At 53.5% G+C, this 57671-nt stretch carries 47 protein-coding genes (2 of these 47 running past the window's edge); 29 read left to right on the top strand and 18 right to left on the bottom strand.

The window, feature by feature from the left end; translation table 11 throughout:
• Positions 1-1285: the 3' portion of a glycoside hydrolase family 48 protein gene (locus NYE24_RS12150; RefSeq protein ID WP_342479232.1), read on the top strand. Its footprint begins 1628 nt before the window's first position; only the last 1285 of its 2913 coding nucleotides appear in the window; its start codon lies beyond the left edge, outside the window; it ends in the stop codon at positions 1283-1285.
• A gap of 212 nt (positions 1286-1497) precedes the next feature.
• On the opposite strand, the gene mnmA is transcribed toward NYE24_RS12150, so the two are convergent.
• Complete coding sequence (gene mnmA, locus NYE24_RS12145; RefSeq protein WP_342478754.1) at positions 1498-2619, bottom strand: tRNA 2-thiouridine(34) synthase MnmA; 1122 nt, start codon at positions 2617-2619, stop codon at positions 1498-1500.
• 320 nt (positions 2620-2939) lie between these two features.
• Here mnmA and NYE24_RS12140 point away from each other — a divergent pair, with 320 nt between their 5' ends.
• Positions 2940-3359 (top strand): Rrf2 family transcriptional regulator, encoded by a 420-nt coding sequence (locus NYE24_RS12140; RefSeq protein ID WP_036690517.1) that lies wholly within the window; start codon positions 2940-2942, stop codon positions 3357-3359.
• Positions 3360-3593: 234 nt separating this feature from the next.
• On the opposite strand, the gene NYE24_RS12135 is transcribed toward NYE24_RS12140, so the two are convergent.
• From NYE24_RS12135 to NYE24_RS12125, 3 genes are all read right to left on the bottom strand, one after another.
• Positions 3594-4385 carry a hypothetical protein gene (locus NYE24_RS12135; RefSeq protein WP_051493133.1) on the bottom strand — a complete coding sequence of 264 codons (792 nt, stop codon included), beginning with the start codon at positions 4383-4385 and terminating at the stop codon, positions 3594-3596.
• 341 nt (positions 4386-4726) lie between these two features.
• On the bottom strand, positions 4727-5728 hold the full coding sequence (locus NYE24_RS12130) for a VanZ family protein (protein WP_342478753.1): 1002 nt from the start codon (positions 5726-5728) through the stop codon (positions 4727-4729).
• Between the two features lie 810 nt (positions 5729-6538).
• A complete protein-coding gene (locus NYE24_RS12125; protein WP_342478752.1) occupies positions 6539-6886 on the bottom strand; it encodes a DUF3221 domain-containing protein in 348 nt (115 codons plus the stop codon).
• A 288-nt stretch (positions 6887-7174) separates the two neighbouring features.
• Here NYE24_RS12125 and NYE24_RS12120 point away from each other — a divergent pair, with 288 nt between their 5' ends.
• Genes NYE24_RS12120 through NYE24_RS12110 form a run of 3 tightly spaced genes read left to right on the top strand, consistent with a single transcriptional unit; the run spans position 7175 to position 9103 of the window.
• Positions 7175-7375 carry a hypothetical protein gene (locus tag NYE24_RS12120; RefSeq protein ID WP_036690514.1) on the top strand — a complete coding sequence of 67 codons (201 nt, stop codon included), beginning with the start codon at positions 7175-7177 and terminating at the stop codon, positions 7373-7375.
• The gene (locus NYE24_RS12115) at positions 7368-8627 is read left to right on the top strand and encodes a DNA polymerase IV (protein WP_342478751.1); all 1260 of its coding nucleotides are present in this window, start codon (positions 7368-7370) and stop codon (positions 8625-8627) included. The genes NYE24_RS12120 and NYE24_RS12115 overlap by 8 nt, the downstream gene beginning before the upstream one ends.
• Positions 8624-9103, top strand: a complete 480-nt coding sequence (locus NYE24_RS12110) for a hypothetical protein (protein WP_342478750.1) — start codon at positions 8624-8626, stop codon at positions 9101-9103. Before NYE24_RS12115 ends, NYE24_RS12110 begins: the two co-directional genes overlap by 4 nt.
• A gap of 6 nt (positions 9104-9109) precedes the next feature.
• On the opposite strand, the gene NYE24_RS12105 is transcribed toward NYE24_RS12110, so the two are convergent.
• The 3 genes from NYE24_RS12105 to NYE24_RS12095 all read right to left on the bottom strand — a co-directional run bounded on the left by NYE24_RS12105 (position 9110) and on the right by NYE24_RS12095 (position 12296).
• Entirely contained in the window at positions 9110-9514 is a 405-nt protein-coding gene (locus tag NYE24_RS12105) for a GNAT family N-acetyltransferase (RefSeq protein WP_036690510.1), read from the bottom strand.
• 158 nt (positions 9515-9672) lie between these two features.
• The gene (locus NYE24_RS12100; RefSeq protein WP_342478749.1) at positions 9673-11487 is read right to left on the bottom strand and encodes an alpha-glycosidase; all 1815 of its coding nucleotides are present in this window, start codon (positions 11485-11487) and stop codon (positions 9673-9675) included.
• Between the two features lie 110 nt (positions 11488-11597).
• Positions 11598-12296, bottom strand: a complete 699-nt coding sequence (locus NYE24_RS12095; RefSeq protein WP_342478748.1) for an SOS response-associated peptidase — start codon at positions 12294-12296, stop codon at positions 11598-11600.
• A 102-nt stretch (positions 12297-12398) separates the two neighbouring features.
• Here NYE24_RS12095 and NYE24_RS12090 point away from each other — a divergent pair, with 102 nt between their 5' ends.
• The 6 genes from NYE24_RS12090 to NYE24_RS12065 all read left to right on the top strand — a co-directional run bounded on the left by NYE24_RS12090 (position 12399) and on the right by NYE24_RS12065 (position 23086).
• Positions 12399-12869: a DUF523 domain-containing protein gene (locus NYE24_RS12090; RefSeq protein WP_076154174.1), complete on the top strand. Its 471-nt coding sequence runs from the start codon at positions 12399-12401 to the stop codon at positions 12867-12869.
• 131 nt (positions 12870-13000) lie between these two features.
• Positions 13001-14152 carry a cysteine desulfurase family protein gene (locus NYE24_RS12085; protein ID WP_036690505.1) on the top strand — a complete coding sequence of 384 codons (1152 nt, stop codon included), beginning with the start codon at positions 13001-13003 and terminating at the stop codon, positions 14150-14152.
• 88 nt (positions 14153-14240) lie between these two features.
• Positions 14241-14762 (top strand): PRC-barrel domain-containing protein, encoded by a 522-nt coding sequence (locus NYE24_RS12080; protein ID WP_036690503.1) that lies wholly within the window; start codon positions 14241-14243, stop codon positions 14760-14762.
• Between the two features lie 14 nt (positions 14763-14776).
• Positions 14777-14986, top strand: a complete 210-nt coding sequence (locus NYE24_RS12075; protein WP_036690502.1) for a hypothetical protein — start codon at positions 14777-14779, stop codon at positions 14984-14986.
• A gap of 379 nt (positions 14987-15365) precedes the next feature.
• A complete protein-coding gene (locus NYE24_RS12070; RefSeq protein ID WP_342478747.1) occupies positions 15366-19916 on the top strand; it encodes a carbohydrate binding domain-containing protein in 4551 nt (1516 codons plus the stop codon).
• A gap of 200 nt (positions 19917-20116) precedes the next feature.
• Complete coding sequence (locus tag NYE24_RS12065; RefSeq protein WP_342478746.1) at positions 20117-23086, top strand: hypothetical protein; 2970 nt, start codon at positions 20117-20119, stop codon at positions 23084-23086.
• Between the two features lie 9 nt (positions 23087-23095).
• Here NYE24_RS12065 and NYE24_RS12060 read toward each other — a convergent pair whose 3' ends face one another.
• Both NYE24_RS12060 and NYE24_RS12055 read right to left on the bottom strand, forming a co-directional pair.
• Positions 23096-24703: a response regulator gene (locus NYE24_RS12060; RefSeq protein WP_076154178.1), complete on the bottom strand. Its 1608-nt coding sequence runs from the start codon at positions 24701-24703 to the stop codon at positions 23096-23098.
• Positions 24681-26429, bottom strand: a complete 1749-nt coding sequence (locus NYE24_RS12055; protein ID WP_342478745.1) for a sensor histidine kinase — start codon at positions 26427-26429, stop codon at positions 24681-24683. Before NYE24_RS12055 ends, NYE24_RS12060 begins: the two co-directional genes overlap by 23 nt.
• An 84-nt stretch (positions 26430-26513) precedes the next feature.
• Between NYE24_RS12055 and NYE24_RS12050 the strand changes: the two genes are divergently transcribed.
• On the top strand, positions 26514-28094 hold the full coding sequence (locus tag NYE24_RS12050; RefSeq protein ID WP_341026444.1) for an extracellular solute-binding protein: 1581 nt from the start codon (positions 26514-26516) through the stop codon (positions 28092-28094).
• A 279-nt stretch (positions 28095-28373) separates the two neighbouring features.
• Here NYE24_RS12050 and NYE24_RS12045 read toward each other — a convergent pair whose 3' ends face one another.
• Positions 28374-29099, bottom strand: a complete 726-nt coding sequence (locus NYE24_RS12045) for a glycoside hydrolase family 16 protein (protein ID WP_076154180.1) — start codon at positions 29097-29099, stop codon at positions 28374-28376.
• Positions 29100-29292: 193 nt separating this feature from the next.
• Between NYE24_RS12045 and NYE24_RS12040 the strand changes: the two genes are divergently transcribed.
• Together NYE24_RS12040 and leuS are read left to right on the top strand one after the other, a co-directional pair.
• Positions 29293-30360, top strand: a complete 1068-nt coding sequence (locus NYE24_RS12040) for an AI-2E family transporter (protein ID WP_076154181.1) — start codon at positions 29293-29295, stop codon at positions 30358-30360.
• Positions 30361-31355: 995 nt separating this feature from the next.
• Positions 31356-33785 carry a leucine--tRNA ligase gene (gene leuS / locus NYE24_RS12035; RefSeq protein ID WP_076154182.1) on the top strand — a complete coding sequence of 810 codons (2430 nt, stop codon included), beginning with the start codon at positions 31356-31358 and terminating at the stop codon, positions 33783-33785.
• Here leuS and NYE24_RS12030 read toward each other — a convergent pair.
• Positions 33782-33922, bottom strand: coding sequence for a hypothetical protein (locus NYE24_RS12030; RefSeq protein WP_342478744.1), 141 nt, complete (start codon positions 33920-33922; stop codon positions 33782-33784). The two genes, leuS and NYE24_RS12030, sit on opposite strands and share 4 nt — an antisense overlap.
• Before the next feature lie 2 nt (positions 33923-33924).
• Positions 33925-34776: a late competence protein ComER gene (gene comER, locus NYE24_RS12025; protein ID WP_036690491.1), complete on the bottom strand. Its 852-nt coding sequence runs from the start codon at positions 34774-34776 to the stop codon at positions 33925-33927.
• Between the two features lie 142 nt (positions 34777-34918).
• Between comER and NYE24_RS12020 the strand changes: the two genes are divergently transcribed.
• The 7 genes from NYE24_RS12020 to NYE24_RS11990 all read left to right on the top strand — a co-directional run bounded on the left by NYE24_RS12020 (position 34919) and on the right by NYE24_RS11990 (position 42801).
• On the top strand, positions 34919-35620 hold the full coding sequence (locus NYE24_RS12020) for a helix-hairpin-helix domain-containing protein (RefSeq protein ID WP_051493130.1): 702 nt from the start codon (positions 34919-34921) through the stop codon (positions 35618-35620).
• A gap of 406 nt (positions 35621-36026) precedes the next feature.
• Positions 36027-36545, top strand: a complete 519-nt coding sequence (locus tag NYE24_RS12015; RefSeq protein WP_036690490.1) for a dCMP deaminase family protein — start codon at positions 36027-36029, stop codon at positions 36543-36545.
• 118 nt (positions 36546-36663) lie between these two features.
• Positions 36664-39369 carry a ComEC/Rec2 family competence protein gene (locus tag NYE24_RS12010; protein WP_342478743.1) on the top strand — a complete coding sequence of 902 codons (2706 nt, stop codon included), beginning with the start codon at positions 36664-36666 and terminating at the stop codon, positions 39367-39369.
• 35 nt (positions 39370-39404) lie between these two features.
• Positions 39405-40355 (top strand): HAMP domain-containing sensor histidine kinase, encoded by a 951-nt coding sequence (locus NYE24_RS12005; RefSeq protein ID WP_342478742.1) that lies wholly within the window; start codon positions 39405-39407, stop codon positions 40353-40355.
• A complete protein-coding gene (locus NYE24_RS12000) occupies positions 40333-41040 on the top strand; it encodes a response regulator transcription factor (RefSeq protein WP_036690484.1) in 708 nt (235 codons plus the stop codon). The genes NYE24_RS12005 and NYE24_RS12000 overlap by 23 nt, the downstream gene beginning before the upstream one ends.
• An 80-nt stretch (positions 41041-41120) precedes the next feature.
• Complete coding sequence (locus NYE24_RS11995) at positions 41121-42047, top strand: ATP-binding cassette domain-containing protein (RefSeq protein ID WP_076154187.1); 927 nt, start codon at positions 41121-41123, stop codon at positions 42045-42047.
• A complete protein-coding gene (locus NYE24_RS11990) occupies positions 42040-42801 on the top strand; it encodes an ABC transporter permease (protein ID WP_342478741.1) in 762 nt (253 codons plus the stop codon). Before NYE24_RS11995 ends, NYE24_RS11990 begins: the two co-directional genes overlap by 8 nt.
• 34 nt (positions 42802-42835) lie before the next feature.
• Here the strand turns inward: NYE24_RS11990 and NYE24_RS11985 are convergent, their stop codons facing one another.
• The 4 genes from NYE24_RS11985 to nrdI all read right to left on the bottom strand — a co-directional run bounded on the left by NYE24_RS11985 (position 42836) and on the right by nrdI (position 47842).
• Positions 42836-43615 carry an alpha/beta hydrolase gene (locus NYE24_RS11985; RefSeq protein WP_342478740.1) on the bottom strand — a complete coding sequence of 260 codons (780 nt, stop codon included), beginning with the start codon at positions 43613-43615 and terminating at the stop codon, positions 42836-42838.
• Between the two features lie 800 nt (positions 43616-44415).
• A complete protein-coding gene (nrdF, locus tag NYE24_RS11980; protein ID WP_342478739.1) occupies positions 44416-45375 on the bottom strand; it encodes a class 1b ribonucleoside-diphosphate reductase subunit beta in 960 nt (319 codons plus the stop codon).
• Between the two features lie 36 nt (positions 45376-45411).
• A complete protein-coding gene (gene nrdE, locus NYE24_RS11975; RefSeq protein ID WP_342478738.1) occupies positions 45412-47496 on the bottom strand; it encodes a class 1b ribonucleoside-diphosphate reductase subunit alpha in 2085 nt (694 codons plus the stop codon).
• Positions 47483-47842, bottom strand: a complete 360-nt coding sequence (gene nrdI, locus NYE24_RS11970) for a class Ib ribonucleoside-diphosphate reductase assembly flavoprotein NrdI (RefSeq protein WP_036690473.1) — start codon at positions 47840-47842, stop codon at positions 47483-47485. The genes nrdE and nrdI overlap by 14 nt, the downstream gene beginning before the upstream one ends.
• Before the next feature lie 395 nt (positions 47843-48237).
• On the opposite strand from nrdI, the gene NYE24_RS11965 reads away from it, so the two are divergent.
• From NYE24_RS11965 to NYE24_RS11955, 3 genes are all read left to right on the top strand, one after another.
• The gene (locus NYE24_RS11965) at positions 48238-48774 is read left to right on the top strand and encodes a sigma-70 family RNA polymerase sigma factor (protein ID WP_036690472.1); all 537 of its coding nucleotides are present in this window, start codon (positions 48238-48240) and stop codon (positions 48772-48774) included.
• The gene (locus NYE24_RS11960; protein ID WP_036690470.1) at positions 48771-49940 is read left to right on the top strand and encodes a hypothetical protein; all 1170 of its coding nucleotides are present in this window, start codon (positions 48771-48773) and stop codon (positions 49938-49940) included. Before NYE24_RS11965 ends, NYE24_RS11960 begins: the two co-directional genes overlap by 4 nt.
• A 207-nt stretch (positions 49941-50147) precedes the next feature.
• Complete coding sequence (locus NYE24_RS11955; RefSeq protein WP_342478737.1) at positions 50148-51173, top strand: LacI family DNA-binding transcriptional regulator; 1026 nt, start codon at positions 50148-50150, stop codon at positions 51171-51173.
• A gap of 472 nt (positions 51174-51645) precedes the next feature.
• On the opposite strand, the gene NYE24_RS11950 is transcribed toward NYE24_RS11955, so the two are convergent.
• The gene (locus NYE24_RS11950) at positions 51646-52605 is read right to left on the bottom strand and encodes a sugar kinase (RefSeq protein WP_036690467.1); all 960 of its coding nucleotides are present in this window, start codon (positions 52603-52605) and stop codon (positions 51646-51648) included.
• Between the two features lie 341 nt (positions 52606-52946).
• Between NYE24_RS11950 and NYE24_RS11945 the strand changes: the two genes are divergently transcribed.
• The 5 genes from NYE24_RS11945 to holA all read left to right on the top strand — a co-directional run bounded on the left by NYE24_RS11945 (position 52947) and on the right by holA (position 57353).
• Positions 52947-53588: a bifunctional 2-keto-4-hydroxyglutarate aldolase/2-keto-3-deoxy-6-phosphogluconate aldolase gene (locus tag NYE24_RS11945; protein ID WP_036690465.1), complete on the top strand. Its 642-nt coding sequence runs from the start codon at positions 52947-52949 to the stop codon at positions 53586-53588.
• Positions 53589-53758: 170 nt separating this feature from the next.
• On the top strand, positions 53759-54016 hold the full coding sequence (locus tag NYE24_RS11940) for a hypothetical protein (protein WP_036690464.1): 258 nt from the start codon (positions 53759-53761) through the stop codon (positions 54014-54016).
• A 214-nt stretch (positions 54017-54230) separates the two neighbouring features.
• Complete coding sequence (locus NYE24_RS11935; RefSeq protein WP_036690462.1) at positions 54231-54782, top strand: sigma-70 family RNA polymerase sigma factor; 552 nt, start codon at positions 54231-54233, stop codon at positions 54780-54782.
• Positions 54779-56038 carry a zf-HC2 domain-containing protein gene (locus NYE24_RS11930; protein ID WP_342478736.1) on the top strand — a complete coding sequence of 420 codons (1260 nt, stop codon included), beginning with the start codon at positions 54779-54781 and terminating at the stop codon, positions 56036-56038. Before NYE24_RS11935 ends, NYE24_RS11930 begins: the two co-directional genes overlap by 4 nt.
• Before the next feature lie 295 nt (positions 56039-56333).
• The gene (gene holA, locus NYE24_RS11925) at positions 56334-57353 is read left to right on the top strand and encodes a DNA polymerase III subunit delta (RefSeq protein ID WP_076154195.1); all 1020 of its coding nucleotides are present in this window, start codon (positions 56334-56336) and stop codon (positions 57351-57353) included.
• Positions 57354-57538: 185 nt separating this feature from the next.
• On the opposite strand, the gene rpsT is transcribed toward holA, so the two are convergent.
• Positions 57539-57671 carry the end of a 30S ribosomal protein S20 gene (gene rpsT, locus NYE24_RS11920; protein WP_036690458.1) on the bottom strand. 140 nt of this gene lie beyond the right edge of the window, so 133 of the gene's 273 nt are visible here — the last part of the coding sequence; its start codon lies beyond the right edge, outside the window; the stop codon is at positions 57539-57541.

Raw genomic sequence — 57671 nt, 5'->3', positions numbered from 1 at the left:
GGAATGGCACGGCCAGCCGGATACCTGGAACGGCTTCAGCTCTTTTAACGGCAACAGCAGCCTGAAGGCAGTGACCAAGGACCCGGGGCAGGATACCGGCGTACTGGGCAGCTATATCAAAGCGCTCACCTTCTTCGCCGCAGGGAACAAAGCAGAGCACGGCAACTACACTGCGCTTGGCGGAACAGCTTCACAGCTGGCTAAGTCCATGCTGGATACCGCCTGGGGCTACAATGACGGCCTTGGAATTACCACTCTGGAGAAGCGAGCCGATTATTTCCGGTTCTTCACCAAAGAGGTCTATTTCCCGGCAGGCTGGAGCGGTACCTTCGGCCAGGGCAATACCATTCCGGGGAACGCGACAGTTCCATCTGACCCGGCTAAGGGCGGCAATGGAGTGTATGCGAGCTACACCGATATTCTCCCGAAAATCAAAAATGATCCCAAGTGGAGTTATCTCGAAGGAAAATACAATACTTCCTACAATAAAACCACTAAGACCTGGGACAATGGCGCACCTGAGTTCACCTATCACCGCTTCTGGTCACAGGTGGATATGGCCACGGCCTATGCCGAGTATGACCGGCTGATTAATAACGGCAGCGGCCCTATGCCGACAGCTACCCCTACAACCACGCCAACGGCTACTCCAACAGCAACACCAACCGCTACACCGACAACAGTGCCAACAGCCACACCGACAGTCGCACCGACGGCTACACCGACAACAGTGCCAACAGCCACACCGACAGTAGCGCCAACGGCTACACCGACAACAGTGCCAACCGCTACACCGACAGTCGCGCCAACCGCTACGCCTGCCGTAGGGAATTTGGTCGTTCAATACCGTACAACGGATACGAACGCCACAGATCCGCAGTTCCGTCCGCAGTTGCGGATTGTCAATAACGGGACCACAGCGGTAGACCTCAGCAAAGTTAAGGTCCGGTATTACTACACGATTGACGGCGAGCGGGCACAGCAGTTCAATGTCGATTATGCGGCCCTCGGCGGCAGCAATGTGCTGGGCAGCTTCGTGAAGCTTGATTCTGCAGTGACAGGCGCAGATCATTATCTGGAAATATCCTTCAGCGCCGGCGCCGGCAGTCTGGCAGCAGGTGCGAATACCGGCGAGATTCAATTGCGCATTAACAAGACCGACTGGAGCAATTACAATGAGGCTGACGATTACTCCTATGATGCAACCAAAACATCTTTCACCGACTGGAACCGGGTGCCTCTGTATCTGAACGGTGTACTGGTCTGGGGCGCTCAGCCGCAATAAGGCTGAAGCCCTGTGAGTCAGCCCAGGCGTGACTCTATATCCTGACCAATCAATGAAAAAGAACCTTCAACTCCACGATCTGTGGTTTTGAAGGTTCTTTTTTGGATGTACTAAGAAGCATCTATGCGAAAAACCGAATACATTGGATTCAGCACCAGCACTGTTCACCCGTTAGGATGTTGTCTTTAGGGGAGCTCTGGCTGAGAACGCAGTCAGACCTGTGCCAGCGGCACAACCTTGTCGGCCGTCTCAATCGTTCCGCCGCCAAGGCAGGTCTCGCCCAGATAGAAGACCACGGCTTGTCCGGGCGTAATGGCCTTTTGCTGAACATCAAAGGCCACATGGACGGTTCCATCGGCCTGCTTCGTCAGCGTAACTCCCTGATCCGGCTGGCGGTAGCGGAACTTGGCCGTACATTTCAGCGGCTCATCGCCAAGGGTATCCGGATCGATCCAGTTCACCCCTGAGGCTATAAGACTGGTCGAATACAGGCTGATATGCTTCTCGCCTTGCACCACATACAGGGTGTTGCTTGCCAGATCCTTCTCGGCCACGAACCAGGGCTCGCCTGTCCCCGAGCCGCCGATACCCAGCCCCTGGCGCTGGCCCAGCGTGTAGTACATGAGGCCGTCATGCCGGCCCTTCACTTCGCCCGTAGCGATATCGACCATATTGCCTGACTGTGCAGGCAGGTATTGGCTGAGGAATTCGCGGAAATTGCGTTCGCCGATGAAGCAGACGCCGGTGCTGTCTTTTTTCTTCGCGGTATAGAGTCCGGCTTCCTCGGCAATCCTGCGTACCTCCGGCTTCGGCAGATGTCCGATCGGGAACATGGCCTTCGAGAGCTGGTACTGGTTCAGCGCATTGAGGAAGTACGTCTGGTCCTTGTTGTTGTCCACGCCGCGCAGCAGCTTGAATAGTCCGTCTTCTTCCACGACCCGGGCGTAATGCCCCGTAGCGACATAATCTGCGCCAAGCTGCAGCGCCTTGTTCAGGAATTCGCCGAACTTGATCTCGCGGTTGCACATCACATCCGGATTCGGGGTCCGGCCAGCCTTATATTCTTCAAGGAAATAGGAGAAGACTTTATCAAAGTATTCCTTCTCGAAATTAACGGTATAGTAAGGAATATCGATCTGCTCGCAGACGCGGCGCACATCCTCGGCGTCGGTCTCGGCCGTACATACGCCGAACTCGTCGGTATCATCCCAATTCTTCATGAAGATGCCGATGACGTCATATCCCTGCTGCTTCAGCAGCAGCGCTGTAACAGAGGAATCCACACCGCCTGACATCCCGACGACGACCCGGATATCCTGATTAGCTTTTGTCATCGTGATCACCATTTTCTGTACACAAAATACCGGCGTTCTCACTGAACACCCGGCTCATTGTGTATTATAACATACCTGTCTACCCCAAACGAGGACACATAGGCTATAAAATATAGCGAAAAACCGTCCGGAATTGACAATTTGTCCACCAGTGGCGAACAAAATCGCGAATTATTACCGTTTGCTGTTCCAAATGTGTCTATAGATATGATAACATAAGCTGAGAGCAGACATCGGAATACGTTGATATGACATATCGCATGTCCAGTCACGCTGAATAGCCACCACAGAACCAGTAACTATATGAAAGAGGTGCCCCTTTGAAAATATCAACCAAAGGACGTTACGGATTAACCATTATGATGGAGCTTGCCCTGAAATTCGGCGAAGGGCCTACATCACTTAAGAGCATCGCCGAGAAAAACGGACTGTCTGAGCATTACCTGGAGCAGCTCATCGCCCCGCTGCGCAATGCAGGCCTGGTGAAGAGCATCCGCGGAGCCTACGGCGGTTATATACTGGCCCGCGAGACCAGCACCATTACCGCCGGAGACATCATCCGCGTCCTGGAAGGCCCAATCTCCCCGGTAGACTTCACCGAAGAAGACGACCCGGCCAAGCGCGACCTCTGGCTGCGCATCCGCGACAGCATCGCGGACGTCCTGGACTCCACCACCCTCTCCGACCTGATTAACTTCAAGGAAGAGAGCCAGGCGGATAATTATATGTTTTATATTTGACAGGGGACTGAAACCTGTTGATTTCAAAGGGATTGTTGAAAGTGTTACCCGCAAAGTACCCGCATATAGAGCCCACATATTGGTTGTTAGAATAAACCAGCTCATTTGCATAAAGGCTTCAGCTCGTCCTTCTCAAGAAATTTGGGGAGGACTTTTTTTGTTTGGAATTCTGAACAGCCCTGCTGACCATTCTAGTCGGCAGGGCTGAATTATTATATATAGTTTACCTAAGCATTATTTAGTCAGGTCATCCACTTCATCAGTAAACGCGCTCAAGTATTGTTTGAAAATTCCTGTATCAAGTTTAGAATTTGTATCGTTTGCTTTCGGTGGGGTATCCTGAATTTGTTTGTACATCCGATCAATTTCCCCTGAGAGTTTTATCCATATTTTCTTTATCGAATCATATTTTGTATCCAGGCCTCTTATGTAGGCATCGTATTCTGCCTTTTTATTCATTGCTTTCCCTAATTGTTCGATTGTAAAATCTATATCCATATTTTCACCTGTACTACTTGTTCCACTACTAATATATGAGCTTATATCAACAAAGCCAACATTCCAAATGTCAGAAACGACAAAGTTTCTGATGTCGGTCAGCATACTTTTAGGAGATTGTTCACCTGTGGCAGAAGAAACATTGCCTGAGTCAGAAGTATCAGGCACGGGCTCTTTGAAGAGCTTTCTGATCTCATTAAATGCTGCTTTTTCCTTGTCGGATGAGGAGTAGCCCCAGCCAATTTTATCATCTTTAATGAGAATGACTAGTTCACTTTTAGGGTTTGATGGTTTCTCACCTTGAATTAAAATAAGCTTATCTTTTCCGCCTGTGGAATCGGTATAATCTTCCGACTCAATGACCGTTGCATTCTTAAGCTTGTTATCTTCTGGGGTTTCAGTTGATTGTGCCATTTGGAAAATCGCTTTAACATCTGGGTGGATTTTATCAGAAACAAATTTCTTTTTCGCTTCAATATCTGATCCATTTAAGAAAGTATTCACATATTCAAGTGCCAGGTTTTCCAAATCAGAAAGCTCTTTTTGCGGCTCGGGTGAGTTGGTTGGTGAAGCGGAAGGGATGGACGATGTTGCGGACTCTGTAGCGGTCGGAGATGCTCCTGTGTCCTCTGAACTATTATTTTTTGAGTTACTGCATCCTGAAAGAATTACTGTCGTTACGATGATGCAAAAAAAAGTTGCTTTTTCAATTTCTTTCCCCCTAATTCTGATACATATATCAAAATCTACTTTATCAGAATTGGGGAATATTTACTATGGCATTATGTTCTCCCCGCAATGTCTATCAGTAACTGATTGAGCTTGCTTTCAGGGACGCAGGAACTATTTGGCTAGCGGGTCTATTTATTTTATCCCCCGCCCAGCAGCCGGTGAAGCCGTGCTGCCAGCTTTTGGCCGATATTGGCCTCAACGAGCGTAAGGTCCCACAATACCGCATGGGTTCGAGGGTCGGCAGCATCGGTTTTGACTGTAAGGGTCAGCTCCTGTTTGCCTTCAACTGAAACCTGAAAAGACAGCGGCTGATTCTCGCCTGGTGCGATATTCACATCCAGGGAGTAAAGCTCTTCTCCGTCGGCGCTGATCATGACGCTGCTGGTGCCGCTGCCCTTAGCAGGTATAGCATCGTTAGGGACGCCAAAATTCCCGGCTAACTCCTTATACTGTCCATCCAGGCGCAGGGAGAACTCGTGGAGTCCCGGATGATCAGGGCTATAAAGATTAACCGCCGGTTCAATCTGCTCCTGCGCTACAGTGAAGCTGCTAAGCGTTTCTTCCCACCGTATTTCTCCCTGCTCAATAGGGAGCTGGTCCAGCGCTCGGATCTCCCCGCGGCCATGATCCAGATAATAGTTGATACCGCTCACGGCGGAGTAGACGATTAACGTCAAGATAGCGACTGATGACAGGAGCTTGAGCACACCTCTTGGGGTTGTCCGGTCGCGGCGGATCAGCCGCTGGGCACCGTAGCCGACAGTCGCGCCGAGCGTATTAATGACGATATCGTTGATATCGAACGAACCCAAATGCGTTACCATCTGAATCAGCTCAACTCCCGTAATGGCTGCTAAGAAGACTAAGAAGAACGGCAGGAAACGGCAACGGATCAGCAGCGGGATGACGAGGCCGAACGGTACGAAGGCCAGATAGTTACCCAGATCGAAGACCCATAGATTCAAATAACCACCACCTGGAAAATGCAGCGGAATTCCGTCAAAGGTCAGTTGATACCTGAGGCCTGTCTCCGGCAGAGCTGTTGAGCGGTTGAAGCCGGCAAACAAGAAAAATAAAGTAAGGATCGTGTAGAGACCTAAACCGATCCAGACGGCGGTCCTCGTTTTGCCTTGGAACATGATGTTTGACCTCTCTTTATCCTTAGTTTAGTCTCCCTTGCAGGGATAATATAGGAAGTACTTTATACCGGGATAACCAGCCAATTTTTAATGTAGGAGCAAGCGGATTTGCTATACTCGCAATACAGCCGGTTACGATCTCGTATTTGGATTTAAATGTTCCAGGCGGTTATCATGCTTATTCTTTGGGGGCAGCTAATAACAGCACCAATATTCTGCTCAATACTGCCAGCATTACCGGCCCGTGACCTTTTCAGGCGTTTCGACTGGGTAAAAGGGCAAAAAACCTGTCAGCTGCCTTAATTGGCAGGAGGTTTTTTTATACTAGATCAATCCATTCATCCTCTGTTCTCCTTGACCAGTGGCCTTTTTTACAGCATTCCATTGTACAAAATGCAGTTACTATCGTTCCAGTGCTTCGTTAAGGTCCGATAATGGTCATATTCACAAGTTAAAATTACTTTAACTAATCGCTTGCTGAGGGTTTGCCGCGCCCCGATTAGGGTGCAAGGGACCGGCTTAATTGTAATCTGTACAACTAAATCGCCGGATGTGCTACCGAATCTCTGTTTAGCTGTATTTCGTGCAATTAAAATGTCTCTATACCTGGATTTTCGCCCATCGTGGCAGATTTAGTTGTACAGAATACAGTTATCTCTGATGGTTCGCTACAATCTGGATGCATTCTTTGCTCCATCCAAATATGAGCTCCTCCGTCCGTTACACTGAGTCCTCTAACGATAAATGTCTCTTTCATTCAGCATGACCGCAGGCCCGAATAGAGCAGTTCGGGACCCTTGCTTGCAGGCTTCACTGCTCAATTTTTGATTTTACAATTTTGTTGGCGGTAACTTGTGCCGGAAATGAATCATCACTTGTTTGATAGAACACTTCGATCTCTTCACCTTTTTTATATTTAGAAGATGAAACTTCATTTACCCAAATGGCTTGAGAGTACATATTAGTTTCTAGAACCTCCTTGTAATTCTTACTCAAATCTTCTTCTTTTAATTGAGCAATGACTAGAATCCTTTTATTGTCTACATCTACTGTGTGTACAGTTCCCTTAAAAACAGTGTCATCCTTACTGCAGGCAGTAACTACTAACAAGAACATAAAAATAAGAGCCCATTTAGAGATAGTTGTTTTTGGTAGCATGGACCTTCTCCTTTGAAGGATTAATCGGTTGATACAGTTGTAATCTCCGCTAGCGTTAATATGAATTTTACCGCCTTATGGGTTTAAGTTCCAGCTAAGAAACACGGTAAATTTCCTGTTTGTTCCAGAAGTTATTGCCCTTTAATTTCCCTTCCCGGTTCTAATTATCCCCTCAGTTGCATATACTGTTTTGAAACAAGAACATCTGTTCTATTTTACCATTGCTTAAAAATCTTAATCCTGGTTATAATACAAACAAATGTTCTTACTTGAGCCCGGAGGCGATTAATCATGAAGATGAGCATCGGCCAAACTATAGAGATGATATATCTGGACCAAGCGGGGAAGATTACGCAGCGGACCATTGAGGTGCGCGGGATTCGGGACGGCCGGATTCGTGCCACCTGTCTGAGCACCGGCCAGCCCCGCGTATTCCTGACCGCGGGCATCCTGTCATGGCATCCGGCACGGGGGCGGAGGTATGCCTAAGGACCGGATCATTCTGCTCTCTGACTGCCAGTCTTTCTATGCCAGCGTGGAGAAGGCTGCCCATCCCGAATATGCGGATCAGCCTGTCGCTGTGGGTGATCCGTCGCGGATGAACGGGATTGTCCTGGCCGCTTGCCCCCTTGCGAAATCCTATGGTGTGACCACCGCATCACGCGTGGGGGAAGCCCTGACGAAATGCCGGGAGCTCGTGGTCATCCGGCCGCGGATGGGGACGTATATTCAGGTCTCGCTGCTGATCTCAGAGATCTACCAGGGGTATACCGATCTTGTGGAGGCGTTCAGCATCGATGAGCAGTTCCTGGATGTGACCGGCTCTCTGCGCGTGTTCGGAGGAGATCTTCCGGAGATGATTAACTCGATCCAGCAGCATGTTCTGTTATCTACCGGAGTGTGGACCCGGGTGGGCATCGGCCCGTCCAAAATCCTCGCCAAAATGGCCAATAACCTCGCCAAGAAGAAGGCGGGCGGAACCTTCCGGCTGGATTACGATAATCTGGAGACAGAGCTATGGCCGCACCCGGTGCATGAAATGTTCATGGTGGCGGGCCGGATGACCAAGAATTTCTACCGTATGGGCATTACGACCATTGGAGATATTGCCCGGATGGAGCTGGGCGAGCTGAAGCGGAGAATGCGCAGCACCCTGGGCAAGCAGAGCGATATTCAAGCGGAATATTATTGGCAGACCGCACGCGGCATCGATCCCAGCCCGGTGGTGACCGGGATACGCCAGGAGATGAAGTCTGTCGGCCACGGAAAAGCGCTGCGCTGGAATCTGTATACCCGGCTGCCGGAGATAGAGGTGGTGCTGCTGGAGCTGGTGATCGAGGTCTGCCGGCGGGCGCGGAAGTACCGGTACATGGGAACGGTGGTGTCCGTTGCGGTAGTAGAGACAGATGGCAACACCTCGAATGCCTACAGCCGGCAGACGACACTGCCGGAGCCTTCGTCGTTAACCCATGAGGTGGCAGCAGCAGCCTACCGTCTGTTCGTGGATCATTGGAGCGGCCTGCCGATAAGCCGGTTGACTATCTCTATATCCCAGCTGACGGATGACAGTGTGATGCAGCTGACCTTGTTCGACGACCGGATGCGGAGCAGTAACAGAGAACGGGCGATCGATCAGATCAAGAACCGGTACGGAAGCGGGGCGCTGATCCGCGCGTCTTCTTTGCTGGAGTCTGGGGTTGCTCTGGAACGGGCGCAGCAGATTGGGGGGCACTATAAATGAGCAAGCTAGACGGAAACGAACGGTGGAAATCCAAAATGTTAATGACAGAGCATGTCCAGCAGTATGAACAGAAGCAGGGGACAGAGGGCAGGAAAATGATTACGGTAGAGGAGCGGACGATGGTGCGTGACCTCATTCTGCTGCCTTACCTGGATACGATGGTCAGTAAAAGCCTGAAGGAGCTTGAGCTGTCGAGCAGCATTCTCAAAAGGGCTTTCATGCTCGCCGGCCAGGCGATTCAGCAGCGTATAATGCAGGATACCTACCAGCTGCAGAAAGAGCTGAAGCAGCATAATATCCGGGTGCTGGCAGATGAGCAAGAGGAGTTCCTGGTATACTACAAAATCTTTTGCCGGGGCTATCAGGAACGCTTCGGACTTACCCGGGATGTGATGCGCACCGAGATCAGCCTGCGGCTGACCAGGTACACAGCGGAGCTTGGAGCCGGTCTGAAAAACCAGCATTTGAGCAGTTAGTATCAGCTACAGCGCTTTGGTGAAGAAAATCTCCAGCGGCTCATTGTCCGGCAGCAGGCAGCCTGAGTCCCGGTAGCCCAGTTTCCGGTAGAAATGCTGGGCCTCTTCATTGGCCATCGAGGAGGTCATGACCTGCTTGTGGCCCATGGCCTGCATCGCTTGCTCCCAGTGCTGTACCGCCTGTCTGCCGAAGCCTGCGCTGCGATAAGGCTCATCAATCCACAGCAGATTCATGAAGGGGATCTGGTCCCAGAAATAGCCGTAACGCAGCCAGCCAATGTCCAGCCCGTCCTTGCTCAGAATGTAAATCTCCTGCTGGTTTATTTTAGGGAGAAGAAGTGAGTTCAGGACATGATGGTCACGGCTTGCGAGGTAATCATAATCGGCTTCGGTTGCAATTCTAATGTTCATGCGGCGGCTCTCCTGTCATTGTATAGGGTGTGAGGAACGTGTGTGAAGAACGATTTACAAAAGTATATCACCTCTGGTAGCCTGGCTCAGTGTAACAAACGGCTATAAGCAAACAAGCCCCTTCCCGGGGCTTGTCTTTGTCTATCCTATAATAGTTCTCAGGCTTCGCCGCCAGCTTGTCCGCTATACAGAATGCGGTATCCCAGCGGCTCCAGCGTCATGCGGATTTTCTCCCCATCCTGCTCTACAGGCTCGCCGCTCAAGGCATCCTGCCAAGCTCCGCCGCCCAGTGATTGCGTCAGCGTCAGCCGTTCGGCAGAGTTGTTCATCCAGACCGCGAAGCGGGTGTGCTCATTCCAGCGTTCATACACCAGGCCCGGGCTGCCCGGATCACTCAGCAGGAAGCGGAACTGGCCGGTGCGCAGCACCTCGTGCTTTTTGCGCAGGGCAATGAGGCTCTGATAAAAGCGCAGCAGCTCCCGGTCCTGCCGGTCCTCTTCCCAGATCATGCATTTGCGGCAATCCGGGTCATCCCCGCCTGTAATTCCGATCTCATCTCCATAGAAAATACACGGCGTACCGGTGAACGTGAAGAGGAAGGTGATGGCCAGCTTCAGCCGCTGCTTGTCTCCGCCCAGCCGGGTGAGCACTCTCGGGGTATCATGGCTTGCCAGGAGATTGAACAGCACTTCATTCGCCTGCCGGGGATAGCGCATGAGCAGCCCGTAGATCTGCGCGGCGAAGGTGTCCGCATCCATGTCGTTGTCCGCGCCGAAGAACTTCAGCAGCCGGTCAGAGAAGGGATAGTTCATCACCGAATCGAACTGATCGCCCTGCAGCCAGCTGAGGGAGTCGCTCCACACCTCGCCAATGATGAACGCTTCCGGGTTAATCTCTTTGACCGCCTTGCGGAAATCCCGCCAGAACACATGGTCTATCTCATTAGCGACATCCAGCCGCCAGCCGTCGATATGTACCTCCTTGAGCCAGAACTTGGTGATATCGAGCAGATAATCTCTGGCTTCCGGGTTGGCAGTGTTGAGCTTGGGCATTCCGCTGAAGAAGCCGAAGGTATCATAGTTGGCCTTGCCGTCTACCACCTGAACAGGATAATCATGGATATGGAACCAGCCTGCATATTTGGAGTCCGCTCCATTCTCCAGCACATCCTTGAACGGTGCGAACTCGGAGCTTGTATGATTGAAGACGGCATCGAAGACCACCTTAAGCCCTTTGGAATGGGCCAGGTCCACCAGTTGCTTGAGCTTATTGAGATCCCCGAAGTTTGCATCGACCGTTCCATAGTCTACGGTGTCATATTTATGGTTGCTGGGAGCCTGGAAGATCGGGGTCAGATACAGCGCCGTTACGCCAAGCTCCACAATATAATCCAGATGATCAATCATCCCCTGCAAATCGCCGCCAAAATAGCTGTCGTAGGTGGGCGGTGCCCCCCATTCGAGCGTCCCTTCGGGGTCATTCGCCGGATCACCGTTAGCGAACCGGTCCGGCATGATCTGATAGAAGACCGCAGATTTCGCCCATTCGGGAACCTGCAGCAGGTCGGCCTCGTGGAGATAAGGCATTTCGTAGTAGCCTCCAGCAGGCGCAGGCAGCCCGTCTGTAAAGAGGCCGGATTCTAGCATCCATACCGTCTCCTGACCGGTTTCCAGCCGGAAGCCGTAGGAGAAACGTTTGAACTCGGGGAAGATCTCTGCTTCCCAGTAATCGAAGAAGCTGTCAGTAGCCACCTTGCGCATGTTCAGTTCCTGATGATGCTGCTCCCAGTCGTATTTGTCGCCGATCAGGGCAAAGACCCGGTCTACGTTGCTTTTTTTGCTGCGGATTCTTAAATGGAAGGTATCCTTGTCATACGCATACGCCCATCGTCCCTGCGTTGAATGATAGAGACATTCCAGCTCGATGGAGGAGGCGGATGAGGGGTGGGACACTGCTTGTCTGCTGAGAGCCATATGAAATTCCTCCTGGGATTTGTATTGTAGATGGATATTATGAGATATGAGCTTTAGTTAATACCCTGGGACCGGAGGTTTCAAACAGCAGATATTCGTCTTGAGAGTGGTTAAAATAGGGTGCCCTGCACCGGCTCCGGCCCAGCTCTACGGATCAGCTCCGGGTAGTCACTCCGGACATCGCCTACGGCTGCGGAGACGGGATAGGCCAGCATTTGCTCCGCATCGTAAGGCCGCAGCAGCTTCATCAGGGCGGAAATATTCCGGTTGCTGCGCTCCAGCCACTGCGCTTCCCCGTCCGCATCCAGAATGACCGGCATCCGGTCATGGATGTCTTTCATGAGAGTGTTCGGGGCGGTGGTGATGATCGTGCAGGTGGAGATTCTGCCGCCGTCCGGACCGGTCCAGATATCATATAGAGCAGCCATGGAGAACAGCTTCCCGTCCCGCATCGTGATCCGCAGCGGCTGCTTGCCGCCTTCCTGGACCTTCCAGTCATAGAAGCCGTCTGCGGGAATCACACAGCGGCGGGAGGCCACCAGTCCTTTGAACGAAGCCTTCTCCAGCAGAGTCTCACTGCGGGCATTGATTAGCTTGGCAGCGTTCTTGTCCTCCTTGGACCAGGAAGGGAGCAGTCCCCAGCGAAGTTCTCCGAGCTTATTCTGTGTGCCGTCATGAATAACCGCAGCAATATGCTGCATCGGAGCCGCGTTATACCTCGGTGCATATTGGATGAGCGGATGCTCCCGGATGAAGTACTTGGCGATCAGCTCCTCCAGCGTTACCGTGATCGTATATCTTCCGCACATGTTCTCTATGCCTCCCTGGATCGTTAATGGTTTACAGACCGGACAGCTTGTCTTAGCATTATATAAGATGAGACTGAGGATTGCGAAGGGGGACGGCGGGCAATGATTATCGTAAGCTCCTGCCTGGCAGGAATGAAGGTCAGATATAATGGAACGGATTGTCTGGAGCAGGGCATCCGGCAGTTGCTGGACAGCCGGCAGGCGGTTGCTGTATGTCCCGAGCTGCTGGGCGGCTTCTCTACCCCGAGAGAACCGGCAGAGATTATAGGCGGCAGCGGCAGAGATGTGCTGGAGGGGCAGGCCCGGGTGGTTGACAGAACAGGGAATGATGTAACAGCAATGTATGTAGAGGGTGCTTATGCTGCGCTGGAGCAGGTACGGAGCTTAGCTGCCACGCTTGTTGTCCTTAAGGAGAATAGCCCTTCCTGCGGCAGCTCCAGGATCTATAACGGAGAATTTGCCGGCATGAAAATCCCTGGAGAAGGCGTGACCACAGCTCTCCTGCGGCTGCATGGTATTGAAGTGATCTCCGAGGAGCAGCTCGCGGCGCGGTTGCCGGGAATAGAGGGCTGATCCGGGGTACTGGCCATGGACAAATGTTACAATATTGTGTTTATTAACAGGTGGTAAAACAGGCAGTTCAGCAGTATAATCTAGTAGTCCTGTAAGAAAATCCTGAATTTCAAGAAGCGGAGAATTTCGTTATGAAACCCATCTATTTGGACCACGCCGCCTCAACACCGGTTCATCCGGAGGTGGCAGCGGTTATGTATGATATGCTGTTGAACGAATACGGCAATGCGTCCAGTGTGCACCAGTTCGGACGGTCTGCCAAGAGAATTATAAATGGGGCGCGCGACAGAATCGCGGGCTTTTTGGGCTGTTCCCCTGAGGAGTGGGTCTTCACCAGCGGCGGCACGGAGAGCGATAATCTCGCGCTGTTCGGCGCAGCCTATGCTTCTGCTTCCAAGGGTAGACATATCATTACTACAGCGGCCGAGCATCATGCAGTGCTGCATACCTGCGCGGAGCTGGAAGGGCAGGGCTTCGAGGTCACCTATCTTCCTGTGGATTCTACCGGACGTGTCTCTCTGGAGGATGTGGAATCGGCTCTGCGCGAGGATACAGTACTGATTAGCATAATGTATGTGAATAATGAAGTGGGAACTGTACAGCCTATAGAAGAGATTGGCAGATTAGCGGCCGAACGGGGTGTGCTGGTGCATGTAGATGCTGTACAAGCTCTGGGAACATTGCCCCTGGTGCTCCGCGACCTGCCGGTCGACTATATGAGCTTCTCGGCCCACAAGATCGGAGGTCCGCAGGGAATTGGAGGCTTGTACGTCCGGCGGGGGGCGCCGCTTACGCCAATGCAGCATGGCGGACTTCAGGAGCGCGGCCGGCGGGCGGGCACGGAGAGTCTGGCTCATACCGCCGGGTTCGCCAAGGCCGTTGAGCTGGTTGTGCAAGGGCTGCCGGGTCATCATGAGCAGGCTTTGGAGCTCCGCAGCACGCTGCTGGAGGAGCTGGACAAGCAGGTCGGAGCAGAGAGCTATGTCGTCAACGGAAATGAACAACACAGAGTGCCTGGAATCCTGAATATCAGTTTTCCCGGAGCCGGGACAGATGTGCTACTGATGAACCTGGACATGGAACGGATTGCGGCGGCCAGCGGCTCAGCGTGCACCTCGGGTTCTCTGGAAATCTCGCATGTTCTCCGGGCGATGAAGCTTCCGGAAGAACTTTTGAACTCTGCGATTCGCTTTAGTACAGGTTTGGGTAATACTAATGAAGAAATGCAGGTTGTTGCCCAAAAAGTTGGAACCGTTTTGAGCCGGCTGCGTACTAGAGACTAGGCGTCCGTGCATTCTGGCAGCCGTGTAAGAGGTACTCCGGCCCATGGGAACCCGTAAGCAATACTAAGGTGAGGGGACTTGGAATACCATGAAGCTTCAAGATATGATTGGCCTCACTGTGTATGAAGTTGAAGAGGGTACTGAAGTCGGTGAAATAATCGATATCGGACTGGATTCAAACTGGAATATTACGGGTATTGAACTGGAGAGCAAATCTTTTTTCTCTAGTCATGTGAAAGTTGTGGCATGGGATAATATTGCCGCTTATGGCGAAGATGCTGTCATGATCCGCAATAAAGAGTCGATTATTAAGGTCGACGCTGACCATATATCCTACACTTTCCTCTTGGGAAAGAACAAATTGAAGGACAGGCAGGTGCTTACAACATCGGGAACGGTGCTTGGGCGGATATCGGATGTTTATTTTGACCAAAAGTTGGGAAACACAATAGTAGCGCTGGAAATCAGTGACGGGCTTGTAACTGATTTGATCGAAGGCCGCAAATGGCTGCCTTGTTCTGGAGAGATGACTATCGGAGAGGATTCTGTACTGGTTCCCGCGATGAGTGAAGAACGGCTCCAAAACGCCATTAATATTGTTAACGGATAGGTGGAATGTATTATATGAAGTGTCCAAACTGCAACTCCAAGGATATCGGCAAGATCGGCTCCCACCAGTTCTATTGCTGGGGCTGTTTCATCGAACTAACGGTCAACGGCGAGAAAATGTCGGTGTATCAGGTTGAAGAGGATGGCACGCTCAGCTCGCTTGACGATCTGTTCTCGGGTGAAGAGGTTGCACAGGATTTCCCGCAAATCCACGCCTCCTCTTGAGCATTGCCTGATTCATAACCGGCCAACAGTTACATAGATTCGCCGTGCCCAAATACCGGGCGGCTCTTGAAGCCGCCCGGTATTTGGGCTTTTTTTGAATTGAGGCTTCCTGCTGGTGTGGATAAGGAGGGGAAGTTGAAAGTATGTGAAAAAAAGAACATATTGAGTAGGCGAATGGATGTGTGGGCCGGATGTAATCGAAAAACCGATTACATTGGACTCGCGCGAGCGGCGTTTACAGGGAGCTCCGGACAAAGTTGTATCTTTGTTATACGGGCTAAGGAATTGGTATGTCGTCTCCGGGATACGGACCCTATACTGAAATCGACTGGCACGAGTCCAGAATTCAACAAGGTTCTACACGAGGGGGAATGTTCAGATGTACCGCAAAGGAATATCCAAGCTTCTGATTGCCGGATTGCTGCTGTCAGGAATTCAGCTTCCGGGAACTACAGGAATAGCGCAGGCAGATAGCGGGGAGGACGCAGCAGGGCTGTCTGCAAGTACAGGACAGGTAGATGCAGCCCGGGCGGCAGGGTTCACCGATATGAAGCAGCACTGGGCTGCGGCCGCAGTGAACAGGCTGTCAGCCGCAGGAATTCTGCAGGGGGACGAGGCAGGACAATTCAGACCGGGACAAGCGGTCTCACGGGCAGAGATGGCCGCCATGATCAACCGGGTGTTCCGTTACGCGGATTCAGGCAGCACTGTATTCAGTGATGTAAGCGCTTCTTCCTGGTATGGCAAGGATGTTAGCCGCGTGAATGCCGCAGGTGTTATTCAAGGCTACGCGGACGGCCGGTTCCAGCCGGGAGCGGCTGTCACCCGCCAGGAAGCTGTAACCATGCTGAGCCGGGCGTTCATGCTGGAGGCCGGCTCCCCGGGTGCGCTGGCTGCGCAGTCTGATGCGGCAGCGGTCAGCGGCTATGCCCGGGAAGCCGTGAGTGCGATGCTGGACGCCGGTTACCTGCGCGGCGATGCGGGCGGCAAGCTGAATCCGCAGGCACAGATGACCCGGGCCGAGCTGGCCGAGCTGCTGAGCCGGATGGTCGGGTGGATCAGCTCCGGCGAGGGAAGCCAGAAGCTTGGAGCGGTGTCCGGCAATGTTATTGTCAACCGGGCGAATGTGCAGCTCGAGGGCGGAACTGTCAGTGGCAATCTCTACGTCACAGCAGGAGCAGGAGAAGGGGAAGTTGGCTTCTCGGGCATCAAGGTGCAGGGAACGGCACATATCTCAGGAGGAGGCGACCATTCCGTGGTATTCCGCCAATCCATTCTGGGACAGATCAAGCTGAACAAGCTTACCACTCTGGTACGAATGGTACTGGAGGAGGGCAGCACCGCAGCCCGGATCGATTTGCTTAAGCCGGCGAAGGTGGAGATCGGAGCGGGCTCCCGCGCAGAGGCTGTGGTCATCGGCGCAGGCGCTGCCGGATCAGAGATCGTGAGCCGGGGGCAGATCGGCCGGCTTGAGAACCAGGCGGACCGTGTGCTGCTGAACGGTCAGGCACTCAAGACCGGCGAGACGCTTAGGGACTTGTCCGGCACGGGAGCTACAGCGCAGGCAAGTGCTAAGGCTACCTCTGCCCCGGCCCAAGTGGGCGGCGGAAATGCAGGCGGTGACACACCAGCGCCAATCTCAACACCTTCACCTGTGGCGCCGGTGCCGACAGCAACGCCTGCTGCCACACCAACCCCAACACCGGCCCCGACTCCTCCAACCCAGAACAATCCATGGGAGCTGGTCTGGAATGACGAATTCGACGGCCAGACCATTGATGAGGGCAAATGGAATGTGCAGGATACCGGCACGGTGTACAATAACGAGCTGGAATATTATCACCCGGATAATGCTTCGCTGACGACAGAGAGCGGGCAGAGCGTACTGGAGCTGGAAGCCCGGAACCAGGCTTACGGCGGGAAGAATTATACTTCAGCCAAGCTGACCTCCAAGATGAAGGGCGACTGGACCTACGGCAAATTCACCGTGCGGGCCAAGCTGCCGGTTCAGCAGGGCATGTGGCCAGCCATCTGGATGATGCCAACCGATGATGAGACGCAGTATGGACCTTGGCCGGGAAGCGGCGAGATGGACATTATGGAATTGACAGGACCGGTTGCCGGCAAGGCAGAGGCGGATCTCTATCCAAGAACGGTCCATGGCTCGATTCACTACGACATTCCGCATGCGTCCCAGACCAAAACCTATGTACTGCCGGAAGGCCAGACCTTTGCAGATGATTATCACGACTTCACGCTGGAATGGCTTCCGGGCCTGATCCGGTATTATGTGGACGATAAAATGTATTTTGAGACGAGTGACTGGGGAACGATGGCCAAAGGCCAGCCGGATTACTATACGTACCCTGCTCCGTTTGACCGGCCGTTCTATATGATTCTGAATCTGGCTGTGGGCGGCGACTGGCCGGGCAATCCGAAGGCCGACTTCAAGTCGGATAAAATGTATGTAGACTACGTACGGGTCTACAAATACAAGAACCTGGATCAATGGCCGGATGTAACAGGAAAGCGGCCGGTAGATCCAGGACTGTCGACCCCGCAGCGTCCTGCCCTGGCAGACGGGAATCAGATCTACAACGGGGACTTCAAGGGTACTGTAGCAGCCCAGGGTCAGCCGGAATATTGGGAATTGATTGAGAATGAGGGCGGAAGCGGAACCGTCTCCGTCATTGCGGATCAGGATAAGGGCAAGGCGGTGAAGGTTGCTGTCCATGAGGCCGGAACCCAGAACTACTCCATTCAGCTTGCGCAGAAGCCGCTGCTGCTGGAGCGGGGCAAAGCCTACAAGGTAACCTTCGATGCCAAAGCGGACGCAGCCCGGCCGCTGATGAGCAAGCTGACCGAATTCGGCGGCGGATGGACGGCGTATTCCGGGGAGCGCAATTTCCAGCTTACACCGGACTGGCAGCCGTATGAGTACAGCTTTACGATGACGAAGGCTTCAGACAATAATGCCCGCTTTGAGTTCAACCTGGGTCTGAACAACATCTCCGCCTACTTCGCGAATGTAAGAGTGGTAGAGACCGAAGCGCCGCCGGTAGTACGCACTCCGCTTGCTGACGGCAACCTGATCTATAACGGAGGCTTCGATCTGGGAGAAGCACGGCTTGGATATTGGAGCTTTGCCGTTAAGCAGGGCTCGGAAGCAGCGGCGAAGGCCAGTGTAACCAATACACTTGCTCTGCCGATGATGAAGCGGGAATTCCAGGCGGACGTGCAGAAGGCCGGAGGATCGCCGGAGGATGTGACGCTGACCCAGGCAGGAATTCCAGTGTCCGCAGCAGCCGTCTACCAGCTTGCCTTCGATGCGAGATCGGCCGAGGCGCAGCCGCTTGGCATTAAGCTGGCGGGCAGCGGTGGTCAGAAGGTCTATCCTGACGGAACCACCTTCACTCTGACACCGGAGTGGAAGAGCTATACAGCAGAAATTGAGCTGTCCGGCGGGTCCGGCACGGAAGCTGCGTTATCGTTCCTTCTGGGCGCGGATGCGGGACAGACCGAGATTGACAATGTGCGTCTGGTACGGATGACCGATCCGCCAGTGCTCATGAACTACCTGCATCTGCGGGGGGACCAGTTCTGGAGAGCCTCGGGAACCGGCCTGATTCCAAGCGGTGAAGGCGGCAAGGATATCACGGATATGGATAAGGGCGACTATGTGGAATACAAGGTGGTACTGCCTCAGGCAGGCAGTATTGTTCCGGTTACCCGCGTATCCAGTGTGCTCGCGGATTCCGAGCTTACGCTGTCAGTACTGGATGCCGGCAAGCAGAATGTGGTGACGGAATCTGTCTACAGCGCGGCAGTTGGCGATACCGGAGGCCTTCAGTCTTACCGGGCGATCGTTGGAGCACCGCTAGCACTGCCTGCGGGAAGCTATTACATCCGTCTTGGCGGCAGCGGCTACAATCTGGCCTGGCTGGATCTGTCCCGCGAGCTGGTGGTGAACGGCAGCTTCAAGGACGCTTCCACTGACAACTGGACGCTGTTCAAGAAGGACTGGGAACCGGATGATCCCGGGAAGAGCACTGTAATGAAGGCTGTGTATGGAGAACTGCAGGTTAGCCTCGGTGGAACTGGAACGGAGGCTTGGCATGCACAGGTGAAGCAAGCGGGCATCCCGGTAGAGCAGGGCAAGAAATATCTGCTGCGCTTCGATGCGGATGCTTCGTTGGCCCGGGATATTAAAGCGCTGGTTCAGCGTGACGGGACTGAGGATGGCAACTGGACTCCTTATCTGGAACAGGAGCTTAGACTCAGCCAAGACGGCGGACACTATGAATATCTGTTCACTGCCCCGGCAACCGATCACGCTGCGGTGCTTCAGTTCAGTCTCGGCAAGATCACCGAAGAGCTCGGAGCGCACACGGTCAATCTGAGCAATATCTCCTTGCTTCAGGTAAGCCCGGTGCTGGACGGTGAGGCTTACGGGGAGAATCTGATTCCAAACGGCGATTTCTCAGAGCCGCTTAAGGGCTGGAGTACCTACTCCTCCGACAACGGGGAGTTAGCCATTGACAATGTGGATGGCGCACTGCAGATCAAGGTGGGTTCCACGGGAACGAACACCTGGGACCGGCAGGTCTTTTATGAGGGAGTCGCTTACAACGAAGGCAATCATTACACACTTACCTTCAAGGCCAAGGCATCGGCTGAACGCAAAATGAATATCAGCATCGGCTGGCTGGATGTTGCGGACAATTACAAATGGCACGGATATACGAGCGAAATTGTTGATCTGGGCAGTGAATATCAGGAATATACCGTAGAATTCGATGTTGCCGGAGGCAGCACCTCCATCGGCCGCATTTCTTTCGAGCTGGGGGATATCAAGGATGGCGGCACCGGGCATCTGACGGTGGACGTGGATGATATTGTGCTAACGAATAACGGAACAGCAGCACCTTGAACATGCTTTGGATTTTGTTATTCAGGCTTACGATTTGGTATTTAGACTGGACTCAGACACTTCTATAATTATTACATGGAGGACGGGCAACCGTTCTCCATGCTTGCTTCAGAACTTCCCCCAATTCTTCAGCCCAATGCGTATACATAACAGGGAATGAGTATCGTCCAACAGAAAACAGGAAAAGAGGAGAACCATTCATGATGCTGAAATTTAATACCGCAAGAGCAGCGGCTGCTTCGCCTGAGGATATTCTAAGACAGGCATTCGCAGACCGGATAGACGAGGGCGGCCGGCTAAGCGCCGTCTTCACGGATTCCCAGTGCATCGGGGCTGCTGGCGTAGCGGGCCTTCCGCTCCGGCTGCCTGCCATTCAGGAGCTGCTGAAGCTCCCGGAAGTGGCAGCGCTGCTGCCGAAGGAGGCTGGCACTTCCGCGCTGTTCACCGTGAATGATACAGGTACGGCACTATCCCTGCATATCCGCCATGCGGGAAGACAGGAACAGACAATAGCTATACCGGAGGCGGCTGCAAGCGCGGCGCTGGTGCAGCTTCAGGCTGCGCCGGGCTGGGCGGGTGCCCTTAACGCTGAAGGCGAGCATGTCATTGACCTGCGCTCCCCTGTTCCGGGTCCGCACTTCGCGGTCAATCTGCTGCTGGGCAACCGTCTGGAGTTCCCTCATCCGCTTCAGACTACACCGAAGAGCGTGGTAGACCGTCTTGGCGGCGGCAGCTTCCGTTCCCATGCGGCTACCCAGGTGCTGGCGACCCGCTGGGATATGCGCCAGGAGGAGAATGGCTTCCCGGCCAACCGTCAATTCTATCTGTTCGAGGACGGGAAGCAGATCTTCTATTCCGCTGATCCGGGCGGAGAAGGCATTGAATCGGCGGTCTGCCGCCATTCACAGAATGTAACCATCATCACGTACCGCCTGTCCGGCGGACTTGAGATTACACGTACTATCTTCATTTTGCCGCATGCTGAAGGTCTGCCGCTGGCGACCGAGATGCAGCGGGTTACGATTACGAACCATGGAGAGAGCAGCTGCCAGCTTCGTCTGGTGTACACGGGCATGTTCGGCTCGGCAGCACCGGGCGCTCTGTTCGAGGATGTGCTGTACAGCAATGTTATTATGCAAGGCGGCGTATTGCAGGACGCTGATGGAGCCGTAGCTGCAATCAGCCCTGACTATTACCCGGAAGGCGGGCGCCATGATCTGCGCTTCCACACGATGATTATCCACGGGGAAGACGGACCAGTGCTGCCGCGCGAATATTGCGTCAGCTACAATGAGTTCGTCGGCACCGGCTCGCTCCACCGGCCATCCGGCGCACTGAAGCTGAGCAGCATTCTGCACCGCAAGGGGCCGGGCTTCTTCGCGGTAGCGGGGGAGATTCAGGTTGCTGCCGGAGCCTCGGCAGCAGTTGACCAGCTGACGGGCCTTGTCTCCGACAAGAGCGGTGCTTCCTGGAGCGATACAGTGCTGGAGGAAGAGGTGGGTGCGCTGATCGCCCGCTTCTCAAGCCGCAGCTCGGCCGAAGAAGCCTTGGCACAATCCCTGAAGTTCGTGCGGAATTACTCCAGGTTCCTGCAGGTATCCTCCGGGGACGCGGATTTCGACCAGTTTGTGAACCGTAACCTGCCTTTTCAGGTGCTCTACCAGAGTTTTGTCTCCCGCTCCTTCTGTCAGACCCAGAAAGGCTACCGGGAGATCGGCTTCCGTGAAATTCAGGATATGTATGCCTCGATGTATTATTTCGTCGGGATGGGCCGCAGCGGCCTCGTCAAGAGCCTGCTGAAAGAATGGACCAGCATGGTATTTGAGCTGGGGTATGCGTACCACAATTTCTTCTGGGCCGGCAAAGAGCCGGGCAAATGGTCCGATGATGCGCTATGGCTGATCCAGGCTGTCTACCGTTATGTCATGCTGACCGGGGATGCGGAGTTCCTGGATGAGTCTTGTCCGGTAGCAGGCACGGAGACCGAACGGCCTGTATTCGAGACCCTGAAGGCGATTATTGTCTATTCCGGACAGATCTCGATCGGACGCCACGGCCTGCCGCTGCTCGACTTCGCAGACTGGAACGACTGTCTGAAGCTCGATGACACCTACCTGAACGGCCCGGCCAAGGAAGCACTCTACCGGAAGCAGCTGGAGGCCGGCGATGTCTTCGGGGATTCGCTGGAGAGTGATTATTCCGAGAGCGTCATGAACGCCTTCCTGCTGAAGGTGGCGGTTGATGAATTGTCCGCCCTGGCCGCCCGCAAAGGCGAGCAGGCGTATGCAGATGAGCTGACCGGCTTCGGAGCCAAGCTGCGCGAACGCCTCCAGGAGCATGCCTGGAAGGGAGATTTCTTCGCCCGTGTGCTGTTCAACCGCTATCCTAACGAAGAATATACGTATCTCGGCGCTGCCGGGGACGGGATGTCTTCCGATCCGGCGAAGGACGGCTCGTACTTCCTGAATTCGTTCAGCTGGAGCATTCTGGCGGGTTGTGCGGATGAGGATCAGATTGCAGTGATGCTGGATACCATGAAGGCGCATCTGATGACGCCTTACGGCATGAAGCTGGTCTCGCCGGTAGCGCTGGGCCGGGTATCCACGCACACGGCATCGGATGAATACTTTCCGGGTGACCGCGAGAACGGCGGCGTATTCAAGCATGCCTGCATGATGGCTGCTGCGGCTATGTTCAAGGGGGCCAAGGAAGTATCCAGCCCGGATCTGGCGGCAGAGCTCTGCCGCTTGGGCTACTGGCTGCTGGACCGGATTATGCCGTTCAAGACGATGGCTGATCCGTTTGCCGTCTGCGGGAATCCGCGGTTCTGCACCCAATACAACAACAGCGAGACTGGTGAGAACATCGGTCCGATGCTTAGCGGCACCTCGACCTGGCTCACCCTCTCGCTGATGGAAGCGCTGGGTATTGAATATACGGAGCAGGGCATAGCACTGAGTCCGGTGCTGCGGGAAGAGCAGACGGAGCTTACCTATACCTTGAAGCTGGGCAGTTCCTCCTACAGGATTCAGGTCCGCAAGCCGGAGGGCTTCCACCGCATGCAGGACGGGGCAGCCCGCCTGACGCTGGACGGCCGGGTACTGGAGGACGGATTGGTACCGGCCATAGATGACGGCTTCGCCCATGAGGTAGAGCTTATCTTCGCGTAACTGACGGAATTACAGCGCCCGGTCACGGTATTCATGCGGGGTCATCCCCGCATATTCCTTAAAGAGCTTAATGAAATAATGGGCGTTGGAGTACCCGAGCTCCGAGGAAACTTCATAAATTTTGAGCGGCGTATGGATAAGCAGATACGCCGCTTTTTCCATCTTTACCTGACTGATATAGTCGCTGATCCGCTTGCCGGTCTCCAGCTTGTACATTTTGGAGAGATAGACCGGATGCATCTGGACATGGTCGGCGATGGCCTGTAGGGAGACATAGTGCAGATTACGGTTGATATACTCATGAACCTTGCGGATCAGCACGGTCCGGCTGTTCCGCCGTTCGGAATCCGTATGCTCTCTCAGCAGAAGGATAACCTCCATGGCCCATTCCCGCAGCTTGTCCGGCGTCTGAAAGGGAGCTTGCTCCAGCAGCGGATTGCCGGCAATCTCGCTCAGCAGCTTGTTATTCTTGTGGGCGAAGTAATAGAAGGCCGTCTCCAAGTGCAGACGGGCTTCCTGGATATGCTCCAGTGAACGCTCCGGACTGTGAACCAGCTCCGAGACGATAGCGTTCAGCTTGTCTTCAATGCCCTGCCAGTTGTTCGCTTCGAACATGTGGAACAGCAGCGGGGGCTCATACAGCGGCTGGAGAATCTCCACGGGCTGGGAGCTGCTGTTATCCGTGGTATCGAGATAGATGCCGGTCTCGCTGCCGATATGCTGGCGGATGGCTGAGATGGCGGATTGATAGAGAGTATAGACCTGATCCGGGAAGTCTCCCCAGCCGGTGGTCACCACGGACAGGCCGCCTCCCATCAGGGTGCTGACATGATTCTGCAGCTGATAGGCAGCCTGGGCCACCTCATTTCCAGGATTGCCGCCGTGTTCCGAATCCTCCCTGGGCTGCAGCAGGAATACGAGATAATCATGCACATCCTTGCAGGACCAGATTAGGAACCGGTCTTGGAACAGCTCCTGGGCGATATTAATGATCGCATATTCAAACAGCAGCATGCTGTGCATATCCTGGCGCCGGAAGAATTCCTCGGGACGGACCACGGCCAGACAGACCGGCAGACCGGCCCTGAACGGCAGGTCGAACTGGTCCAGCCGCTCCTGGAGCTGCGGCCCGGGCAGCTTCCGTCCCTGCAGCAGCTCCCCGAGCAGGCGATCCCGCAGGATCGGCAGATGCTCGCGGAAGGTCTGCATCGTCCGCTGGTGAGAGGACCAGGCCTCCCAGTCACTGCGCAGCTTCTCCTGCAGCTTACCAATAACCGCGATCAGCTGGTCGTTCGCTATTGGCTTAAGCAGGTAGGCGCTGGCCTGCTCTTCAATAGCCTTGCGGGCATATTCAAACTCCGCATAGCCGGTCAGCATCACCACCCGGATATGCTTCCAGCGCTTACGGATGGCGGCAATCAGCTCGGTGCCGGACAACTCCGGCATATTGATATCTGTGACTACAATATCGATGGGATAACGCTGGAGCAGCTCCAGCGCCTCATACCCGGAATAAGCTTTGTGGACTTGTCCGAAGCCCATCTCCGCCCAGGGAATCGAAATGGACAGATCATCGACCACATAGGGTTCATCGTCAACCAATAGAATTTGGTGCATCAGGTTCCTCTTTCTTCTCCATACGGAGAGTTGTTATTAGACCGCCTTCCGGTGAAGGCGCAATCATCAGGCCGGAAGCCTCGCCGTAATGTAATTTGAGGCGTTGCTGGACATTCCATAGCCCGCAGCCTCCATCCTCACGCGTGGTTTCGTTGATACGTACCTGAAGTGCTGCAATAGCTTCCTCCGTCATACCGGCACCATTGTCCTCTACGGTAATGAGAATGGCTTCCCGGGTATGGCGGCCGGTGATCCGGATGGAGCCTGGGCCGATTTTTCGCTCAATGCCATGAATGATACTATTCTCTACTAGAGGCTGAATCAGCAGCCGCGGAATGTGCAGGTCCAGCAGCTCGCTCTCCATATCCACCTCGTAGCATATACGCTGCTTCCGCAGGTTCTGGATCTTCAGGTAAGTCTCCAGCAGCTTCAGCTCATCCTGAAGGGTGGTGAGGGAATGATCGACTCTGGTAATATAGCGGTAATATTCACCCAGACTGAGTGCCATGGCCTCGACAGACTCTGTATCTCCTATGGCGGCCTTGCTCTTGATGAAGAACAGGCAGTTGTACAGGAAATGCGGATTGATCTGTGATTGAAGCTGCTTCAGGTGGGCATCCTTGGCCCGGAGCTGCTCCAGATAGACCTGCTCGATCAGCGACTGAATCTTCTCGGCCATGTCATTGAATTCCTCATTAAGCAGCGTGAACTCGGGATTGGTCCGGGTATGGATACGGGTAGACCAGCGCCCTTCCTTCATCCGGTTCAGCGAACGCAGCAGCAGGCTCACCGGACGCTGCACTTGGCGGTAGAGCTGCAAGGAGAATAGCAGGCTCATCACCAGCAGGATGGCCGATCCTGTCAGGAAGGAAGAGCGGCTGCTGCGGATCGGCTGAAGAATCTCCTTCAGCGGTGAATAATGCACGACTTGCCAGTCGATGGCCGAGGAGGGCACCGAGCTGACCAGGAAGCTGCCCTGCTTAAGGTCGAAGATGTCGGAGGTGCTCTTCCCGGCTGAGATATTCAGTGCCGCGGTGACCTGCTCCGCCATCTGCCGGTCCGAACTCCGCGAGAGGATGAAGCCGAATGACGGATGGTACAAGAAGGTGTCCCCCGTGTTCTGCGACTGGTAGGCATCGAACATCCGTTCAATATTGGAGACCGGCAAATACATGGACATCAGCAGCTGTGCCTCGCGCGGCCGGCTTGTTGCCTGAGCAGGGTCTGACAAGAGCAGCCGGAAGCCTGCCTCCGCGCCGGCCCTGTCCGCCGAGATATACTCCCAGCCTGCCGGAAGCGGCTTGTGCAGGACAGAGACATCGAAGGACAGCGAAGAATCCGAGCCCAAGGTCTCCCCGCTGAAGGGCTTATACAAGACAATCCGGTTCTCCCACGTACTGGAGCTGGTCTGGAGGGACAGCTTCTCGAGCACCGTCATAATCGTCTGGGCGGGATCAATAAGATGGCCCAGCTGCGTAATCTGCTCATAATCGCGGATGGTGGGATCTCTCTGCAGGGCATACATGCTGCCCGCCAGCTGGTTGATGTTGTTATCCATCTGCTGGGTCAGGAATTCCAGATGATTGAGGTCGGTGGTTTTGATCTGACTGGTAATGACTCCGACATCCTTACGGTAGGACATTCCGTAGAACAAGAGTGTGGCAGCAATCAGCGAGAGCAGGATTGCCACCATTTTAACGAACAGGTTGGGACGCCATGCCACCATAAAGATCATCCTTTTCAAGACATTTGCTGTAATATGGAGAAGTGTATCATAAGATTATGAACTCTACGAAAAGAAGGTGGTTTCATGAAAGTCCGTTCCCCGCTATTGCTGCTGCTCCTGATCCTGTCAGGCTGCTCCTGGCACAGCACCGAATATAGTCAGCCGCCGGCTTCACCGCAGAGTACAGCCCCTCACTTCGATATTAAGGAAGGCAAATATGATCCTCCGGTAGACCTGTATACGGTCGGTTCCGTGAATCCCAATCTGAATTTCATCAAAGGGGAGAGCCTGGAGCACAACGTACATACGGCCTGGGCAGAGAAGCGGCTTGGCATCCGCATCCGTTATCTCTGGACGATCTCCGGCACCTCAGAGACCTACGCCAACAAGCTGAGGCTGGAGCTGGCCAAAGGCAATATGCCCGACATCGTAACGACCAGAGATGCCGATATTATCCAGGAGCTGATTGATTCAGGGCAATTCATGGAAGTCGGCGACCTGTTCGAGCAGCATGCGTCCGAGGTGTGGAAGAAGGCTGTTGCCGAGGATGCTTCGGCATGGAACCCCTTCGTGCGCGGCGCACACAGGTATGCCATTCCCATTATGGATTATGAATATAACTCCGATCCGCTGCTCTGGATCCGCCAGGATTGGCTGGACAAGCTGCATCTGAAAGTCCCGCAGACCCTGGATGAGCTGGAGCAGGTCATGGATGCCTTCGTCAACCGGGACCCGGACGGCAACGGGATCAAGGATACCTACGGCCTGTCGGCCGGATTCCGCAACGGCCCCAGCACCTGGATGGGAGACAGCAGCTGGGTGTTTGGCGCCTATGGTACGGTTCCTGAGCAGTGGAACCGCCGGAGTGACGGGACCCTGGAATACGGCTCCATCCAGCCCGGGGCAAGGAAGGCTGTCCAGCTCATGAAGCAATGGGTACAGCGCGGTTATCTGAGCGCTGACAGCGCCTGGCTGGATGAAGAGGGCGCAGCGAACCAGTTCATCTCTGGTAAGGCGGGTATCATTGCCGGACCCTATTGGATGCGCGGCTGGCCCCTGTCCTCTTTGACCAAGAGTGACACTCAGGCGCGTGTCCGGGCAATTGCTATCCCTTCGGGGCCGGGCGGCCTCACCATGAGAAGAGGAACCCTGCCTGTCAACGGTGCCATTCTGATCAATAAGAAGATGAAGCACCCTGAAATCTTTTTTACGTATCAGAATTATTTGTTCGATTCATACGCTACCTCGACCGGCGAGTTCGCCCATGGTCTTGCAGAGGGCTATGACTTTACCATGGCGGGCGGCCAGCCGAGCGCCCAATCTTCGGCGCTGCCGCTGGGCGGCATCCGCGTAGCCTCGTACACGCTAACCTTCGACGGGGCCCGGATTCCCTCCGGGGTCATCCGGGAGATCCCGAAGGACATTGCCCCTCTGCTGCTGGGCCAGAAGGAGGCTTCCCGCAAGGAGCAGTTCACGGGTCCTCCGACAGCGACGATGCAGCGCGACGGCGAGCTGCTGAAGAAGCTGGAGCAGAAAAGCTTCATCAAAATCATCTTCGCGGACAGCCCGCTTGAAGAATTCGACGAATTCGTGCACAAGTGGAACACCTACGGCGGACTTACCGAAACCATGGAGGTCAATGCCTGGGACCGCAGCAGCCGCTAGATGCCGCAGGGACAAGAAACCGCCTCTATAATAAGGCGGTTTCTTGTCGTAGATAAGCCTCAAGGCCTCTGCCTGTTTGCCTGGCGGCGGCTCCATCAAATCTGTTCCTCTTGAGCGGTATTCTTTCTATATATCGTACAGAAGGACGGCAGCAGCCGCCATACCAATGTGGCGATTGGAATAACAAATATTGAAGATGAGCCGCCATGATCCGCATAGACAAAAGGACCCCGGCGGATGCCGCTTGCGCATCGCCGGGGTCCATCACCTGCCTGCAAGTTAATTGCTTGTGTATTTCAGCCAATCGTAATAGGCGTATAGCGGGTTCGCTCCGTTATAGGAACCGAGCCAGGAATCCACACCCGTTCCGTTCCAGAGGTTCATCATGATTTTACCGGCCCGGGAGGGGATGTTGCTGGTTGCCGTATGCTTCAAGACCCCGTCTACATACCATTTAATATAACCCGGCTGCCAGTCGAAGGCGTACGTATGATAGCTCTGGGAAGCATCAAAGCCAAGATTGACAATCTGCTCATGACCGCCAACGCCATTGGTGTAATAGTTGAACTGGACCTTGGTGGTATCCTTGCCGAGGAATTCAATATCGATCTCATCCCAAGGCGTCCCGTCTGAAGGCCCGGTGTAGGTGAAGAAGGAGGAGACGATCCCGCTGTTCTTGGCCGGCTTCATACTGACCTCGTATTTGCCGTAGCTGTACTTGTTCACAGAGCGGTACTCCGCGCCGTCAAATTTATTATTGCTGGGACTGGTCAGGGCCAGACGAAGCTGTCCGCCACTGGTGAAAGAGATGTTATTCGCACGCCAGGTACAGTTGAACATGGAGCCATTCGAGTATCCGTCTGCTTTTTGCCAGGTTGCGGGGTTGAAGTAAGTCAGAGGCTCATTAAAGACGGTGGCCGCCGAAACGGACGGAGCTCCTGTCAGCAGACCAGCAAGCAGCAGGGTCATTCCTGCACCGAATAACTTGTGTAGCTTTCTCCTCATATACAATACCCTCCTCAATAATGTAGGCGCTTTACAATATGATTGTAACGAACCTTGAGCCCGGCCACTATACCAACCTGCGAATTAAAATAACAAAAAACCAATTTTTTGCAGAGCGGAGTATTTCATTCCCCTCCCACACATACTAATAGGGCATGATGGTTAAGGGCTGTACAAGTTCAGGAGGGAGATTATGGAGGAGTGGTTCCGCAGTAAATGGCTCCGCTGGATGATCGGCGTGCTGCTCTCACTGATTATTCTATATTTCGTCTGGCTGCTCCGTCCGATGCTGAATGGGGTATTCCTGTTTCTAAAAGCGATCCTGGCCCCGTTCCTGGCCGCCATGATTATCTCCTATGTGCTGAATCCGGTGGTCACTATGCTCTCCCGGAGAAAAATGCCGCGCAGCGTAGCCGTCCTCCTGATCTATGCGGTGTTCCTGACCTCGCTTGCGGTGATCCTGATTAATCTGATCCCGATGTTCATGGAACAGCTGGAGGAGCTGAACGAGCATCTGCCGGAGATGACGCTGCACGCGCAGGGGCTGATGAAGGGCATGAATTCCAGACTGATTCCGCCCGGGGTGGAGGCGGGAATGAATAACTGGTTCTATCAGCTGGAGAACCGCCTAGCCGAAGGCATCTCCCACTTCCTTAATAATATCGCTTCAACCATTGGCCTGCTGTTCAACGCATTCATTGTGCCTTTTCTCGTGTTCTATATTCTGAAGGACTTCGAGGTGTTCGAACGGATGGTGGTATCCTGTCTGCCACGTTCGCGCCGCAAGTCGATTGTGATGCTGTTAAAAGACATTGATGAAGCGCTCGGCAACTATATCCGCGGGCAGTTTCTCGTCTGTATCATCATCGGCGTGCTCGCTTATATCGGTTACGCGATGATCGGCATGCCTTATGCGCTGCTGTTCGCCTGTGTTGTCGCGGTATTCAACATTATTCCGTATATGGGTCCTTTTCTGGGGGCGGCTCCGGCTATTGTAATGGCTTCGACCTTGTCATGGCGCCTTGTCCTGCTGGTGGCGGTGGTGAATACCTTATGCCAAATGCTGGAAAGTAACGTGATCTCTCCTCAGGTTGTAGGACGGAAGCTGCATCTGCATCCGCTGCTGATCATATTCGCACTGCTGGTCGGCGGAGAGATCGCCGGAATGATCGGATTGATTCTAGCCGTTCCTTTCTTCGCCGCTGCCAAGGTGGTTATTCAGCATATCATTGGCTATTATATCCGCAGAAGACCGGCTTGAGGCCACCGTAATTCACCCCATCACTTGCAGGAATAAGGGTAACTGCGGCTACTTCGGGTGAAAGGATTGACGGTACATGTATCTTTTGGTTATAATGTGGTGAATATTACGATAAGAAGAGTTATCATAGCAGTGCGATGAAGAGGAGTATTAATTCGTGAGACCGTTATTGCAGAGAGCCGGCACCCCAGGTGCGAGCCGGTTAACGGGCCGCAGTGAACTCACCTCCGAGTAATGGCGCGAGCCGCAGGTTCCTTAGGGAGACATGCGAGTGAACCGCCGTCGCCTCACCCCCGATACAGGGTGTCAAAGTGAGTGCCGGACAAAGAATGTCCGCCGCTAACTAGGGTGGTACCACGGGAATTCAAACCTCTCGTCCCTAGCGATTATACGCTAGGGATGGGAGGTTTTTTGCTGTAATAGGAAACTATAGTTTCCTGTTGCTGTGAAAAAGGTGTGTGAATTTGTGAATAAGAGTTCTTGGAAGGTTTCGTAAAATGGCTATTTTGCTGAATGTGACTGAAGTTCTGGTTAAAACCGAATACAATCGGCTGGTATAGCGGCACACGGCCTGAATGTATGTGAAAAACAGTATACATTATGATCGAAATGAGGCATATGGACCAAATGTATGTGAAAAACAGCATACATTGTCTTCGCACAAAGGTATACTTATTCATCTGTTAGGATGATTTTGTCCCGGTTAGCCCAGCGAATCATGGGCGGCTCTTGAGCTTTGCTGTTCCGCCGGGGGAACAGATGGTGTTTACCTAAGTTACAGAGTAATGGAACGGAAAGAAATTTTGGAGCCGGAGCAACGTTAGTGGCCGCCATTAGATTCGGATTTCGACCGCGGAGAGCGGCTCTAATCATGAAATCTGAATCTAACAGCGGGTGGAGGCCCAAAACTTTTTTGTAGTGGAGACTAATCTCTTAACTTTTTAAGACAGCAGCAGTACTACCTAATACAGCAACACTCCAAGGAGGAGCACAAGATGAGCGATAATATTGGATACCGCGCCCAGACCATCGAGCCGAAATGGCAGAAATTCTGGGATGAGAACAAGACCTTTAAGACAAGTGAAGAATCTGGCAAGCCGAAGTTCTACGCCCTGGATATGTTCCCGTATCCTTCCGGCGCAGGACTGCACGTAGGCCACCCGGAAGGCTATACCGCCACCGACATCGTGTCCCGCTTCAAACGGATGCGCGGCTACAACGTGCTGCACCCGATGGGCTGGGATGCCTTCGGACTTCCGGCCGAGCAGTATGCAATGGATACCGGCCAGCATCCGCGTGATATCACCTTCAAGAACATTGACAATTTCCGCCGCCAGATCAAGTCGCTGGGCTTCTCCTACGACTGGGACCGCGAGATCAGCACGACAGATCCGGGGTACTACAAGTGGACGCAGTGGATTTTCATCCAGCTGTACAACCGCGGACTGGCTTATGTGGCCGAAGTATCGGTGAACTGGTGCGAGGCGCTGGGAACTGTTCTGGCGAACGAAGAAGTCATCGACGGCAAAAGCGAGCGCGGCGGCCATCCCGTCGTCCGCAGACCGATGCGCCAGTGGATTCTGAAGATTACCGAATACGCCGACCGCCTGCTGGAGGATCTGGAGGAGCTGGACTGGGAAGAGAGCATCAAGGATATGCAGCGCAACTGGATCGGCAAATCGACCGGTGCTGAGGTGACCTTTGCGATTGAGGGGCATGAGGCGGTGCTTGAAGTGTTCACTACCCGTCCCGATACCCTGTTCGGAGCAAGCTATTGCGTACTCGCACCCGAGCATAAGCTGGTGGATGCCATTACCACAGACGAGCAGAAGGCCGCCGTTGCTGAATACCGCGACAAGGCTTCCCGCAAGAGCGATCTGGAACGCACCGATCTGGCTAAGGAGAAAAGCGGTGTGTTCACCGGCGCGTATGCGATTAATCCGGTGAACGGCGCGCAGGTGCCGATCTGGATTGCCGACTACGTGCTGGCCGGCTACGGTACCGGAGCGATTATGGCCGTTCCGGGCCATGACGCCCGCGACTGGGAATTCGCCAAGCAGTTCGGCCTGAACATCATCGAAGTGGTGCAGGGCGGCAATATCGAAGAAGAAGCCTACTCCGGTGACGGTCCGCATGTCAATTCAGGATTCCTCGACGGTCTGTCCAATACTGAAGCGATGGCTCAGATGATCGCCTGGCTGGAAGAGAAGGGCAGCGGCAAGGGCAAAGTGACCTACCGCCTGCGCGACTGGCTGTTCAGCCGCCAGCGTTACTGGGGCGAGCCGATTCCGATTCTGCACCTGGAAGACGGCACGATGAAGACTGTGCCTGTGGATCAGCTTCCGCTGCTCCTGCCTGATGTGGATGCTATCAAGCCATCGGGCACCGGTGAGTCCCCGCTGGCGAATGTGACGGAGTGGGTGGAGACGGTTGATCCTGAGACCGGCATGAAGGCCCGCCGCGAGACTAATACTATGCCTCAATGGGCCGGTAGCTGCTGGTACTACTTGCGCTATATCGATCCGCACAATGATCAGGAGCTGTGTTCACCGGAGAAGCAGAAGGAATGGCTGCCGGTTGACCTGTACATCGGCGGAGCCGAGCATGCGGTGCTTCACCTGCTGTATGCCCGCTTCTGGCATAAGGTACTCTATGATATCGGCGTAGTCGATACCAAGGAGCCGTTCCACAAGCTGGTCAATCAGGGAATGATCCTGGGGAACAACAACGAGAAGATGAGTAAATCGCGCGGCAATGTCATTAATCCGGATGAGATCGTGGAAGCCTACGGGGCAGATACCCTGCGCGTCTATGAGATGTTCATGGGGCCGCTGGAGGCCACCAAGCCTTGGAACGAAAAGGGCGTCGAAGGCATTCACCGCTTCCTCTCCCGCGTATGGCGCCTGTTCGTGAATGAAGACGGCAGCCTCAGCGCGAAGATTTCAGAGGGCGGGGGCACAGATGAATTCAAACGCACCTGGCACAAGACGCTGAAGAAGGTCACTGAGGATTTCGAGCTGCTGCGCTTCAATACGGCGATCAGCCAGCTGATGATTTTCATCAATGACGCTTACAAGCAGGAGAGCCTGTCCAAGGAAGCGGCGGAGCAGTTCGTGCAGATGCTGTCCCCGCTGGCACCGCATATTGCCGAAGAGCTGTGGCAGCTGTTGGGTCACGAAGGAAGCATCAGCTATGTTGCCTGGCCGGCCTATGATGAAGCCTTAACCGTAGATGCTGAGGTTGAGATCGTGGTACAGGTGAACGGTAAAATCGTCCAGCGCGCGCTGATTTCGGCGGAGATGGGCCAACAGGAGATGCAGGACCACGCTCTGGCCCTGCCGAATGTGAAGGCAGCCGTCGAAGGCAAAACCGTACGCAAAATCATTGCCGTTCCCGGCAAGCTGGTAAATATCGTAGTGGGTTAAGCGAAGAACGCAATTCTGCCCGCAGCAACGGAGGTATCCGTGCTGCGGGCTTTCTTGGTTTCGGGGCGGCGGACCCGGACGGAGGTGCGGGTACCGCTGGCTGCTGCGCAGGAAGTGGCGAGACAATGAATGGGCATTTCTAGCGGTCGGTGCGGCTCTGTGCAATGCTGCCAAGTCCGAACAGCTCGTCGAGCTTTTCCACATCCTCATCGTACTTGTCATGTGTTGTGGTAATCAGACGTTCAAATACCCCCTCCAGACTGGTCTGTAAATGATTCAGGGCTTGCGCGGTAATGCCCCCGCGGACGGCAACCCGTTCCTGCAACTCCTGCGGGGTGAACGAGCCTTCGGTCAGCAGCTTACCCGTACCCAGTAGCATCTCACCCGCCAACCGGGTAACCAGGGCTTCGTCGATGCCGGTTGCTTCTACAGCCGCTTCAATCCACCGCTCCAGGAAATAGCTCAGAAAGGCCGGACCGCAGCTGGAGAAATCCGAGGCGATCCGCGTATGACCCTCCGGAATTTCCTCAGGAACTCCAATGCAGGAGAATAACTGGAGCAGCAGCAGCCTGTCTTTTTTATTTAACCGGCTTCCAAAAATGCACAGCGAACTCCCGCCTCTGACGGAATGGGTGATGCTGGGAATGATTTTGGCGACCTTGGAGGGCAGGACCGATTCCAGATGGTAGAGCTGCACAGGGCTTGTAATAGATACAACAATCTGATCGCTGCGCAGATAAGGGGAGATCTCATCGGTTACCCTCTTGAACTGCAAAGGCTTGACGCACAGGAGCACAAGGTCGCTCTCTGAGGCGGCTTCGATGTTGCCGGAGCATATCGTAATTCCGGGATGAAGCTTCTTCAGCTCCATCAGCCTGCCCGGGCTGCGGTTGCTGGCCATCACATCACATGGATCAAGGGCTCCCGACCGAAGGAAGGTGTCGATCAGCAAACTTCCCATGCTGCCTGTTCCGATAAATCCCACTTTCATCCTGTGGTACCTCCTTTCTTATGCTGCTGGCTTGCTTACAGGAATACTCTTCGTTAAGTGTATGCAGGCCAGACTTGGACCAATGACAGGTTTTAATCGGATTTTTGAATAAAATTCCAGTTTGATGAGGGAGGACAACCTGATGGATAAAAGAATGATCATTTGCGCCATCACCGCTGCGCTGCTGGGCGGCAGTCTGGTGTGGGCCGCAGACCACAGAGCACAGGACGCCGGCATTGCCGGATGGTCAACGCTGAATGCCGGAATGGCGCAGGCGCTGGGAGTGGCGGACGAAGGTGAGGCAGGCAGTGCAGCCGCCGGGGGTGATGGCGGGAGTGTGGTAGCGGGTGGAAGTATGGCAAGTGGAGCGGCAGGCGGTGAGGAAGTTGGTCGCGGTACGGCGGGGAGTGTCGAGGTAACTGGTGGCGGTACGGCGGCGGGGGATGGGGCGGTTGGCGGGAATGTTGCAGGTGAGGCGGGTAGTGGAGTTGTTGGCGGTGTGGCCACCGGTGGTGGAACAGCAGGCGCTGGAGCGGCAAGTGCCGGGATAGCGGGTGCGGCGGACTCAGGAGCGGCGGGAAGCGGCGGTGCAAATGGAACGTCGGCTGCAACAGCTGGAGCCGCTCACATTGCAGCTCCGGCAGCGGCTGACGGCCGGATTAATGTGAACACTGCCGACATCAAGCTCCTCATGGATCTGCCGGGCATCGGAGAGAAGAAGGCGCAGGCGATTGTCGATTATCGCACCAGTAAGGGAGCGTTCCGCAGCGCGAACGAGCTAGGGAAGGTTAAGGGCATCGGCCCCAAGCTGCTGGAGAAGCTGAAACCGCTGGTAGCCTTTTAAGACCGCCGTCCTGATTGTCTACGAACAGCCTGTCTGCCGGGGCATAATAAGTTTCAACTGCACTCTGTACATTAGATTAGCCCTCAATCCGCCTGAAAACTAAATCTGCTGCACTTCGAACATTAGAATTTTGAAAATGTGGGTCTTTAGAGACTAAATGAGAGAATCCATTGTATGAAGTGCAGCAGAACGTTACTTAGGCGCTGAGAATGCATCTTCTACTGTATGAAGTGCAATCACACCCCGCTCTACGGATGAGCAAATGCAGTGTAGAAGTGGCAGGACGGGAGATCTAAGCGAGAGATAGGCGAAATGTAGGCTGTTGCGGGCTATCAATATCCTAGTGAAAACGCAGCCAGGTATGCTACAATAATGAACAACTATTTAGAGAAAGTGGAGATTGCTGATGACTGTGGCTTACCGCAAGAACTGGGATACATACTTCATGGATATTGCCTGCATGGTCTCCACCCGTTCGCGCTGTCCCCGCCGCCATGTCGGCGCGGTGCTGGTGCAGGGGAAGAAGCTGCTGGGTACGGCCTATAACGGTGCGCCGATGGGGGTGCCGGACTGCTCGGAAGCAGGCTGTATGGTATCTGAGCAATACGAGCGTGAGATGATAGACGGTGTAGAGACAATGGTCAAAAAGCAGCGCTGTATCCGTACAATCCATGCCGAGCAGAATCTGCTGCTGTTCACAGACCGGAGCGACCGGGAAGGCAGTACGGTCTACGTTACGGATGAGCCGTGCTGGACCTGTGCCAATATGCTGGCTAACAGCGGAATCGTGGAGATTGTCTACCTTCGTCCTTACAAGAAAGACATGGAGAAGGTACAGGCGATGCTCACCTCCAAAGGAATCGTGTTCCGTCAATTGGAGAACTACGAGCCGCCTAAGGAAACGATGATTTCGATATCTGAATAACGGCGTACACCGGCGGAATTTCAATTATAGCTCCAGAGGAAGAACCTCTGTACACGCATTCGTATGCGTATGCAGGGGTTCTTTGGCGTCTAGAGCTAATTAGGAAGGAGAGATGATCATGAACAGGAGGCCTCTCTTAAGCTTCACGGTTTGCTGGGTGGCGGGAAGTGCCGCAGGTTGTATGTTCTCTGGCCGCAGTCTGCTATTCTGCCTCGCAGGGCTATTGTTGCTGCCTGTAGTCTGGGCGGTGAGCGGCGGAATACGCTGGAGGAAGGCTGCGGTGTTGGTGACAGCACTGATCCTGGCAGCCCTATACTGGGAATATAGTGAGGTACGCAATGTGAGTCTGCTGCCTGAGGTGCTGGGGCACCCGGTGAGCGAACTGAATGAAGCATATATAACAGCCGCAGGCGTTATCGCTTCTCCGGTGGAGCGGGACGGGGACCGGGTTGATTTTGTCGTGAAGCTGTCCGGGATCAGTCTGCATCAGCAAGGGGAACAGTCTGCCGCAGCGGGAGCAGTGGGGAGTGACCCTGAAGGTGAACGTGTAACTGTACAGATCAAGCTCCAGGAGGAAAGTGAGATAGCAGAGGCAGCCTTGTGGCAGCGGGGAGACCGGGTGGTCATTGAGGGGGAATTGATCCAGCCCCAGATAGCGCGCAACTTCGGCGGATTCGACTACCGTGCCTATCTGCTCACCCAAAAGATACACTGGCTGCTCAAAGGAACAGGTACCGCCAGTGTAAAGGTTAACCCTCAAGTCTCGTGGGAGCCATCCACTATTCTGCGCTGGAATGATAAGGCAAGATCTGTGCTCGGTGCAGAAATGAGCCGCTTATTTCAGGAGCCTCATGCGGGTTATATGAAGGGCCTTGTCATCGGCATCCAAAAGGAACTGGACCCGGAGACCTTCAGACAGTTCTCGCAGCTCGGGCTCACTCACATCCTGGCCATTTCGGGGATGCATGTAGCGGTGTACGTCGGAGTAATCCTGGTTCTGCTGCGCCGCTGCCGCTTAACCAGAGAAACCGCACTGACGGTGACTCTGCTGCTGGTTCCGGTCTATGTGCTGCTGTCCGGGGCCGGGCCGTCCGTGATCCGCGCCGGGATCATGAGCATGATTGCCCTGCTGGCGGCAAGACTGGGCATACTCAAGGATGGGCTGAATATTCTGGCTGCATCCGCTCTGATGATGCTGGTCTGGAATCCTTATTTGCTGCTTAGTGTTAGCTTTCAGCTGTCTTTTCTGGTGACGGCAGGACTCATGGTGTATACACCGCTCGCTGCGCCCCTATTCAGGCGGTTACCGGGCTGGCTGGGCAGCAGCCTCTCGGTAACGATTATTGCTCAACTGGTCTCGTTTCCACTGACGATTTATTACTTCAACCAATTCTCGCTGTTGTCCGTTGCGGCCAATCTGCTGCTGGTTCCCTTCATCACCTTCCTGGTGCTGCCTTTGGGAACACTGGCGCTGCTCCTTGGGAGGGTCTGGAATGCAGCCGCACTCCTGACCGCGCAGCTAGCGGAGATACTGAATAATATCACTTTTGCGGCAGTGGAGTGGGTGAACGGGTTCACCGCCGGGGTACTGATCTGGGCTTCGCCGTCAATCCTGTGGATCTGCCTCTACTACGGTCTGCTATACGGTTTGCTATACGCCTTGAAGCGGCAGACAGAGGCGAAGCTGGTTCCCCAGTTCATGGACGATGAGACCCGTCCGCTGGCGGAGCTGGAGAGGCCGGAACCGCGAGGTAACATCCGTGGCAGAGCTGGCCGCAATAACGTTCTGAATTCGGCAGGGGCTGCAAACAGCGGAAGAGCCGAGCTCACCTTTCAAGCCTATCCTCAATCAGGCCTATCACGCTGGAGCAATTCTGCAGCCATACTGTGCGCTATAGGCCTGACCATTCTGCTCTACAAAGGCTATAACGCCGAGGTTATAAGCGATGGCTCCGGTTCCATCAGCTACCTGGATATAGGTCAGGGGGACAGCAGCCTGATCACCACGCCGGGCGGAGCACATATCCTCGTGGACGGCGGCGGGACCGTGAGCTTCAGCAACCGGGAGGAATGGCGCATCCGCCGCAGCCCGTTCGAGGTTGGGGCGAAGACGCTGCTGCCGCTCCTGAAGCAACGGGGCATCCACCGGCTGGACGCGGTTATTCTGACGCATGGCGATCAGGACCATGCCGGAGGGCTCCAGGCGGTGCTGGAAGGGATGCCGGTATCGGCGCTGCTGTTCAACGGAACATTGGCTGACACGGAGCCGTATACCAAGCTGATGGCGACAGCGCTGGACGCGGGTGTCCGGCTGTATCCGGTGCAGCAGGGCAAGATGCTGGCCCCGGACGAGGCCACGCGGCTGGACTTCCTCTGGCCGGAGCCGCGAGCGGATGGACATACCCTGCCGGAGGAAGTGGAGGACCAGAACCACGAATCGGTGGTATTCCGGCTGGAGATGAACGGGCGGAGCTTTCTTTTCACAGGAGATATGGACCAGGCGGCAGAGGAAACAATCTTACATTCCGCAAATCAATCCGGTATTAAGCAAGGCAGTCCCATCGACGTCCTCAAAGTCTCCCACCACGGCAGCAAAACAGCCACCAGTGCAGACTGGCTGGCCTTCTGGACCCCCGGGGCTGCTGTCATCTCCGCCGGTATGAATAACCTGTACGGACATCCGCATGGGACCGTGCTGGAGCGGCTGGCCGATATGGGAACAAGCATCTACCGGACGGATCAGCAGGGGGAGATTCAGCTCAGAGTGGACAAGGAGGGCATCACCATATGCTACAAGCTCACCCCCACCCCCGTCCCGCACTAAGACTCTGTACCTGTAATCGTATATAATAAAATCATATGAGGGGAGTTGATCGTATCCTTATTGTTCTGGCAGGACTCCTGCTACTGCTGATCGGCCAGACGATCTACCTGCTGAATTACCGGAGACAGGTCAGTCAGATCAGCAGCCAGCTGTCTTTTATCATGGAGCATGAATCCCGTAAGCTGGTAGCTACCCAGTTGAAGCCGAGGGAGATCGGCAGGCTGGTGCGGGAGTGCAATAACCTGTTAAGCCGCCAGCGGGCGTTGGGAGAACAGTTCAGCCGCAAGAATCAGGAGATGAATCTGGCGATTACCAGTCTGTCGCATGATATCCGGACGCCGCTTACATCGCTGGATGGTTACCTTCAATTGGCGCTGCGGACAGAGGCGGAGCAGGAGAAGGGGCGGTACATAGCGCTTGCCCAGTCGAGAATACAGCAGATTATCAAGCTGGTGGATGAGCTGTTCCTTTATACCAAGCTGCAGAATCCCGAATACAGCCTGGAGCTGCAGCCCGTGGACGTTATGGAGGTGCTGAAGCGGAATCTGTTCACGTTCATTGATGATTTCACCCGGTCCGGGAATGAGCCTGAGCTTCAGCTGCCGGAGAATTCTCCCCGGGTGATGGGGGAACTCCATGCGCTGGAACGAATCTTTACCAATATCGTCGGCAACTATTTCATCCACGGCAAAGGTCCGTTGACCCTAGAGGTTGAAGACAGGCAAGATATGCTGTGTATGCGCTTCACTAATCATCTTAAGGCAGGTAGAAGAGTGGATACGGAGCAGATATTTACCCGCTTTTACAAAGAAGATCCGGCGCGTACCCGGCATTCCTCAGGTCTTGGACTCTCGATTGTGAAAGCGCTGATGGAGAAAATGAACGGGCATGCAGAGGCCGGGTGTACAGCGGATACCTTCAGTATATTGATCGGATTCTCAAAAAGGGGGGAGGAGCATAGCCGTGAGTACCCATCTCAAGGATAACGGGCACCGCCGGAGCATTCTCATCGTTGAGGATGACGAGCATATTAACGCAATTCTGCATGACGGGCTTACCGCCGCAGGGTACCAGTGCACCCAGTCCTATTCAGGCAGTGAAGGGATGCTAAATCTGGCGGAGCAGGACTATCATCTGATTGTCCTGGACCTGATGCTGCCCGGACTGTCCGGCGAGGCGTTCATGCACCGTTTGCGTGAGGAGCTGAAGTGCCGGATTCCGGTAATTGTTCTCTCGGCCAAGGATCAGCTGGATCATAAGCTGGATCTGTTCTCGCTGGGCGCTGATGATTATGTGACCAAGCCTTTTGAGCTGGAGGAGGTGATTGCCCGCATCCATGTCCATATCCAGCGGACGGCTGCCGGTGAGCCGCTGAAGGAGTTCAGGCATAAAAATCTGGTGCTGGACTGCACGGCCTACAGTGTCAGGATTCATGGAACTGAGCTTTCACTGACCCGCCAGGAATTCAGAATTGTCGAGCTGCTGGTCAGGAATCCCTCCCGCGTGTTCACGAAGCAGGATCTCTATGAGCTGGCCTGGGAGGAGATCTATCTGGGCGAGGACAAGACGATAACGGTACATGTCAGCAATATCCGCAATAAAATCAAGGCGCACGACAGCGAAGCCTATATTGATACGGTCTGGGGCATCGGCTTCCGGCTGAGTCCATGATGAACTTTGAACTTTCTTAACCTTTTGTTGGCGAACTATTAGTCTTCATCCTGTTAACTTAGGGTAAGGAGGTGGCAGATATGACAGATTGCATCATTGAACTATGCGGACTGACCAAGATGTACCACTCGAAAGCAGCAGTGCGGAATGCCAATCTCAAAATTTACAGAGGAGAGATTGTCGGCATCATCGGGAAGAACGGTGCGGGCAAATCTACCCTGCTCAAAATGATCAGCGGACAGGTGTATCCAACCTCGGGAGAGCTGCATTTCTTCAACCGTGCGGCGGCGGGGGGGCAGTCTTTTTTTGAGCGGATGGGGGTGCTGATTGAGCAGCCCGGGTTATATCCGAACGTCTCGGCCTATGAGAACCTGAAGCTGCTCGCCATCGCATATGGTCTAAGTGACAGGGATACCACGATAGAGAAATTACTGCGGCTCGTAGGACTGGACCCTAAGAATACCGCCAAAGTTAAAAGCTACTCCATGGGTATGAAGCAGCGGCTGGGAATCGCGGTGGCTCTGCTCGGAAGTCCCGATGTGCTGATTCTGGATGAGCCGATTAACGGGCTTGATCCGCAGGGGATTGTAGAGATTAGGGAGCTCATCCTGGAGCTGAACGCAGCGGGTCTGACGATTCTGATCTCCAGCCATATACTGGAGGAGCTCTCCAAAATCGCCACCAAGTATGCCATCATCCATCAGGGAGAATTCGCCGAGGTGATCTCCAAGGAACAATTACAGCAGCGCTGTGAGGAACGGATCGAGATTAGCGTGGAGGAAGCGCGGGAGGCTCTCCCGGTGCTGGAACGCGAGCTGAAGATTACACAATATAAAGTGGTGGACAGCCGCACGGTGTATGTATACGACGAGCATATCCGCATCCGGCAGATCGTCCAGGAACTGGCGCAGCATGGGATAATGGTAGATTCCATCTCAAGACATAAGCAGAGCCTGGAGCAATATTTCCTGGAACGCACGGAAAGTGCAGGTGAACGCCATGATTAACCTGTTGCGGATGGACCTGTACCGCTTCACGCGGAACAAGATTATGTACCTGCTGCTGCTCTTGTTCTGTGCCTTTCAGATCTTCGGCATCTATATGATGAAGCAATACGAGCAGCCGGTGGAGGGCCGTCCGATGCTCAGCAGCTTAACGGAGAGCGAATTCATCCAGCACACCATCTCCCAGCCGCCTTCATGGATGCTGATCTATATTGCGGTGTTCACGATCTACTTCTATATGAGCGAATGGAATTCCGGATTCCATAAGAATTATGTTTCCATGCGGCAGGCAAGAATCCACGCTGTCTTCTCCAAAATGGCGATTCTCGCCCTATTCATTACGATACTGTTCCTGACCCTGCTAATTGCAGACGGGATCGGCAGGAGGTTGTTTATGGGTCCGACGGATCTGGGAGAACTGGGCATGCTCATTACTCTGTTGGCCAGCCAATTCCTGCTGCACTGGGCGTTCTCCCTGCTTGTTCTATGCATTGTTATGATGACTAAGAACCTGCTCATCAGCTTGAGCGCCGGCTTCATTCTGGCCCTGAATGTGATCGGGATGGTACTTGGGGCGCTTGAGAATCAGTTCACGGGCACTCATCTGACGCAATATCTGCTGATCAACACGCTCGTACGTGTCAAGGATTTAGGCAGCACGGCTGACCTGATTCACACGTTCGGAGTGGCTATTGCGGCGATTCTATTCCTAAGTTATTTTGCTGTCCGCTACAAAATCAGGGAGGATCTGAACTAGGGAGTGGAGTAATCATCACTCTGCGGCACCTGGATCAAATTTTTCTGCATTCCCCGGGCAGCTCCCCGCCCTGAATCCAGGCCTCGACCAGCTTATTGAACAGCTCAGGCTTAGCCAGAGGGACTCCATGTCCCATCCGGGGAATCACCACGCCCATAGAGCGGGGGTTGGCGGCCACCAGATACCGGGCGGATTGCTTCATGACAGATTTCTCACGTTCACCTACAGTAACCAGTATCTTGCCTGAGGCCTCGCTGAACCCGGCTGGAATGCGGAACGACATATTCTCTTCCAGCACCCGGATCAGCGTCATTAGCTCCATCTGCCGGCTCTCTTCAACATACCGTTCCAGGTACTCCTCGCCCAGATAGAGCGTCTTAGCCTGCAGCTTCGCGAACCATCTGTACTTAATCAGCGGAAAAGACAGTCTGACCGCCGGCCCGATCAGCCTGCTGGCGGAGGGAATCGGCCGCACTAACGCGCTGTTGATGATGGCATAATCGATCATCTCCGGTCTTATCCCCAGCATCTGAACCAACACCTGTGCACCCAGTGAGAATCCGGTAACAACAATCTTTCGTCCCTTAGCCCGCTCCTCTATGAGTAATACAAGCTCCTCCGTACTGCTGCAGATCGTGAATTCCTTATCCTCCCGGCTGAACCCGTGCCCCGGCAGATCCGGGACCAGACAATGATAACGGTCGAACGCCGCGACCTGCTTCTCCCACATCCAGCCGCTCACGCCGCCGCCATGCAGGAAGACCACCAGATAATCCCCATTCGGGTCTCCGTACTCCTGAATATGTATAGCCACTCCGCACACCTCTTTCCTGTAAAAAGGTCATCCCTACTCCTACGTCCTAATACTCATATGGTCTCATAAGTAGAGTCGGTTACACCCTAACCGGGCACGCAACCCTCAGCAAGTGAACCAATTTTAGAGGCTGATATTGCACCCTTTGCCGACTTCTAATCCTACATTCAAGTAAGTGATTGTATTTCCTGCAATAGAAAACGCATAGCTGACCGTAAAAAGCGATTCTATTGTATTTCATACAGTAGAATGTTGTGTTTTGGGTGAAAATTGGCCCTTTTTCAAAATTCAATTGTACCGAATACAATAGATTCTATTTTGAAGGCTTTTTTACAATATTCCATTGTACAAAATGCAGCTGCTATCGTTCCAGCGCCTACAGCATCCAATGACTGCTATGAGAATGAGACGCTGGTTCGTTAAGAGCCGGTAATGGTCATATTCACAATAATAATTCTGACACTGTACTAGCTTGGATGCATCTAACAGAAAAAGCCCCGGCAGCTTGTCCAAGCTGCCGGGGCTTTACTCTACTATACAACAACCTAACATAAGTTGAATCAAAGAAAATAACAAAAAGCAAAAAGGATCGGAGGGGAATTTTGGAACTGTAGGAGCGGTAGCGTCCGCCTGAAAGCTTTCCGTAGGAAAGCTCGCTATCTACAGCATATGCTAGGTTTGGATTTCTACCGCGAACGGCGGTCTAATCAAGGAAATTTGTATACAACAGCGGCCGGAAGTCCAAATATTCTCCGTAGTGACGACTGAGATGTGAGCCGGATTTTTAAATTCAGCTTATCTTAAAACTGGAAGTCCTCATCCCGCAAAGGCTCCACATTCATAGCCCGCACATAACCGTTCCCCTTCTTCGAGAAGAAGTCATGCTGCTTCGTGTGGGTGCTGATCCCGTTCTGCACGATCGGGTTAATCTCTTCCTCATCGAACAGCGGGTCATGGCCAAGGTTCATCATGGCCTTGTTAGCGTTGTAGCGCAGGAAGGTCTTCACTTCCTCTACCAGACCTATCGGCGCGTAGATCTGCTCGGTGTATTGCTCCTCGTTCGTGTGGAGCAGACGCAGCAGGCCGACCAGGGTCTGGTAGACATCGCTCTGGTCTTCTTCGGACAGCTCCTCGAAAATCTCCTGGGCCAGCACGCCGACATAGACGCCGTGGATGCTCTCATCGCGCAGGATCAGGTCGATGATCTCGCCGCTGCAGGTCATTTTGCCCTGTCCGGCCAGATAGAGCGGGTAGAAGAAGCCACTATAGAACAGGTAGCTCTCCAGTAGGACCGAGGCGGACATCGCCAGATAGAGGTCTTTCTTGGTCTCAATCTTTTGATAATACTCCGAGATCGTCTGGGCCTTGAACTGCAGGAACGTATTGTCCTCCACCCAGCGGAAAATCCCGTCAATCTCCTCAGTCGAAGCCAGTGTGGTGAAAATGCTGCTGTACGACTTCGCATGAATCTGCTCCATCATCCCCATGAAGCCAAGGACCGCCTTGCGCTGCAAGCCGTCCACATGCTCCATAATTTGCGGCATGCCTACGCCGCCCTGAATCGTATCGAGCAGGGTCAATCCGCCCAGCACCTTCATATAAGAGTCCTTCTCAATTTCGCTTAGCGTGAGCCAGGACATTTTGTCATCGGATAGTGGTATTTCATCATCGGTCCAGAACTGCATGATGTTCTGGTTCCAGAACATCAGCGAGAAATCGTCGTCGGGACGGTTCCAGTTCACGGCTTGAATTGCGCTCATAATCGTATATTCTCCCTTTCTGTACCTGTGCCCCTCTTAAATGGAGCAGGCCAGGCATTCCTCGACAGACAATTTGTTGGTCCGGGTGTAGTACAGGGATTTCAGCCCTTTGTGCGCCGCATACAAGTAAGAACGGGCCAGCTCACGGGTGGTGACATCACTGTTCACATGCAGGACTGTTGAAATACCCTGGTCGATATGAGGCTGAATCTCCGCAATCAGATCAATTACCTTGAACTGATCCATCTGATAGGCGGATTTATAATAGAACACATTGTCCGGTCGCAGGTAAGGCATTGGATAGTAGGTGGTCGAGTTGGCATACGTGCGGGTCTCGATCTGCTCTACAATCGGCATTACGCTTGAGGTAGCATTCTGGATGTACGAGATGCTCGCAGTCGGCGCAATCGCCAGACGGTAGGCATGGTACAGGCCGTGCTTCATCACCTTGTCCCGCAGCTCTTTCCAATCCTCTGGGGTAGGAATGTAGATACCCTCGAACAGCTCCTGCGCTTTTGCCGTAACCGGACGGTAGTCAGTAGTCAGATAACGGTCGAAATACACGCCGCTGGCGTAGTCGGACTTCTCGAATCCATAGAACGTTTCGCCTGTCTCGGCGGCAATCTCCATGCTTTTCTCAATCGAGTGGTAGTTCATCGTCATGAAGAAGGTACGTGCGAAATCACGGGCCTGCTCACTCTCATAAGCCACCTTGTTCTTCGCAAAATAACCATGCAGGTTCATCACGCCCAGACCCACGGAGTGCATTTCCTTGTTCGCTTTAGCCACGCCCGGAGCATTGGAGACAGTTGTCATATCGCTGACAGCCGTCAGTGCGAGCATACCTTCATGTACGGATTCACGGATCTTGCCGTGCTCCATCACGTTCACGATGTTGAGGGAAGCCAGGTTGCAGCTGATATCGCGGCGGATCTCGTCCTGCTGTCCGTAGTCGTTAATCTCTGAAGTCTCCTGCAATTGGAAAATCTCGGTGCACAGGTTGGACATCTTGATCTGACCCACATTTCGCAAAGCGTGAGCAGCGTTAGCATTGCTCTTGTTCATAATATATGGATAGCCGGATTCAAGCTGGATCATGGCGATCTTGGTCAGCATATCGCGTGCGCTCATGGCGATTCTCTTCTTCACACGCGGGTCAGCGAGCAGGGTGTCATACATTACGTCCAGATCCATGTCATCCAGGTGCGTACCATACGCCTGATAGACTGTGTAAGGAGCGAACACATGCAGCGGCTGATTATCCTGTGCGAGCTTGTAGAAGCGGTTAGGCACGATCAGACCGATAGACAACGTCTTCAGGCGTGTCCGTTCGTCGGCGTTAATCTTCTTGCTGTCCAGGAACTCCAGTACATCCCAGCCAAAAATATTATAATAAGCCGCACCCGAACCCTTACGCTGGCCCATCTGGTCTGCATAGGAGAAGCCGTCTTCCATGAGCTTCAGGACAGGCATGATGCCTTTGGCAGCATCCTCGACACCTTTAATCGTCTCGCCGCGCGAGCGCAGCTTGGACAGATTGACGGCAACGCCGCCCCCGATTTTGGACAACTGCATACAGGTATTCAGCACATAATTGATCGAATTGAGCGAGTCGTCCATCTCCAGCAGGAAGCAGGAGACCATCTCGCCGCGGCGGCTTTTACCGGCATTGAGGAAGGTTGGTGTCGCCGGCTGCAGGCGCTGTTCCATCATCGAGCGGGCCAGTGTGCGGGCGGTCTCCACGTTGCCCCGTCCCAGATGCAGAGCCACTACCGCTACGCGGTCCGGATAATGCTCCAGGTACTGCTTACGGTCATTGCTTTTGACGGCATAATCGGTATAGAACTTGGAAGCCGCCATATAGGAAGGGAAGCGGAAATTATATTCATGGGCGATCCGGTAGACATCCTCCATCTCAGCAGCGGAGTAGCGGTCGTACAGGTCCTCGTAGTAGTCATTGGCAATCATATAATCAATCTTAGCTTTCGTATCCGTGAATGTCAGGCTGCGCTGATCCACATCCCGCATGAACTCGGCTACCGCCTCCTGGTCCTTATCCAATTGGAAAAAGCCGCTTTCGTCTCTCTTCATCAACATGTTATTTAATTCAATATGCCGCAACCCGGTCCACCTCCTGTTTTATGCGCTGTACATCCCCGAAGGTTCCCGACAATTCAAACTTGCCGACCACCGGTACATTGTAACGCTTTGCAATCAGATCTGCGCTGTGCGCGTATAACTCACCCCAGTTTTTGTTGCCGCTCGCGGCAATACCCTTGAGTCTGGAATGGTTCTGCTCAAGGAACGTAGCCACCTTCTCTGGAATCTGTCCAAATCCGGTGGTGTATGTAACAAGCACGTAAGGCTCGTCGATCGTCATATGCTCTTCGATTTGAACCGCCGGCAGCTTCAGTTTATTAATGAATCTTCTAACGTTGCCGGTCTTGGAATCGTAAGCAATCAACATGGCTCCTAACCTCCTATAACATGTAGCCCATTCTACTTGACAAATGAACAATAGCGGTTTTACTAGATTTATGGGCTTAGCACTTATATACACTATATTTAGTAACGTTTAATCATTTTACTACCATATATTGAAAAGTCAAGAGATGAACAGCCCTCTCCAGCCTCCCGAACTGCAGGTGAAAACCGCCAATCCCACGCCCCGCCTGCATTCTATTCTCTTATAATTAATTAGTATTTTTTTTAAGCATTTTGCTGCGCTGTGGAATGGTCCGAATGGGGCATTTGGAGAGGGGGAATGGTCTGCGAATTTTGGTAGCGTTTAAATTAAACTTATACATAAATAGGGAACCGTTTCGGGCCGCATGAGTCTTATTAGGGGAGAGGGGAGAGAACATGCAGAGTAAAGAACTAACGTATAGCATGACCTGTGCCTCATCGCTATCGCTGCGCGAGATGATGGAGACTTACGGAACGGATGTATGGAATTATGCTTTTTTCTTAACCCGCAGCCGGGAGCAGGCGAACGATATCAGCCAGGAGGTATTCCTTAAGGCCTACAAGAGCATGAGTAAGTACCGGGGGCAGTCCACTCTGAAAACCTGGCTGCTCACCATCACCCGCAACACCGCGTTCAGCTTACGGAAGAGCAGCTTCTGGCGGAGGTTCACTCCGCTGGGCAACCATCAGGATAAGGGAAGCACTCTGTCCGCAGAGCAAGAGGCTATCGGCAATCAGTACGCGAACCGCATCTGGGAGATCATCATGGAGCTGCCGGACAAATACCGGGAGGTGCTGGTGCTGGACATTCAGCAGGATCTGTCGGTCGCTGAATTGTCCTCGCTGCTTGGGATCGCGCAGGGGACGGTCAAATCCAGGCTCGGACGGGCCAGAATGAAAGTGAGAGCAGCGATGAAGGAGGAAGACCTGTGAAGACAAGACAAGAGCATGAGCAAGTGAAGGTGATGAGCGGGGAGAAGGACTGGTATAAGCAAGCCGGACGGAGTCCGCTTGCAGAACCGGGATTCACGCCACAGCTTATGGCGCGGATTGAAGAGGCTGCCCATGAATCCTCTAATCGTACAAGCGGCCGCCGCCGCTTCAGCCGTATGGCCGCCTTCGGCGGACTGGCAGCCATCCTGCTGCTTGGAGCGCTGGTCTGGCCGTTTGGCCCAGGGGCCGGGCTTGATCCGGCAGGGAGTCTGGCGGCGGTCTTTAAGCCTGGCTCGGGAGCGGCTGTGGTTACGCCGTCGGTGTCTCCTTCGGCGTCTCCGCAAGGACTGGGCCTGTACGAGATATCGGCAGAGTTTGAATTAGGCGGTCTTAAGTACTATATGCCTCTTCCACTAGACCGCAATAAGGCTGCTGCGATGGCTGTTGAGACCTCTGCTGGAATTGTCTGGTCACCCCCTCCGCCGATGGTTGACTATCTCAAGCCTAAATACACACATAATACAGAGCCGTATACTCTTTATCTGACTCCAAAAGGGCATCCGGAGCTATCTAAGGATTCAGCACAGCGGTTGTATGTCTTTCCTTTATACGCCGGAGGTGCGCAGTCTTATTTGTCGCTAGGAGGCTTAATTGGAGCGGGAGATTATCTTTTGTTTTTCAGCGGCAGCTATACTATTGGAGAGAATCAGAAAAGGTCAGGGGCCAAGCTGTATGTAATGGATGTCAGACAGGCAGGAAAGGGTAAGATTCCTGTTCCCCGAGAGCTACTAGTCTCAGATGAAGCGTATCAAGTCTATAAATCATTTATGGCTGTTAATCCCGAAAAAGCAGAGCTTTTGGTTGTTTATTATACGGATGATGGAAGAGGCGGTTATACACAGCATAATAAGCTGTATGATATTGCAACTGGCAGTGCTCAGGTACTTTCGGCCGAAATCACTACAGAGAATGTAGAAAGACCCTCCAGGCTTCATTATGGAGAGCTTACCCTTGATTCTAAAGATCTTGTGACCATTGTCCATTACGAAGTTAACGGAGAGCAGCGGAGTACAAAGGTTGATATGAAGACGGGCGAACAGTGGTTCTACGACTGGTGGTATGAGGAATACGGTGTGAAAATTGATGCCTCCTCAATAGAAAAATGATCATTTGCCTGTTATCTATGTCCCTTGCGGACTGCAAGGCCCTTATTGTAGTGCGAATGCGTCTTAACCGGGTGAGTTATTTCGTATTTTCAATCTAATCATATAGATAATTTACTAAAAAAAAGCTATACTTTTTGATAATCTCTCTAAGTAAACTTGGTTTGTGTTTACTTCTGGAGTTCGATATCGAAGAGTGGAGCGGGATCAATGAAGAAGCTGACTATTGAGGATGTGGCCCAGAAAGCGGGTGTATCGAAAAGCACAGTCTCGCAATTTTTGAATAAACGGTTCAAGTATATGAGTGAGGCGACCAAAAACCGCATTGCCGAGGTCATCGATGAGCTGAACTACCAGCCCAACGGGCTTGCCCGCAGCCTCAAGCAGAACCGCACGCATATGGTCGGCATTATTGTAGCCAATATAGATTATTCGCTGTCCATTCAGTGTATCCGGGCCATTGAGAATGAGCTGCAGCGCCACGGCATCCAGGTGATTATCTGCAACTCTGATGAGAATGCAGATAAGGAGAATACCTATGTGGAGACGCTGGTCGCCCGTCAGGTGGATGGCCTGATTATTTTCCCGGCGGGAGATCAGCCTGCGCCTTACACCCGACTAATTGAAGCGGAATATCCGCTGGTCTTCATGGACCGGCTGGTTGACGGCATTACGACCCAGAGCCTGCTGCTGGATAATGAAATGGCGGTGAAGACCGCCATCCGGGAGCTGACCGGCCACGGCCATGAAGCGATTGCTATTCTATCCCTGCCGCTTGGCGTACATGCGATCACCCCGCGCAAAGAGCGAATGAGCGGTTACAAAAAAGCGATGGAGGAAGCAGGTCTGCCGCTGCAGGGTTCGTATATGCGCAGTGTATCGCGCGAAGATATCGCTTCCGCACTGGACGAACTGCTGCAGCTGCCCCAGCCGCCTACAGCGCTGCTTGCCGCCAATGATCTGGTGCTGGGCGAGATTCTTAAATATGCGAACCGCAACGCCATCTCCATCCCCGGCCAATTGTCAGTGATCGGCATTGACGATGCGGACTTCGCCCGGATCTATAATCCTGATATTACTACGATCCGCCAGCCCGCCTACGAGATGGGAATGCAGGCAGCGAAGATTATGCTCTCATTGATCAACGATAAGGATAGCGCGATACCTATCACCTACAGATTCCCGCCTTCCTTGCAGCAGGGCGATTCGGTGCAGCCTCCGGCTAAGCCGGAATAGCAACTGCATTTAGTACAATGGAATGCTATAAAAAAGGCCGTTTTTCACCCACAACACAACATTCCACTGTATGAAATACAATAGAATCTCATTTTACGGTCAGCTATGCATGTTCTATTGCAGGAAATACAATCAGCTACTCGAATGTAAGAGCAGAAGTTGGTAGCAGGTGCAAGATGGAGGCTTAATTGCAATCCGTACAACTAAATCGCCGCATGTGCCGCCGAATCTCTGTTTAGCTGTATTTCGTGCAATTAAAATGCCTCTGAACCTGGATTTTCGCCTATCCGGGCAGATGTAGTTGTACAGACTACAGTTAAAAGAGGGAAGTCGTCCATTTCCCTGTTTTTAGTTGCACAAACTACACTTATCTCTGATGGTGCGCAAAAAGGTGTCCCAAGCCGACCGGCTTCTGGGACACCTTTTTGCAGTTGCAGTTTCTGTTACAGTCACACCCTTGCGGGGAGCCTGTTTATTTCTTAACGCCCGTGCTCATGAAGGCTTCCAGCGCGTCGCGGGTCGGCAGTCCGTCCATATCGCCAGGCGACATCACGGCGAGTGCGCCGATCGCATTGCCGCGCTTCACGGCTTCCGCTACGCTGAGCTTCTCCAGCATGGCGCTGATCACCCCAACCGCGAAGCCGTCTCCGGCACCGACCGTATCCACAACCTGCTCGACCTTGAAGCCGTCCACATAACCCTCTTCACCAGCGGAGGTCTTGTAGTAAGCGCCCTCAGGACCGAGCTTGATTACTACAAGGGATACGCCGCGCTCCAGATAGTAGCCGGCAATCTCCTCCGGAGTCTCAAGACCGGTGAGGATTTTGCCTTCTCCGTGTCCGGGCAGGAACCAGTCGCAGCGGGTAGCCAGGTCGTTGATCGTATCAACCATAGTTTCAGTGTCCGGCCACAGGGTCGGGCGCAGATTCGGATCGAGCGATACAGTCTTGCCGCGCTGCTTCATGAACTCCATGGCATGCAGCGAGAACTCATGACACGAAGCTGAGAGTGCGGAAGAGATGCTGGTCACATGCAGATGGCCTGCGGAAGCGAAGTAATCTTCTTTGAAGTCGGCGAGGCTCAGCTTGGAGGCGGCGGAATTCTTGCGGAAATATTCGACCTTGGGATCTCCGGTCAGTACCTTGGATTTGATCAGCATACCTGTGGAGAATTCCTTGGTCGTTGTGATGCTCGCGGTATCGATCTTCTCCTTATTCAGTGCCGAGGTGATGAACTGGCCGAAGTTGTCTTCGCCAAGCTTAGTCACATAACCGGTCAAATGCTCCAGGCGTGATAATCCTGTGGCTACATTGCTCTCCGCACCTGCCAGCGCCTTGGAGAAGGAAGTGACCTCATGCAGGGGGCCGGCTTCATTAGCGTAGAACATGGCCATCGGCTCCCCGAAGGTGACTGCATCCAGCTGTTTATTCATGAATAGTTCCTCCTAAAATGAACACGTTATTATGGTTTGGGATAGAATATAAGTTGAAATTATCACATAAAACGGTTTTGTACAATATAGCAATGCTCAATATGCGGGCATATTTTGTACAGAAAGCAGGCGGATAGATTCGTTTACCCTTGATATATAAGCGTTTTAGTCGATTTAAGAAGGGATGTTACCGCTTCCTAAATAAATATATATTGACTGTTGGCGGCAATGTTATTACTATTTTCTTAGAAGGATAAAGCCTGATGTTAGTAAAAAAGATAAATTAGTTTATCTAAATAAATATTCTTAAGTGGAATATAACCAGAGAGGAAGTAACAACCATGAAGAAAATCAAAGTATTGCAGAATATCACCTCTGTTGGCGTAGTAGCTGTTATCCGTGCGGATAATGCCGATGATGCTTATGCCATGTCGGTGGCTTGTATCGAGGGCGGACTGAATAATATTGAAGTTACCTTCACGACTCCGGGAGCCGAAGTAGCGATCAAGCGCTTGGTGGAAGAATACGGGGGCCGCGCCGTGATTGGTGCCGGTACCGTGCTTGACCCGCTGACGGCAAGAATTGCTATTCTGGCGGGTTCGGAATTTGTGGTCAGTCCTTCTTTTGAAGAGGATACTGCGAAGATGTGTAATCTGTACGGCATTCCTTATATGCCGGGCTGCATGACGCTGAATGAGATGAAGGAAGCCCTGAAGCTGGGCGTGGATGTGCTGAAGCTGTTCCCTGGCAGTGCGTTCGGACCGGACTATGTCAAGGCGGTTAAGGGGCCGATGCCGCATGTGAACATTATGCCTACCGGTGGCGTGGATCTGAACAATATGGAGAAGTGGATCAAGAACGGCTGCATCGCTGTCGGCATCGGCGGCAACCTGACCGCACCGGCCAAGGAAGGCCGTTATGACCAGATCACAGAGCTGGCTGCACAGTATGTTGCGAAGTTCAAGGAGATTCAAGGGCAGTAAAATATATGTACAACAGGAATGTCTTGCCTCTATGGGGCAGGGCATTTTTTTGTTGAACGTTAGATCAGCCTTAATGATGGAATTGCTGCCGCTTCGGGCAATACTTATAATAGAGGCAGAGTGCCCTAAGCGCCTGCGGACATTGAGAAGTATACCTGAAAGGTGATGCCATGACTGGCGACGATCTTCGCAGCAAGCTGTACCCGACACTGGTAGTGGAAGAAGCCGATTATGTGGAGATCCGGACTGCAGTCCCCGGCTGCAGGGTGACAGCGGGAGCTATTTATAAGCTGTATCGTAACTATAATCATCCGCAACTTTTTGAACAGGGAGAAGTATATGTGCTTGATGATGCTTCCAGGGAGAATTATGCGGTGCTCCTGGTGTGCGCGACTACATTATATACATTAAAAAGAGTATTTGAATGATTGCTGCATCCCTTGTATGCTTAGTAGGGATTGTGGACTACAAGTAGAAACGGCTTTGCCGTCCTTTTTTAGGACGGTACCGTTTCAGCGGGAAAGATAAGGAACATTTATGCGCGAAGCATCTAGTTTTTATCTTTTAAAATAATCATTACAGGCTTGCAACAAATTCGCAGTCTTGCGCGTCAGTAAGATTGCATAGAGAGGGGGAACCTTCGTGGTGGAGCAGGGACTCATCAGAGCCGCTCAAGCGGGCGATCGCGACGCTCTAATCACCCTATTGCGAGAAATTGAAGGGCATGTATATAAGACGGCCTTCTACATTCTGCATAATGAACAGGATGCTCTGGATGCCTCCCAGGAAGCGTTGATCCGGGTGTACACCAAGATCGGCTCCTATGAGGAGAAGGCGCAGTTCAAAACATGGGTTCAGCGAATAGTAACCAACATATGTATAGACAAATTCCGGAGAACGAAGCCTACCGTTTCTATCGATGAACACGAAATGGTGTTCCAGGATAAAAAACATAACGTAGAGCGCGAAGTGATGTCGGGTTATCTGGCGGAGGATATCCGTGAGGCCATCGACCAGCTTCCGGAGCATCACCGGACGGTAATCGTGCTCCGCTATTTACAGGATTTTTCTTACAACGAGATTGCAGACTGTCTGGATCTGCCTCTGAACACGGTCAAATCGTACCTGTTCCGGGCGCGGCAGCAGCTGCAGAATAGACTTCAGGAGTATCAGAAAGGTGGTGTGTCAGGATGAAATGCGCGGAGGTGATGGAATGGATGCACCGCTATTTAGATCATGATCTCAGTCAGGAAGAAATGCTTGAAATGTTCCGTCATATCGACGATTGTCCTTCCTGCGCGGAAGTCTTGGACCGGCTGACACTGCTCTCCGAGCAGCTGGAGCAGCTTCCGGATGTGAAGCCCCCCTTCAGTCTGGTTGACTCTATCCTGCCTCAGCTTGAACAACTGGACCGAGGTGTCCCGGAAGCGCCTGCGGTTATGGAGCCGGAAGATCCGAAGGTTGTTCCCTTCTCCCGTTCTAATACCCGGGGCAAGAAGTCCAAGGGCCCTTCACTGGCTGCGCGGACAGGCATTGGTGCGGCAGCTGCAGCTGTAATTCTGCTCATCGCCGTATTCAATATGCCGAAGAGTCTGCCGGGAGCGGACATGGATATGGCCTCCAATTTAATGAGCGGCGGGGCGGCGAACTCCAGCATGAGCACAGAGAACAGTGCGGACGCCCCACTGGCAGACGGACAGAATAACAGCGACAGCGGCAGTGAGCTCCGGTCAATGGAGCAGACCGCGCCGAGTGAAACGGCAGACAATAATTTGAAATCTGCATCTCCTGCTCCCAGTGAGCGTGCGGATCAACCGGCCGCAGCTGGCGGCGGTTCGGATACAGGCACGGAGCCTGAGGTAAGCGAAGCTCCGCCCAGCAAGCGCACCGCTACTGCGCCTCCGGCGGACCGCCCCAAGAGCACCAAGAAAGCGGATAGCCGGTCAGCAGATACCCAGAGCATGAAATCGAGTACACCGACACAACAGAGTGTGGTGGACGATAATCCGGCTGCGGCGGATGCACGGACGGCACCGACTCCAGCTCCGGCAGAGTCAGGAGCCATGACGCTGATGGCTGCGGATTCCTCGTGGACTTCGCCGGACGGGCAGCATATGGCTGAGCTGACTGGCCAGCATGTGTTAATCTACAGCGTAACCGCAGAGGGAGAAGAGCAACAACGGGCAGCGCTGGCTTCGCTTCCATTGGAGGGGAACTGGGTCTCCGGTGTGTGGTCGGAAGATGGCACCCAGTTCACTTATGTGCTACAGCTTGAGGACGGTACGCAGACGACGAAGGTATATACGGTTCCGGCAGAGAGCGCAACACCTGCTCCATCCGCTTCTCCGGCACCTGCCATCTCTCCAGCGCCTACCGCTTCTCCTGCGGCTTCTGCCTCATCGGTTCCCAGCCCGGCTATCACTCCGGACGCGGCAACGTCCGATAAATAACCGGAACGTTCTTCTAGCCTACGGAATATGCTAAGGCAAGAGGACATGAATTACAGGCTTTGCGAGTATCATCGGTATGACCGGCGGCCGGGAGAGTTTCTAGAGCTGCTCCCTCCGTCGTTTATATAGATGCGCCGCTGAAACGGAGTAACTTTGGCCCTGGCTGCCAAGGCTGCTCCGTTTTTGCTTGCGTTCCTGGGCAGAACACTTTGATATAGATGCCTATGTTTTGAGCTGTTTTTTTGATAAAATGTACGAATGCATCACTCGAGAAAATAAAAAAGGAAGTGGCAGGATGGATGCCAAAACGGCGGCCAAGGACATCAAGCAAGGAAAGGTCTCCCCGCTGTACCTGCTGTACGGCAGTGAGAAGTTCCGGATGAATGAATTCGCGGCCATGCTGGAGGAACACCTGATAGCCAAAGAAGACCGCGATTTCGCGGTGATCCCGTTCGATCTGTCCGAAACTCCGGTTCAGGCTGTCGTCGAAGAGGCGGAGACGGTTCCCTTCATGGTAGAACGCAAGCTTCTGCTGGTGCGGGATGCGGCTCTGTTCACGGCAGGCAAGGAGAAGGCGAAGCTGGAACATAACGTGGAGATGCTAAGTGAATATATGCAGCACCCTGCCGAATTCAGCGTGATTGTATTTATGGTGAACGGCGATAAGCTGGATGAACGTAAAAAAATCGTCAAAAGCATCAAAGCTTCCGGCACCGTACTGGCCTTCAATCCCTTGGGTGCGGAGGAGCTGCTGCGCTGGGTGGAGAAAGGCTTCCGCGAACGCGGCTGCTCTCTTGCGCCGGGGACGGCAGAGGTTCTGATTGCAAGCAGCGGAACCGGACTCCAGGGTCTGTCTGCGGAGATGGACAAGCTGTGCCTGTTCGCCGGTACTGGCGGGCAGGTGGATGCGGCAGCAGTGGAGAGTCTGGTCCACCGGGGGACCGAGCAGAATATCTTCACGCTGGTGGAGGATATTGCGAATCTGCGCCTGGACAAGGCGCTGAATACGCTCTATGAACTGCTTAAGCAGCGGGAGGAGCCGATCAAGATCGCTTCGCTGATTGCCCGGCAGTTCAGAATCATCCTGCAGGTCAAGGATTTGTCAGCCCTGAGCTATTCGCAGGGACAGATTGCCTCCCAGCTCGGACTGCATCCGTATGCAGTGAAGCTGGCCGGAGAGCAGGCTCATAAGTTCGGAAGCCAGCGGCTGCGGCAGATCCTGAGTATTCTGGCGGATCTGGACTATCAGATGAAGACGGGGGCGGTCGATAAGGTGCTGGGGCTGGAGATGTTCATGCTGCGCCTCGGAGCCTGAATAGGGCTGCATCTCACGGAACGAATCAAAGAGCCTGTCCATCCCGTGATACACGCGGGCGGGCAGGCTCTTTGATTGTACAGCCGGAATTCAAATGAATAAAGCTAACAAACATAAAAAAACCTAACCGTATGCAGCATAGCGGTCAGGTTCTTCAATTGCTTGTTATGATTGTCGCTCTTGGCTTAGGCTTGAGCCTTGAGAGCGTTCAATTTCTTCGCCAAGCGGGATTTTTTGCGGGCAGCCGCATTTTTATGAACCAGGCCTTTAGTTACAGCCTTGTCCAGCTTTTTGGAAGCCGCTTGGAAAGCAGCCTGA

This window comes from Paenibacillus sp. FSL H7-0350 (genome assembly GCF_038593195.1).
GTDB lineage: Bacteria > Bacillota > Bacilli > Paenibacillales > Paenibacillaceae > Paenibacillus_AQ.
Note: the sequence above shows the minus strand (reverse complement) of the source record. Positions and strands in the feature narration are given on the sequence as shown.

Excerpts from the sequence above, each read along its gene's own strand:
- NYE24_RS12040 (WP_076154181.1), top strand. The coding sequence starts at position 29,293 with ATGGAGGAGTGGTTCCGCAGTAAATGGCTCCGCTGGATGATCGGCGTG.
- NYE24_RS11990 (WP_342478741.1), top strand. The coding sequence starts at position 42,040 with ATGATTAACCTGTTGCGGATGGACCTGTACCGCTTCACGCGGAACAAG.
- NYE24_RS12090 (WP_076154174.1), top strand. The coding sequence starts at position 12,399 with ATGATTATCGTAAGCTCCTGCCTGGCAGGAATGAAGGTCAGATATAAT.
- NYE24_RS12045 (WP_076154180.1), bottom strand. The coding sequence starts at position 29,099 with ATGAGGAGAAAGCTACACAAGTTATTCGGTGCAGGAATGACCCTGCTG.
- NYE24_RS12010 (WP_342478743.1), top strand. The coding sequence starts at position 36,664 with ATGAACAGGAGGCCTCTCTTAAGCTTCACGGTTTGCTGGGTGGCGGGA.
- NYE24_RS12080 (WP_036690503.1), top strand. The coding sequence starts at position 14,241 with ATGAAGCTTCAAGATATGATTGGCCTCACTGTGTATGAAGTTGAAGAG.
- NYE24_RS12060 (WP_076154178.1), bottom strand. The coding sequence starts at position 24,703 with ATGCACCAAATTCTATTGGTTGACGATGAACCCTATGTGGTCGATGAT.
- nrdF (WP_342478739.1), bottom strand. The coding sequence starts at position 45,375 with ATGAGCGCAATTCAAGCCGTGAACTGGAACCGTCCCGACGACGATTTC.
- NYE24_RS12125 (WP_342478752.1), bottom strand. The coding sequence starts at position 6,886 with ATGCTACCAAAAACAACTATCTCTAAATGGGCTCTTATTTTTATGTTC.
- NYE24_RS12075 (WP_036690502.1), top strand. The coding sequence starts at position 14,777 with ATGAAGTGTCCAAACTGCAACTCCAAGGATATCGGCAAGATCGGCTCC.
- NYE24_RS12110 (WP_342478750.1), top strand. The coding sequence starts at position 8,624 with ATGAGCAAGCTAGACGGAAACGAACGGTGGAAATCCAAAATGTTAATG.
- NYE24_RS12130 (WP_342478753.1), bottom strand. The coding sequence starts at position 5,728 with ATGTTCCAAGGCAAAACGAGGACCGCCGTCTGGATCGGTTTAGGTCTC.
- NYE24_RS12095 (WP_342478748.1), bottom strand. The coding sequence starts at position 12,296 with ATGTGCGGAAGATATACGATCACGGTAACGCTGGAGGAGCTGATCGCC.
- NYE24_RS11940 (WP_036690464.1), top strand. The coding sequence starts at position 53,759 with ATGACTGGCGACGATCTTCGCAGCAAGCTGTACCCGACACTGGTAGTG.
- NYE24_RS12105 (WP_036690510.1), bottom strand. The coding sequence starts at position 9,514 with ATGAACATTAGAATTGCAACCGAAGCCGATTATGATTACCTCGCAAGC.
- NYE24_RS12005 (WP_342478742.1), top strand. The coding sequence starts at position 39,405 with ATGAGGGGAGTTGATCGTATCCTTATTGTTCTGGCAGGACTCCTGCTA.
- NYE24_RS11995 (WP_076154187.1), top strand. The coding sequence starts at position 41,121 with ATGACAGATTGCATCATTGAACTATGCGGACTGACCAAGATGTACCAC.
- NYE24_RS12115 (WP_342478751.1), top strand. The coding sequence starts at position 7,368 with ATGCCTAAGGACCGGATCATTCTGCTCTCTGACTGCCAGTCTTTCTAT.
- NYE24_RS12050 (WP_341026444.1), top strand. The coding sequence starts at position 26,514 with ATGAAAGTCCGTTCCCCGCTATTGCTGCTGCTCCTGATCCTGTCAGGC.
- NYE24_RS11945 (WP_036690465.1), top strand. The coding sequence starts at position 52,947 with ATGAAGAAAATCAAAGTATTGCAGAATATCACCTCTGTTGGCGTAGTA.
- NYE24_RS12015 (WP_036690490.1), top strand. The coding sequence starts at position 36,027 with ATGACTGTGGCTTACCGCAAGAACTGGGATACATACTTCATGGATATT.
- NYE24_RS12100 (WP_342478749.1), bottom strand. The coding sequence starts at position 11,487 with ATGGCTCTCAGCAGACAAGCAGTGTCCCACCCCTCATCCGCCTCCTCC.
- NYE24_RS12020 (WP_051493130.1), top strand. The coding sequence starts at position 34,919 with ATGGATAAAAGAATGATCATTTGCGCCATCACCGCTGCGCTGCTGGGC.
- NYE24_RS12055 (WP_342478745.1), bottom strand. The coding sequence starts at position 26,429 with ATGGTGGCATGGCGTCCCAACCTGTTCGTTAAAATGGTGGCAATCCTG.
- nrdI (WP_036690473.1), bottom strand. The coding sequence starts at position 47,842 with ATGTTGATTGCTTACGATTCCAAGACCGGCAACGTTAGAAGATTCATT.
- holA (WP_076154195.1), top strand. The coding sequence starts at position 56,334 with ATGGATGCCAAAACGGCGGCCAAGGACATCAAGCAAGGAAAGGTCTCC.
- NYE24_RS12070 (WP_342478747.1), top strand. The coding sequence starts at position 15,366 with ATGTACCGCAAAGGAATATCCAAGCTTCTGATTGCCGGATTGCTGCTG.
- NYE24_RS12030 (WP_342478744.1), bottom strand. The coding sequence starts at position 33,922 with ATGCCCATTCATTGTCTCGCCACTTCCTGCGCAGCAGCCAGCGGTACC.
- leuS (WP_076154182.1), top strand. The coding sequence starts at position 31,356 with ATGAGCGATAATATTGGATACCGCGCCCAGACCATCGAGCCGAAATGG.
- NYE24_RS12085 (WP_036690505.1), top strand. The coding sequence starts at position 13,001 with ATGAAACCCATCTATTTGGACCACGCCGCCTCAACACCGGTTCATCCG.
- NYE24_RS11965 (WP_036690472.1), top strand. The coding sequence starts at position 48,238 with ATGCAGAGTAAAGAACTAACGTATAGCATGACCTGTGCCTCATCGCTA.
- NYE24_RS12065 (WP_342478746.1), top strand. The coding sequence starts at position 20,117 with ATGATGCTGAAATTTAATACCGCAAGAGCAGCGGCTGCTTCGCCTGAG.
- mnmA (WP_342478754.1), bottom strand. The coding sequence starts at position 2,619 with ATGACAAAAGCTAATCAGGATATCCGGGTCGTCGTCGGGATGTCAGGC.
- NYE24_RS11950 (WP_036690467.1), bottom strand. The coding sequence starts at position 52,605 with ATGAATAAACAGCTGGATGCAGTCACCTTCGGGGAGCCGATGGCCATG.
- comER (WP_036690491.1), bottom strand. The coding sequence starts at position 34,776 with ATGAAAGTGGGATTTATCGGAACAGGCAGCATGGGAAGTTTGCTGATC.
- NYE24_RS11930 (WP_342478736.1), top strand. The coding sequence starts at position 54,779 with ATGAAATGCGCGGAGGTGATGGAATGGATGCACCGCTATTTAGATCAT.
- NYE24_RS11955 (WP_342478737.1), top strand. The coding sequence starts at position 50,148 with ATGAAGAAGCTGACTATTGAGGATGTGGCCCAGAAAGCGGGTGTATCG.